This window comes from Massilia sp. CFBP9026 (genome assembly GCF_034045165.1).
GTDB classification, from domain to species: domain Bacteria; phylum Pseudomonadota; class Gammaproteobacteria; order Burkholderiales; family Burkholderiaceae_D; genus Telluria; species Telluria arenae.
On record NZ_JAXCWH010000007.1, the window covers coordinates 172,250 to 229,920 of the forward strand.

At 65.2% G+C, this 57,671-nt stretch carries 49 protein-coding genes and 1 tRNA gene (2 of these 50 running past the window's edge); 27 read left to right on the top strand and 23 right to left on the bottom strand.

Annotated features, from left to right (window positions below; all coding sequences use genetic code 11):
• From SOM28_RS18195 to SOM28_RS18205, 3 genes are all read left to right on the top strand, one after another.
• Positions 1–205, top strand: the final stretch of a protein-coding gene (locus SOM28_RS18195) for a GNAT family N-acetyltransferase (protein ID WP_123071331.1). Its footprint begins 281 nt before the window's first position; only the last 205 of its 486 coding nucleotides appear in the window; the start codon falls outside the window, past its left edge; it ends in the stop codon at positions 203–205.
• 119 nt (positions 206–324) lie between these two features.
• Positions 325–1,047, top strand: a complete 723-nt coding sequence (locus SOM28_RS18200) for a MarC family protein (protein WP_123071332.1) — start codon at positions 325–327, stop codon at positions 1,045–1,047.
• A 45-nt stretch (positions 1,048–1,092) separates the two neighbouring features.
• Positions 1,093–1,839 carry an NADH-quinone oxidoreductase subunit E gene (locus tag SOM28_RS18205; RefSeq protein ID WP_320468967.1) on the top strand — a complete coding sequence of 249 codons (747 nt, stop codon included), beginning with the start codon at positions 1,093–1,095 and terminating at the stop codon, positions 1,837–1,839.
• 60 nt (positions 1,840–1,899) lie between these two features.
• On the opposite strand, the gene SOM28_RS18210 is transcribed toward SOM28_RS18205, so the two are convergent.
• Positions 1,900–2,793, bottom strand: a complete 894-nt coding sequence (locus SOM28_RS18210; protein ID WP_320468968.1) for a LysR family transcriptional regulator — start codon at positions 2,791–2,793, stop codon at positions 1,900–1,902.
• Positions 2,794–2,881: 88 nt separating this feature from the next.
• Here SOM28_RS18210 and SOM28_RS18215 point away from each other — a divergent pair, with 88 nt between their 5' ends.
• Both SOM28_RS18215 and SOM28_RS18220 read left to right on the top strand, forming a co-directional pair.
• Positions 2,882–3,673, top strand: coding sequence for an NAD(P)H-dependent oxidoreductase (locus tag SOM28_RS18215; RefSeq protein WP_320468969.1), 792 nt, complete (start codon positions 2,882–2,884; stop codon positions 3,671–3,673).
• Complete coding sequence (locus SOM28_RS18220) at positions 3,670–4,068, top strand: nuclear transport factor 2 family protein (protein WP_320468970.1); 399 nt, start codon at positions 3,670–3,672, stop codon at positions 4,066–4,068. The genes SOM28_RS18215 and SOM28_RS18220 overlap by 4 nt, the downstream gene beginning before the upstream one ends.
• Before the next feature lie 35 nt (positions 4,069–4,103).
• On the opposite strand, the gene SOM28_RS18225 is transcribed toward SOM28_RS18220, so the two are convergent.
• The 5 genes from SOM28_RS18225 to SOM28_RS18245 all read right to left on the bottom strand — a co-directional run bounded on the left by SOM28_RS18225 (position 4,104) and on the right by SOM28_RS18245 (position 10,025).
• Positions 4,104–4,556, bottom strand: a complete 453-nt coding sequence (locus SOM28_RS18225) for an SH3 domain-containing protein (protein WP_320468971.1) — start codon at positions 4,554–4,556, stop codon at positions 4,104–4,106.
• An 8-nt stretch (positions 4,557–4,564) separates the two neighbouring features.
• On the bottom strand, positions 4,565–6,142 hold the full coding sequence (locus tag SOM28_RS18230) for an RAD23 family protein (RefSeq protein ID WP_320468972.1): 1,578 nt from the start codon (positions 6,140–6,142) through the stop codon (positions 4,565–4,567).
• The gene (locus SOM28_RS18235) at positions 6,112–8,451 is read right to left on the bottom strand and encodes an FtsW/RodA/SpoVE family cell cycle protein (RefSeq protein WP_320468973.1); all 2,340 of its coding nucleotides are present in this window, start codon (positions 8,449–8,451) and stop codon (positions 6,112–6,114) included. The genes SOM28_RS18230 and SOM28_RS18235 overlap by 31 nt, the downstream gene beginning before the upstream one ends.
• Complete coding sequence (locus SOM28_RS18240) at positions 8,448–9,410, bottom strand: protein kinase domain-containing protein (RefSeq protein ID WP_320468974.1); 963 nt, start codon at positions 9,408–9,410, stop codon at positions 8,448–8,450. Before SOM28_RS18240 ends, SOM28_RS18235 begins: the two co-directional genes overlap by 4 nt.
• 102 nt (positions 9,411–9,512) lie before the next feature.
• The gene (locus tag SOM28_RS18245) at positions 9,513–10,025 is read right to left on the bottom strand and encodes a glycine zipper 2TM domain-containing protein (protein ID WP_320468975.1); all 513 of its coding nucleotides are present in this window, start codon (positions 10,023–10,025) and stop codon (positions 9,513–9,515) included.
• 195 nt (positions 10,026–10,220) lie between these two features.
• On the opposite strand from SOM28_RS18245, the gene SOM28_RS18250 reads away from it, so the two are divergent.
• Positions 10,221–11,357 (top strand): metallophosphoesterase, encoded by a 1,137-nt coding sequence (locus tag SOM28_RS18250; RefSeq protein ID WP_320468976.1) that lies wholly within the window; start codon positions 10,221–10,223, stop codon positions 11,355–11,357.
• Positions 11,358–11,469: 112 nt separating this feature from the next.
• Positions 11,470–12,912, top strand: coding sequence for a M20/M25/M40 family metallo-hydrolase (locus SOM28_RS18255; protein WP_123071222.1), 1,443 nt, complete (start codon positions 11,470–11,472; stop codon positions 12,910–12,912).
• A gap of 24 nt (positions 12,913–12,936) precedes the next feature.
• Here SOM28_RS18255 and SOM28_RS18260 read toward each other — a convergent pair whose 3' ends face one another.
• On the bottom strand, positions 12,937–13,308 hold the full coding sequence (locus SOM28_RS18260; protein ID WP_320468977.1) for an Lcl C-terminal domain-containing protein: 372 nt from the start codon (positions 13,306–13,308) through the stop codon (positions 12,937–12,939).
• A gap of 220 nt (positions 13,309–13,528) precedes the next feature.
• Between SOM28_RS18260 and SOM28_RS18265 the strand changes: the two genes are divergently transcribed.
• The 4 genes from SOM28_RS18265 to SOM28_RS18280 all read left to right on the top strand — a co-directional run bounded on the left by SOM28_RS18265 (position 13,529) and on the right by SOM28_RS18280 (position 18,382).
• Positions 13,529–13,966, top strand: coding sequence for a hypothetical protein (locus tag SOM28_RS18265; protein WP_123071220.1), 438 nt, complete (start codon positions 13,529–13,531; stop codon positions 13,964–13,966).
• Between the two features lie 193 nt (positions 13,967–14,159).
• Entirely contained in the window at positions 14,160–15,314 is a 1,155-nt protein-coding gene (locus tag SOM28_RS18270; protein WP_320468978.1) for a right-handed parallel beta-helix repeat-containing protein, read from the top strand.
• Positions 15,315–15,589: 275 nt separating this feature from the next.
• Positions 15,590–16,744: a right-handed parallel beta-helix repeat-containing protein gene (locus SOM28_RS18275; protein ID WP_320468979.1), complete on the top strand. Its 1,155-nt coding sequence runs from the start codon at positions 15,590–15,592 to the stop codon at positions 16,742–16,744.
• A gap of 252 nt (positions 16,745–16,996) precedes the next feature.
• Positions 16,997–18,382: a right-handed parallel beta-helix repeat-containing protein gene (locus SOM28_RS18280; RefSeq protein WP_221176199.1), complete on the top strand. Its 1,386-nt coding sequence runs from the start codon at positions 16,997–16,999 to the stop codon at positions 18,380–18,382.
• 67 nt (positions 18,383–18,449) lie between these two features.
• Here SOM28_RS18280 and SOM28_RS18285 read toward each other — a convergent pair whose 3' ends face one another.
• The gene (locus SOM28_RS18285) at positions 18,450–19,130 is read right to left on the bottom strand and encodes an SOS response-associated peptidase (protein WP_123070963.1); all 681 of its coding nucleotides are present in this window, start codon (positions 19,128–19,130) and stop codon (positions 18,450–18,452) included.
• A gap of 111 nt (positions 19,131–19,241) precedes the next feature.
• Between SOM28_RS18285 and SOM28_RS18290 the strand changes: the two genes are divergently transcribed.
• The 3 genes from SOM28_RS18290 to SOM28_RS18300 all read left to right on the top strand — a co-directional run bounded on the left by SOM28_RS18290 (position 19,242) and on the right by SOM28_RS18300 (position 20,933).
• Positions 19,242–19,646, top strand: coding sequence for a hypothetical protein (locus SOM28_RS18290; RefSeq protein WP_123070962.1), 405 nt, complete (start codon positions 19,242–19,244; stop codon positions 19,644–19,646).
• Positions 19,647–19,856 (top strand): hypothetical protein, encoded by a 210-nt coding sequence (locus SOM28_RS18295; RefSeq protein WP_123070961.1) that lies wholly within the window; start codon positions 19,647–19,649, stop codon positions 19,854–19,856.
• Positions 19,857–19,955: 99 nt separating this feature from the next.
• Complete coding sequence (locus SOM28_RS18300; RefSeq protein WP_320468980.1) at positions 19,956–20,933, top strand: sensor domain-containing diguanylate cyclase; 978 nt, start codon at positions 19,956–19,958, stop codon at positions 20,931–20,933.
• A gap of 4 nt (positions 20,934–20,937) precedes the next feature.
• Here SOM28_RS18300 and paoC (SOM28_RS18305) read toward each other — a convergent pair whose 3' ends face one another.
• From paoC (SOM28_RS18305) to SOM28_RS18365, 13 genes are all read right to left on the bottom strand, one after another.
• Positions 20,938–23,139, bottom strand: a complete 2,202-nt coding sequence (paoC, locus tag SOM28_RS18305; protein WP_320468981.1) for an aldehyde oxidoreductase molybdenum-binding subunit PaoC — start codon at positions 23,137–23,139, stop codon at positions 20,938–20,940.
• 88 nt (positions 23,140–23,227) lie between these two features.
• The gene (paoC, locus tag SOM28_RS18310; protein ID WP_320468982.1) at positions 23,228–25,435 is read right to left on the bottom strand and encodes an aldehyde oxidoreductase molybdenum-binding subunit PaoC; all 2,208 of its coding nucleotides are present in this window, start codon (positions 25,433–25,435) and stop codon (positions 23,228–23,230) included.
• Positions 25,436–25,439: 4 nt separating this feature from the next.
• On the bottom strand, positions 25,440–26,393 hold the full coding sequence (locus SOM28_RS18315) for an FAD binding domain-containing protein (protein ID WP_123070789.1): 954 nt from the start codon (positions 26,391–26,393) through the stop codon (positions 25,440–25,442).
• Positions 26,390–27,043 (bottom strand): aldehyde dehydrogenase iron-sulfur subunit PaoA, encoded by a 654-nt coding sequence (paoA, locus tag SOM28_RS18320; protein ID WP_123070788.1) that lies wholly within the window; start codon positions 27,041–27,043, stop codon positions 26,390–26,392. Before paoA ends, SOM28_RS18315 begins: the two co-directional genes overlap by 4 nt.
• Positions 27,044–27,313: 270 nt before the next feature.
• Positions 27,314–29,107, bottom strand: a complete 1,794-nt coding sequence (locus SOM28_RS18325) for a PHA/PHB synthase family protein (protein WP_320468983.1) — start codon at positions 29,105–29,107, stop codon at positions 27,314–27,316.
• Positions 29,108–29,135: 28 nt separating this feature from the next.
• Positions 29,136–29,984 (bottom strand): universal stress protein, encoded by an 849-nt coding sequence (locus SOM28_RS18330; protein WP_123070786.1) that lies wholly within the window; start codon positions 29,982–29,984, stop codon positions 29,136–29,138.
• Between the two features lie 487 nt (positions 29,985–30,471).
• Entirely contained in the window at positions 30,472–30,654 is a 183-nt protein-coding gene (locus SOM28_RS18335) for a hypothetical protein (protein ID WP_123070785.1), read from the bottom strand.
• Positions 30,655–30,813: 159 nt separating this feature from the next.
• Positions 30,814–31,506, bottom strand: a complete 693-nt coding sequence (locus SOM28_RS18340) for a DUF4214 domain-containing protein (protein WP_320468984.1) — start codon at positions 31,504–31,506, stop codon at positions 30,814–30,816.
• A gap of 447 nt (positions 31,507–31,953) precedes the next feature.
• On the bottom strand, positions 31,954–32,220 hold the full coding sequence (locus SOM28_RS18345; RefSeq protein ID WP_123070783.1) for a hypothetical protein: 267 nt from the start codon (positions 32,218–32,220) through the stop codon (positions 31,954–31,956).
• A gap of 485 nt (positions 32,221–32,705) precedes the next feature.
• Positions 32,706–33,140: a DNA-binding transcriptional response regulator gene (locus tag SOM28_RS18350; protein WP_123070782.1), complete on the bottom strand. Its 435-nt coding sequence runs from the start codon at positions 33,138–33,140 to the stop codon at positions 32,706–32,708.
• Between the two features lie 373 nt (positions 33,141–33,513).
• The gene (locus SOM28_RS18355) at positions 33,514–34,038 is read right to left on the bottom strand and encodes a nuclear transport factor 2 family protein (protein WP_320468985.1); all 525 of its coding nucleotides are present in this window, start codon (positions 34,036–34,038) and stop codon (positions 33,514–33,516) included.
• Between the two features lie 2,042 nt (positions 34,039–36,080).
• The gene (locus SOM28_RS18360; RefSeq protein WP_320468986.1) at positions 36,081–36,731 is read right to left on the bottom strand and encodes a hypothetical protein; all 651 of its coding nucleotides are present in this window, start codon (positions 36,729–36,731) and stop codon (positions 36,081–36,083) included.
• A 441-nt stretch (positions 36,732–37,172) separates the two neighbouring features.
• A tRNA-Leu gene (locus SOM28_RS18365) sits at positions 37,173–37,259 on the bottom strand.
• A gap of 150 nt (positions 37,260–37,409) precedes the next feature.
• On the opposite strand from SOM28_RS18365, the gene SOM28_RS18370 reads away from it, so the two are divergent.
• The 11 genes from SOM28_RS18370 (at position 37,410) to SOM28_RS18420 (ending at position 49,600) form a co-directional block, all read left to right on the top strand.
• Positions 37,410–38,261, top strand: a complete 852-nt coding sequence (locus SOM28_RS18370) for a ParB N-terminal domain-containing protein (protein ID WP_320468987.1) — start codon at positions 37,410–37,412, stop codon at positions 38,259–38,261.
• A 23-nt stretch (positions 38,262–38,284) separates the two neighbouring features.
• On the top strand, positions 38,285–40,528 hold the full coding sequence (locus SOM28_RS18375) for a penicillin acylase family protein (protein WP_320468988.1): 2,244 nt from the start codon (positions 38,285–38,287) through the stop codon (positions 40,526–40,528).
• Between the two features lie 45 nt (positions 40,529–40,573).
• Positions 40,574–41,101 (top strand): sugar O-acetyltransferase, encoded by a 528-nt coding sequence (locus SOM28_RS18380; protein ID WP_307719588.1) that lies wholly within the window; start codon positions 40,574–40,576, stop codon positions 41,099–41,101.
• Positions 41,102–41,342: 241 nt separating this feature from the next.
• Positions 41,343–41,894: a thymidine kinase gene (locus SOM28_RS18385; RefSeq protein ID WP_320468989.1), complete on the top strand. Its 552-nt coding sequence runs from the start codon at positions 41,343–41,345 to the stop codon at positions 41,892–41,894.
• Positions 41,895–41,901: 7 nt separating this feature from the next.
• Complete coding sequence (locus tag SOM28_RS18390) at positions 41,902–42,480, top strand: hypothetical protein (RefSeq protein WP_320468990.1); 579 nt, start codon at positions 41,902–41,904, stop codon at positions 42,478–42,480.
• A 183-nt stretch (positions 42,481–42,663) separates the two neighbouring features.
• The gene (locus tag SOM28_RS18395) at positions 42,664–44,970 is read left to right on the top strand and encodes a carboxy terminal-processing peptidase (protein ID WP_123072314.1); all 2,307 of its coding nucleotides are present in this window, start codon (positions 42,664–42,666) and stop codon (positions 44,968–44,970) included.
• 371 nt (positions 44,971–45,341) lie between these two features.
• Entirely contained in the window at positions 45,342–46,085 is a 744-nt protein-coding gene (locus SOM28_RS18400; protein ID WP_320468991.1) for a PEP-CTERM sorting domain-containing protein, read from the top strand.
• A gap of 138 nt (positions 46,086–46,223) precedes the next feature.
• Positions 46,224–47,414, top strand: coding sequence for an acyl-CoA dehydrogenase family protein (locus SOM28_RS18405; RefSeq protein WP_320468992.1), 1,191 nt, complete (start codon positions 46,224–46,226; stop codon positions 47,412–47,414).
• Positions 47,415–47,421: 7 nt separating this feature from the next.
• Positions 47,422–48,615, top strand: coding sequence for an acyl-CoA dehydrogenase family protein (locus SOM28_RS18410; protein ID WP_320468993.1), 1,194 nt, complete (start codon positions 47,422–47,424; stop codon positions 48,613–48,615).
• Positions 48,612–49,145, top strand: coding sequence for a MaoC family dehydratase (locus SOM28_RS18415; protein WP_320468994.1), 534 nt, complete (start codon positions 48,612–48,614; stop codon positions 49,143–49,145). The genes SOM28_RS18410 and SOM28_RS18415 overlap by 4 nt, the downstream gene beginning before the upstream one ends.
• Positions 49,145–49,600 (top strand): MaoC family dehydratase, encoded by a 456-nt coding sequence (locus tag SOM28_RS18420; RefSeq protein WP_123072309.1) that lies wholly within the window; start codon positions 49,145–49,147, stop codon positions 49,598–49,600. Before SOM28_RS18415 ends, SOM28_RS18420 begins: the two co-directional genes overlap by 1 nt.
• 7 nt (positions 49,601–49,607) lie before the next feature.
• On the opposite strand, the gene SOM28_RS18425 is transcribed toward SOM28_RS18420, so the two are convergent.
• Together SOM28_RS18425 and SOM28_RS18430 are read right to left on the bottom strand one after the other, a co-directional pair.
• Positions 49,608–50,546, bottom strand: coding sequence for a diguanylate cyclase domain-containing protein (locus SOM28_RS18425; RefSeq protein WP_320468995.1), 939 nt, complete (start codon positions 50,544–50,546; stop codon positions 49,608–49,610).
• 11 nt (positions 50,547–50,557) lie between these two features.
• Positions 50,558–54,661 carry a response regulator gene (locus SOM28_RS18430; protein WP_320468996.1) on the bottom strand — a complete coding sequence of 1,368 codons (4,104 nt, stop codon included), beginning with the start codon at positions 54,659–54,661 and terminating at the stop codon, positions 50,558–50,560.
• Positions 54,662–54,963: 302 nt separating this feature from the next.
• On the opposite strand from SOM28_RS18430, the gene SOM28_RS18435 reads away from it, so the two are divergent.
• Positions 54,964–56,667, top strand: a complete 1,704-nt coding sequence (locus SOM28_RS18435) for a GspE/PulE family protein (protein WP_123072307.1) — start codon at positions 54,964–54,966, stop codon at positions 56,665–56,667.
• An 11-nt stretch (positions 56,668–56,678) separates the two neighbouring features.
• Positions 56,679–57,671: the 5' portion of a type II secretion system F family protein gene (locus SOM28_RS18440; RefSeq protein WP_123072306.1), read on the top strand. The gene runs 240 nt beyond the window's last position; 993 of the gene's 1,233 nt are visible here — the first part of the coding sequence; its start codon is at positions 56,679–56,681; its stop codon lies beyond the right edge, outside the window.

A 57,671-nucleotide genomic window follows, 5' to 3' on the forward strand; every position in this document is an offset into this window, starting at 1 on the left:
GGGGCTGGCGCGGTGCTTGTGGAATGTGGCGCGCGCGGCGGCCATCGCGCGTGGTGGCGACGGCAATTTCACCGTCAATGCGTCGAACCATGCGGTGCCGGCGTATGAGGCGTTCGGTTTTGCGCGGGTGGCGCCGACGCAGTGCGTGAAGGGCTTGTATTTCAATCCGATGCGGCTGGGGTGGGCGGACGACGGCCACGGCTGATCGCTGGTCAGCGGTGTGCCCGCGCCGCCAGGGCATGATGTACAGTGGCGGTCCGGGCCTGGGGCCTGGCCCGTCAGCGGCACTCGTCGACCGCTGGCCGGGCTTGAACACGCTATTTCATGACCATCGAGTTGATACTGGCCGTGGCCAGGAGTTTTTTGTTCGTCCTGGTGACGATGCTGCCGATCCTGAATCCGGCCGCCACCGCACCGATTTTCCTGAGCATGACCGAGGGCGCGTCGCCCGCGACCCGTGCGCTGCTGGCGCGCCGCATCGCGCGCAATATGTTCTGGCTGATGACGGGCTCGATGCTGATCGGCTCGTATGTGCTCGACTTCTTCGGCATTTCTCTGCCCATCGTCCGGGTAGGCGGGGGCCTGATTCTCGCTTCGGTGGCCTGGCGCCTGCTGGGCGCGACGCCTTCCACGCTGGATAGCCGGACCGCGCTGGCCGAGGCCTATACGCCGGACCACGCCCACCGCCAGGCCTTTTATCCATTGACCTTTCCGATCAGCTGCGGCCCGGCCTCGATCGCGGTGGCGATTACGGTGGGCGTCGCGCTGCACGACGTGCAGCTCGTGTTCTCGCTGGCGCGCATGGGCGGCGCCTTGATGGCGCTGGCGGTCATCGGCGTGCTGATTTATCTCGCGTTCCGCTATGGCGAACACTTGCTGCGGCTGATCGGCGAGGCCGGCACCGCCGTCTTCCTGCGCCTGACCGCGTTCATCCTGCTGTGCCTTGGCGTGCAGATCGTCTGGGACGGGCTGCGCGAGCTGTTGCTCGAGGTGATGTCGGTTCCGGTGCACCTGGCGGCGGTCCGGGCGATCGTGGGCGCCGGATAGAATTGGTGAGCGTACGCGCTGGGCGGCTCGCTATACTGCTGGTCGATGACCAGCCTCTCTACTTCATTCCCGTCGACCGCCGGCACGCGCAATGATCGCCTTGCCGGCGTCGGCGTCACGCTGGCGGTCCACCTGGCCTTGATCCTGGCGTGGCAGATGGCAGGCAAGTTGCCGCCGATGCCGCAGGAAGGGAGCGACGAGGCAATGCAGTGGATATCGCTACCCTTGCTGCCAACGCTGGCGCCGCGCGTCGAGCCGGCTGCGCCTGCACCTGAGAAGGAAATGCGACCGGCGTCCGAAGCTGCTCCGGAGCGGCCACGTCGGAGCGTTCCGCCTCCGGCTGCGCCGGTGGAGAAGGCGCCGTCGGCCGCGCCAGCACCGACGGAGGTGGACGGCCAGCCCGCCGCGCTCCCAGGCGCAGCGGAGATCCTCGCCAACGCGCGGCGCAGCGTCGGCGAGATCGACCGCGCCCTGCGCAAGGAAAACAAGCCCCTGATCGTCCTGCCGCCGGATAGCCCGCAGCTCCGCATGCGCGAGGGCATGGAGCACGCGCGCGCCATGGCGGCGCCGCGCCTGTGGGAAGCGCCCAAGGTTGAGGAACTGGTGAACAACACGGGCGACGGTGCGCGCCGCACGCGGGTGATCACCGGAAGGGGGACCTACTGTGTCACCGACAGGGCGCCGACGACCAATGTCGAGATGATCGAGATGCACGGCAGGCGGCGCTTCACCAATTGTCCGACACACGAAACGCCGCCCAAGCAGCAGGTGTGGCGTACCGCGCGCGATTAGATATCTTGTTCACGACCGATACGGTGAAGCCAGATCTACGGGAAGAGATACCGAGGCCCCTCAGATCGACTTTGCTATGGTCTCCCGCAACCACTGATGAGCAGGATCCCGATGGGAACGCTCATGCCAGAGCATGACCATTTCATACCCGGGAACGTCCACGGGTGGCTCGACGATCTGCAGCACCTTGGTACTGCGTACCAGACGCGAAGGCACCATGGCGACAAGGTCCGTACTAGCCAGTACGGACATCATGAACAAGAACTGTGGAACGGAAAGCACCACCTTGCGCGTCAATCCTGCTTTTGCAAGCGCATCATCAGTCACTCCATGGAAACCGCCGCGATCTGGCGACACAATCACATGCTCCAGTTCGCAGAATTCCGCCAGCGTGAGTTGCGGATGCAAACGCGGATGATCCACTCTACCGGCAAGCACATAGCGCTCAGCGAAAAGCGTACGACGGCGCAGTCCGGGAGGGGATCCATCGCCAGTATGAAAGGCGAGATCGATGTCACCCTGTTCGGCTTGCTTCGCAATCTGTGACGGTACCAGATCCAGCACTGCAAGCCGGGTTGCCGGCGCCGCCGCCCGGATCGCGGACATCGCAGGCAAAAGTATGGTCGAGCAACTGGAGTCGGAAGCGGCGACGCGCCAGGTATGTTGGGACTCTGCCGGGTTGAACGGGCGGGCTGGCGCCACTGCGCGCTCCAACGATTCAAGCGCGTCGCGCAATGGTTGAACCAATTCCTCGGCTCGTGCGGTGGGCTGCATTCCACGCGGACCAGGCAGCAACAGGGGATCACCGAAAATCTCCCTGAGCTTGGCGAGGTGAACGCTGACGGAAGGCTGCGAATAGTTAAGGCGACGCGCTGCCCGGGTCACGTTCCGCTCTGCCAACAGCACATCAAGGGTGACCAGCAGATTCAGGTCAAGCGCTCTTAAATTAAGCATCTTAATAGCTCGTATGTCGATAATTCATTTCCAATATACCTGATGCGAGCCTATTCTGTCCTCCTTTGCATACGTTGAAAGATCAGTGATGAATATTCTTCTCGTCCACGCGCATCCAGAGTCCAAGTCCTTGAACGGGGCACTGAAAGAGTTCACCGTGCAGCGGCTGAAAAGCGCAGGACACTCGGTGCAGGTATCAGACCTGTACGCAATGCAGTGGAAAGCCGCTGTCGATGCCGACGATACGACCCAACGGTTGTCCACGACCCGGTTCGATGTTGCTTCCGAATCCAGACATGCTTTCGAAAACGGCTTTCAAAGTGAAGACATTGCTCGGGAGCAGGAGAAGCTGCTGTGGGCCGATGCGGTGATTCTTCAGTTCCCGCTGTGGTGGTACTCCATGCCGGCAATCCTGAAAGGCTGGATCGAGCGGGTCTACGCTTTCGGCTTCGCCTATGGCGTTGGCGAGCATTCCGACACACACTGGGGAGATCGTTTTGGCGAGGGCACGTTAGCCGGGAAGCGAGCCATGCTGATAGTGACAGCAGGTGGTTGGGAATCGCACTATGGTCCGCGCGGCATCAACGGTCCAATCGACGACATGCTCTACCCCATCCAGCACGGTATTCTGTTCTATCCGGGCTTCGACGTGATACCGCCGTTTGTCGTGTATCGAGCTGGCAGTACAGATGAGAGCAGATTCACTCATATCCGTGACGAACTCGGACGACGACTCGATACTCTCTTCAGCGTGGATTCCATCGCGTTTCGTCCTCAGAACAAGGGCGATTACAAGATTCCAGCGCTGACCTTGCGAGACGATATTCTCCCTGGGCAAACCGGGCTGTCGATACACGTCGCAGATCGCGAGCACGAATGAATACCACAGCAAATAAAAGTCTCGTGGGACGTTTTCTCAGCCAATTCGAAAAGGGTGGCATCAACGAGCTTTTTGATATGATGAGCAATGAAGCGACATGGTGGGTCAATGGCAAACCTCACCTGTTTGCTTTTGCTGGATTAAAAACCAGAGATGAAATGCGGCCCGCCCTTGAAGAGCTTTTCGCCTTCTTTAACGGTGGAATAAGAATGGAGTTAAAAAGCTTGATTGGCGAAGGCGACATGGTGGCCGTCGAGGCACGCTCTTATGGCGTGACGACGAGTGGAAAGCACTATGAGAACGAGTACCACATATTGTTTCGACTTCGTGATGGGGAAATCGTTGAAATACGGGAATACACCGATCCCATGCATGCGGTCGAGGTGCTGCGTTAATCAGGTAAGCGACCCTGTGACGATACACTGACAAATCATTCATCGGCCCGCCGCAGCCACAGGCTGCTGGCCCATCCCTCGATTTCCTTGCCAGCGACCGTCGCGCGCACCTGCCACCAGTCGCCGTCGCGCAAGCCGGTCGCTTCCACCCGCGTGCCGGCCGGCACCACGAGCAGCCGTTCGGCGCCGACCCCGCCCGCCACGCGCAGGTTGAGCGCATCGCGCACGCGGTAGCCGGCGCCGGCGACCGGCACGTCGATGCCCGCCACCTCTTGGGCCTGTGCCGACTGCACCAGTTGCGGGGCAGGTGGAGGAGTCCCGAACATGGCCAGCAACAGCGTCCCACCGGCCGCGGTGCCGACTCCCAGCACACCGAGCGCACGCGCATTCGTCCGCCGCCACCAGGCGCGCGGCGTCAGCCAGGCGCAGGCGCACAAGGTAAGCACCAAAGCCGCCGCGTAGGCGGCCGCATGAGTCCAGGTGACCATCCTCGTCCTCAGGCGTCGAAGCGCAGCACGTAGTGTCCCGCCACCAGGTGATGGCCAGGCGGGATCACATAAGGCTGATCCTGGGGCGCGCTCTCGATCTGGGCGACCAGGGCCAGTTGCTCGTCCAGGTGGTACAGCGCCTGGGTGGGCGAAAGGCGCGCGATGCGCAGGCCATCGCCCGAGGCTTCCCAGCTGAAGGCGTTGCGCGACAGGCCGAGGCGGTCGGCGCTGGCGGCCGGAGCGCCGTCGCCCTGGCGCACGAACTGCGGCGTATCGAGTACCCGCAACGCGCCCAGCGACGGCATGCCGCGTCCGAAGGTCAGGCGCGTGCCCGATGCGGCCGGCTGCGACGGACCTTCCGGCAGCACCAGCAGCGCGCTATAGCGCTCTGCCAGCTGCTGCTGGACCGCCAGCAGGCGGATGCTGGCGTTGTCGAGCGGCGCGAACTGCGACGGCACGGCGATGCGCTGGCGGCCGGCCGGGGTGATCGCGTGCAGCTCGTCGGCGTCGTCGACCGCGAAGCGGATGACGCTGTCCTTGCCCGGCGCGCTGGGCAGCAATTGGGCATTCAGGCCGACCTCGAGTTCCTGGGCGCCGGTCTCGCGGTAGCGGCTCAGGCGCGGCAGGGCCAGCGCGGCCAGCGTGATGCGGTGGCGCGCCACCGGGGCGTAGGTGGCATCGAGTTCCGTCGCGGGCGCAGGCCGGGTTGCCGGGCTTGAAGCGGCCAGCGGCATCGCCGTCATGTCGGCGGCCGGCGGCGTGGCGGTGCGCGACTTCCACACCGCCGGGCTGCGCTGCGGCTGCGCGCTTGGCGTGACTGGTGCGGCGCTGGAGGCAGGCGCAGGCTGCGGGCGGGCGGCGGTACTGTTGCCAACACGGCTGATTTTCAAAAGCAGGCGGTGGGCGCTGGCGCCCTTGCTGCGCAGGACGTAGTAGCCGTTGGCGGCGTCGAAGCGGCATTCGAAACTGTCCTTCGGACGCACCTGCAGTTCGAGCGGGGCGCCAGGGCCGTCGTTCACCAGCAGCAGGCCGCCTTCCGGGCCGAACGGCCAGCCGGGCACCGCGAAGGTGGCGTTGGCGCCGTCCAGGCCGACCAGGGTCAGGCGCTGGTTCGGATAGATCGCGCAGACCGGCTGCCAGATGGCGCTGTCGCGCGAGGCGGTCACCGTGTACTGGACTTGTTCGCCCGGCGCCGGCAGGTAGACGGCGTGGCCGAACTTCACCTGCACTTCGCCCGGATCGAGGTCGTCGCTGCCCAGCACGTGGTAGCGCACTTCGTCGCCGCCGAGCAGGTCGCCGAAATCCTTCTGGTGCAGGGCGGCCAGCGATTGCGCCAGGTCGCGTACGCGCGCGCCGCGGGTCAGGTGGCGGTCGTCGTCGACCTCGTCCTGCGGCAGCACCAGGGTCACGTGCGAAAAGCAGCGGGTGGCCGCGCGGCCGCGCTGCTCGCGCGGGGAGCGCTCGAGCAGGTCGCGCAGCAGCGGACGGCGCGAGAACAGCGCAAGGCCAGGCGCCTGCCACAGGGCGTCGGCGTTGAACACATCCTGGACCTTGCCTAGGACTTCGTGTTGGACATAGACCGGCATGATTGACTCTCCTCGTTGAATTGGGTGCTCGCCATGCCGAACGCTAGCAGGGGGCAGATGAAAAACAGCAGGTGCGAGCCGCCCGCGGACAGGAAGCTCATGGGCTGGCCCATGATCGGGAACATGGCGAGGTTGGTGCCCCAGGACAGCAGCAGGTGGCCGGCGATGAAGGCCGCGCCGCCGCACAGGGCGAAGCATTGGAAGCGGCCAATCCAGGCGCGCCGGAAGTCCTTGGCCGCATTCGAGCCACGCCAGGCGCCGGCAGCGGCGCGCAGCAGCGCCGCCAGGAACAGCGCCTGCAAGGTCCACAAGGCCAGACCCGCCGCCAGCCCATGGCGGTGCAGCAGGAAGGAGGGCGCGAAGTCGTCCTGGATGGCGGGGATGGCCAGCGCCTCGCCGGCCGCGCCGCCCAGCGCCGCCATACCGAGCAGATTGTCCGCGCCCAGCCAGCCGCCCTGGACGATGGCGCGGCTGCCTTGCAGCATCTGCTGGCCGGTGTGCGGGTGGATCGTCGGTTCGCTCCAGACCTGGAAGCGTTCGGGATAGAAGCCGAAGGCGCCCAGCAGGTCGCCGCCGGCGCGCATCGTCACGCCGCCCGCCGCCAGCAGGCCCGCGGCCACCAGCACCGAGGCCAGCGCCGCGCGCCGTCCATGGCTGGCGCACCAGGCCAGCAGCATGGTGCCGCTCCATACCAGCAGCAGCACCAGCGGGGAATAATCGTCGACCCGCACCAGGGCCGCCGCGAGCAGGAATATGAACAGCAGCACCGGGGCCGCCATGCGCAGCCAGAAGCGCCAGTCACGGCGGCCATGGGCCGCACCGCCGGCGGCCAGCGCCAGGCAGTGCGCGCTCAGCGCGGCCAGGGCGAACTTGGCGAATTCGAAGGGCTGGATGTCGAACACGCCGGTCTCGCCGCCGAAGCACACTTGCAGCAGCAGGCCGCCCAGTGCGAGCGCTGCGAATACCAGCAACACGCGCTCGGTGACCGGGCGCGACACGGCGCCGCGGGCGAAGCAGGACAGGAGCAGCAGGGCGCCCGGTAGTCCGAGGCCCAGCAGCGCGGTCGTGTTCTGGAAGTGGCGCAGCCAGGCCGTGTCGCTCGCCCCCAGGCCCATCTCGAGCTGCACCAGCAGCCCGGCGCCGAGCAGCAGCACAGCGCTGGAGGCTAGCAGCGAGGCGCGGCGCGGATACAGCAGGGTGAGCCAGAGCGTGGTCCAGGCCAGCAGCAGGGAGATGACGGCGCCGGGGGCGCCGACGGTGCGCTGGGTGACCAGGAGCAGCATGGCGCCGGAGGCCAGCAGCGCTGCTGCGAACGGGCGCACAAGATCGGAACGCACCGCACGCTCGCGCAGCAAGGGCGCGATGCAGGCAAGCCCCATCAGCAGGACGAGGCAGGCGGCGGCCCAGGCCAGCGGCGGCGGCGCGGGCAGGGCCAGATGGTCGCGTTGCTCCCAGCGCCAGCTCACCGCGGCCGGTAACTGGTTCGCAGGCGCTGCCGACAACGCAACCTGGCGCGACGGCGACAGGCGCAATGTGGCGCCATCCCGCGCGAGGGTGAACAGGGTGCGGCCGACGGCGAAGGCATCCACGTCGGCCAGCGGCAGCTCGCGCTGGGCGGCGTCGATCCAGCCGGCGCCGCTCGAGACCAGCACCGGCTGGGCGCCGCGCGCCGACAGGGCGATGCGGCCGTCGTCCTGGCGCAGCAACAGGGCGTCGCCGGGTTCGATCGCAGCGGCGGCGATGCGGTTGCCGCAGTAGAGCAGGCCGCCGAGGCTCAGGGGACGGGCCAGGCTCGCTCTTTGCGGCAACCAGCGGTTCCAGGCCGCCACCGCGCGCGCCGACAGGCCGGTGTCGGGGCAGGCAGGTTGCGGCTGGCCGTCGCGTAGCACGGTGGCGCCGTCGTAGTCCCAGGTCTGTTCGCCGTCGCGCAGTATGACGCGTCCAGCCTCGGCCGCGACCACCGCCAATTGCAGCGCGCCGGCCTGGATGCGCTGGCCAGCCGCGAGCGGGAGGTCACTGCTGCGCTGGCGGGCGTCGCCACGACGCAGCACGACAGGCTGCAGCGGTTCGGCGTTGCGCAGCAGCCAATCGCCGTCACGGTCGCGGCGCAGCACCAGCTGGCGCGGGGCGGCGCGCGGCGCGCCCAGTTCCTGGCGGCCCAGCATGACCGATTCGCCGGGGGCGAGGGTCACGGCGATCTCGGACGGGGTCCAGGCGGCCGGCGTCTTGACCAGGGCCAGCAGCTGCACGGCGCACAGCAGCGCGAGCAGGGCCCAGGCCAGACCGGCGCCGATGAAAGGGCGCTTCATGCGGCGCTCCGCAGCGGCTCGGCACCCAGGGCGGAGACAGTGTCCGCCAGGCCGCGGCTGATGTCCAGCGCGTGGCGCGGACGGTCGGCGGGCCGCTCGGCCACCAGCGCGCGCAACAGCGCGAGGCCAGGGGCGGCGGCGGGGCCCAGGCGGCTGGCGAACAGCGCCGCTTCGTCCGCTTGCAGAACGGCTGGCCTGGCCTGGCGCTCGGCCAGCAGGCTGGCCGCCGCGTCGCGGCCGTGCGCCTGCCAGGCCTGGCCGCAGGCGCTGCTGTAGCGCAGCAGGCGGCCGCAGACCAGGTAGTAGAACAGGGCGCCGAGGGCGAAGTAGTCGGTACGTGCCTCGGTGGCGTAACCGTCGGCATCCGGGAAGAACTGTTCCGGGGCTTGCCAGTTGGCGGTGCCGGCGTAGGTGTGGGCGCGCAGGTCGTCGAGGCTGCGGTTGGTGCCGAAATCGGCCAGCTTGACGCTGTCGTTCGCCGCGTCGAGGAGCAGGTTACCCGGTTTGAGGTCGAGGTAGCGCCAGCCGCTGGCGTGCACCTTGGCCAGCGCCTGGTTGACCTGGCCGATCCAGGCCAGGGCACGGGCAGGGGCGGTCGTGCGGCCCAGCGCCATTTCGCGGGTCAGGTGGCCGGCCAGGTCGCCGTCGAGCAGTTCGAGCGCCATTGCCGGCATGCCTGCGTGTTCTCCGCTGTCGAGCAGGCGCACGATGTGGCGGCCATCCCACGGCGCCAGGCCGCGCAGGAAGGCGATTTCGGTGCTGGCGCTGGCCAGCCAGCGTGCGCGCAGGCCGGACGGGGCACGTTCCATCTGTTCCAGGTTGACCAGCTTGAGGGCGACGCAGCCGTTGGCGTGCAGGCTGTCGGCGCGCCACACGACGCCGTAGGCCGAACCGGCCAGCGCCTCGCGCAAGCGGTACTGGCCGCCGGCCAGCGAGATGACGGTGCCTGCTTCGTACATGGTGTCCCCCGAACCTGGCGCATGGCGCCGATGCGGGAGACTAGCGGAGGGGAGGGGAAAAGAAAAAGCCGCGCGGTGCGCGGCTCATTGGATCGGCGTGGATCAGCGGCCGTGGCCGTGGTGGTGACCGCGGCGGTCGTCGCGATCCCAGCGGTCATGCCGGTCGTGCCGGTCATGACGATCCCAGCCGCGGCCGCGGTTCTCGACGTAGACCGGGCGCGGTTGCACGTACACCGGACGGGGCTGGACATAGACCGGACGCGATTCCACGTAGACCGGGCGTTGCTGCACGTAGACCGGACGCGGTTGCACATACACGGGGCGCTGCTGCACGTACACCGGTTGCGACTGGTAGTAGCCGTTGTTGTAGCCGTTGTTGTAGCCATTGTGGTGGCCGTAATGACGGCGGTCGTCGCGGGTATTGATGGAGTTGCCCACCGCCGCGCCGATCACGCCGCCGGCAACGGCGCCGCCAGTGCCGCCGACCGTGTGGCCGACGACGGCGCCAAGCACCGCGCCAACGGCCGTGTTCGTACCACGATCACCGGCCATTGCCGCCGGCGATACCGCGACAGCGGCCAGCAGCACAGCACCAAGGGTTGTCGATTTCAACATGGTCTTTCCTTTTACCCTGGCGGAGATCGGAATGATGACTGCGACACCGGGTATGGACGTACTATATTCCCGGGCCCGAATCGTGCCATTCGTTAATACAGTTTTTTACAACTGCATCCCGGTTGGTAACATTCTGTCTTGCAAGCAGCAGCGGGCGCCCCATCTAGGCAGGACCACCGTCATCCGATCACTGCCATGCGCCCGAGCCGTAGTTTCGTCGTCGTCCTCTCCCTGCTGGTATTGCTGCTGGTCTATATCGGCATGCGCCTGCTGCCCGACCTCGGGCTTGGCCTGGCCGGCACTGCCGCCGGTGTCCTCCTGCTGGGCCTGCTCGGCGCGCTGGTGCCGGTCGGGCTGATGTCGTCCTCGCTGCGCCGTCGGCGCTGGTCGGACCTGCTCGCCTGGCTGGGCCTGCTGTCGATGGGCCTGTTCTCGTCGCTGCTGGTCACCACCTTGCTGCGCGATGCGATCCTGCTGGTGCTGTTGCCCTTCGGCGCGCTGACGCCGGCGATCGCCTATGCCAGCGCGCTGGCCGTGCCGCTGGTGGCGCTGGCCGTGACCGTGATCGGCTACGTCAACGCGCGGAGGGTTGCGCGGGTGGTGAAAGTCGACGTGCCGATCCGGGATTTGCCGGCCGAACTGCACGGCTACGCCATCGCCCAGATCTCGGACATCCACGTCGGCCCCACGATCAAGCGCGCCTACCTGAACGCCATCGTCAACAAGGTCAACAAGCTGGGCGCCGACGCCATCGCCGTCACGGGCGACCTGGTCGATGGCAGTGTGCAGCGGCTTGCCATGCATACTGAGCCGCTGGCGCGACTAAAGGCGAGCGACGGCGTGTTCTTCGTCACCGGCAACCACGAATACTATTCCGGCGCCCTGGAGTGGATCGCCGAGGTGCGGCGCCTGGGCCTGACGGTGCTCATGAACGAACACGTGGTGCGCCGGCGTGGCGCCGCCTCTCTCGTGATCGCCGGCGTGGCCGACTATACGGCCCACCATTTCCACCCGGAGCACAAGAGCGACCCGCAGCGCGCCGTCCGTGGCGCGCCGCGCGATGTCGGGGTGAAGGTGCTGCTGGCGCACCAGCGACGCAGCGCGCCGGAGGCGGCCAAGGCCGGCTTCGACCTGCAGTTGTCCGGCCATACGCACGGTGGCCAGTTCTTCCCGTGGAATCTGTTCGTGCCGCTGCAGCAGCCGTTCGTCGCCGGGCTCAATCGCGTGCGTGATATGTGGGTGTATACCAGCCGCGGCACTGGCTACTGGGGACCGCCGAAGCGCTTCGGCGCGCCGTCGGAGATCACCCTGGTACGGCTGGTGCCGGCCTGAGCAGGGCGCCCGTACGCCGTTTTCTGTCTGTACGTACGGCAAGAAAGTAGCAGCGAAAAGTTGCCGAATGCGCTATCGTTTGAATCCTTTCGAACTAGCAAGGGTTTCCCGCATGAAACGCAGCTTCCGTCTTCACCACCTTCCCGTCATGGGCGTCATCGCCGCCGCGCTGTTGAGCGTCCCGGCCCTGGCCGCCGGCCCCGGCAACGATCCCGCCGCCCTCGCCAAGATCCGCGACACGGCCATGAGCAGCGACTACGCCTGGCAGCGCACCGAAGACATGACCGACCTGATCGGTCCGCGCCTGTCCGGTTCGCCCGGCGCGGCGGCGGCGGTGACCCAGGTGGCGGAAGCGATGCGCAAGCTCGGCGCCAAGGTGACCTTGCAACCCGTAAAAGTGCCGCACTGGGTGCGTGGCATCGAAACCGGCGAGCTGGTCGAGTACACGGGCCGTCCGCAGGGCGTGACCCAGCGTCTCGTGCTGACTGCACTGGGCGGCTCGGGCGCGACCCCGGCCGAGGGCCTGGTGGCGCCGGTGCTGGTGCTCAAGAGTTTCGAAGAACTCAAGACCCGCGCGGCAGAAGTGAAGGGCAAGATCGTCCTGTTCGATGTGGCGTTCGACCAGCACATGGCCGACCGCGGCCTGGCCGGCCACGCCTATGGACAAGGTTCGGCCTACCGCCGCAACGGCCCGCGCATGGCGGCCGAGCTCGGCGCTGTCGGCGCACTGGTGCGTTCGGTCGGCGGCGCCGCCTATCGCCTGCCGCATACCGGTTCGTCGGGCCTGCTCGAGAATGCACGCATCCCGGCCGCCGCCGTGACGGCGGAGGATTCGATGCTGATGGCGCGCCTGGCCAAGCGCGGCCCGCTGAGCATGAAGCTGGTGCTGACCCCGCAGAACCTGCCGGACGCCGACAGCTTCAACGTGATCGCCGATTTGCCTGGCACCGAGAAACCGGACGAAATCGTGATCGTCTCTGGCCACCTCGATTCCTGGGACCTGTCGCCGGGCGCGCACGACGATGCCGCAGCCGTCGCCAGCGCGATGGCCGTGTTCGAGGTGCTCAAGAAGCTCGACTACCGCCCACGCCGCACCATCCGCTTCGTCGCCTGGATGAACGAAGAGAACGGCCAGCGCGGTGCGGCCGCCTACCTGGCCGCCGAACAGGCGAACGCGGGCAAGCACTTCGGCGCGATCGAAAGCGACAACGGCGTCGGCCGTCCCTTCGGCCTGCGCGCCAGCGTGATGCCGCAGTCGGTCAAGCTGTTCGCGCCGCTGCAAGCGGCACTGCAGCCGATCGGCGCCAACGTGTTCCAGCGCCAGGACGTGCTGGCCACCGGCGATCTGGCCGGTTTGGAACGCGCAGGCGTGCCGAGCTTCGCGCCGGTCGTCGACACCTCGAGTTATTTCGACTACCACCACACGCCTGCCGACACGCTGGACAAGGTCGATCCGGACATCCTGCGCCGCCATGTGGCGCTGATGACCGCGACCGCCTGGTACCTGGCCAATATGGAGCAGGACATCGGCCGCTCCAGCGTGCCGAAGCCCTGATCCCGGCCGGCCCGCGCTGGCGCCTCAGGCCGCTGTGCTGATGCGCCGTATCGCGCGCGCATGGCCGCGGTAGGGTCGGCCATAGATGGTCTGGATGCCACTTGCGAAATTCTGGCCCCAGACCAGCTGCGCGCGGGTTGCGTGCGGCTCGCTCGACCAGTACCAGTTGCGCTCGAACGATTCGCGCAGGTTCGCGAACAGCAGCGCCAGTTCACGCCGCGTCGGCAGCGCGCCCCCATGACCGTTGGCCCAGGTCACGGCGGTGGGCCAGCTGACGTCGGAGGAGTCGCCTGGCAGCAGGACCAGGTGGTAGTCGGGTTCATCCTTGCCCAAGATCAGACCGGCATATTCTTCGCCATCTTGCAGCATGCCCCGGATTTGCATGTATTCGCCCATTGAAATCTCCTCGCGTTAAGTAGCAGTGGGATAAGACTGCTGAGCGCGACTTTTGGTTTCGTGTTGGGTTCGATCTAGATCATGGTCGCGTCTAATTTCTAAGGGGACCGATCTCGTGGGGATTTGATATTACATGGAAAAATTTCTTGGAATAAATGAACTAAGGAAATAGACGTCACTCAAAGGAGTACATTCTTTAATTGAGGTAAGGAACTCTCCGATGAAAAAACCTGTGACCTTCGCTTCGTCATTCCGCATCAAGGCCGCGCTGTGCTGCAGCGTCGCCGTCCTGCTCACCGCCTGCGGCGGTATGGCCGACGAGTCCGCCAACCAGCAGTTGCTGGCTGACACGGTGGCTAGCGCGACCCCGGAGGCAACGAACGCCATGGCCACGGGCACCGTCGACGCCGGCCCCGCCGCGCCGGAGACCGTCGCGCAGGAAACGGCCATGCCGGACCCGGCGCCGGCGCCGATAGATAACGGCGTCGCTACTGCCGCGCCGGCCACCCAGACCGCCGACGGCAGCGCCCCGACATCGAACGATTTCAATCTCAACGGCTATCAGGACGCCGCGTCCTCATCCGACGCCTCGCCCCAGGCCACGCCGGCAGCAGCCAGCGTCGACGGCCAGCAGGCCATGCAGCTACCAGCAGCGTAGGAAGCTTCCTCATCCGATAGCCCGCTCCAGCGTCTGCTGTGTTCGGTAGGAAACTGCTGAGTATTCCGTTTCTATAAACGCATTACCCTAACAAAATTAGTTCCTGCAGAAAAATATTTCCTAAAAAAAGTTGAACTTAGGAAGTTTCCTGCGCTCAAAGAGTTACATTGTTTAATTAGGGTAAGACACATTTATGCAGACCTTCGCTACCTTCGCTTCGATCCGTACCAACGTTACCCGCGCCGCTACCGCCGTCGCTTTGCTGGTCGCCGCCATGTCGGCCAACGCTGCCGCCATCCCCACCACCCCAAACAATTTCTACGTCTCGCCGACCGGTTCCGACACCGCTGCCGGCACCAAGGCCGCGCCGTTCCAGACCCTGGCGCGCGCCGCCAAGGCCGCGACCAGGGCTGGCACGACCGTGTTCGTGGCGCCGGGCACCTATGCCGGTGGTTTCAAGACCACGGCCAATGGCACCGCAAGCAGCCGCATCTACTGGGTGTCGACGACGAAGTGGGGTGCGAAGATCGTGCCGCCTGCAAGCTCGACCAATAACAGCGCCTGGGACAACCGCGGCAACTACGTCAGCATCATCGGCTTCGACATCGACGGCAGCAAGCTGGGCAGCGGCACCAAATGGGTCCACGGCATCTATACCGGCGGTTCGTACAATGTGATCGAAGGTAACCACGTGCACCATATGGCGACCACCATTCCGTGCAATAGCGCGGGCGGTTCGGCGATCGGTGTCGACAGCTATTACAAGGGCGTCAAGGGCGACGTGATCGGCAACGTCGTCAACGACATCGGCCCGGCCGGCTGCACCTATGTGCAAGGCATCTATCACAGCACCTCGGGCACCATCAAGAACAACGTCGTCTACCGCGTCGGCTCGGCAGCGATCCACCTGTGGCATGACGCGACCGACGTCCAGATCGTCAACAACACGGTGAGCTCGTCGGTGTTCGGCATCATCGTGGGCGGTGGCGACTTCTACTTCACGAAAGCCGGCGCCAACAATGTCCACGTGCACAACAACATCGTGTACGACAACAAGTACGGTATCTCGGAGCAGGGCACGACCGGCAAGGGCAATACCTATAAGAACAACTTGGTCACCAAGAACACGACTCATAACTTCCAGCTGCGCAATGGCCTGAAGGATAGCGGGACCATCAGCTCGGAGCCGCTGTTCGCCGGCTACTCGCGCACTGCGGCGCTGCCGGACTACAAGTTGTCGCCCAGCTCGCCGGCAATCGGTCGCGGTCTGGCCACCTATGCGCCGGCTGCCGACATCGACGGCAAGGCCCGCGGCAGCGCCATTGACCTCGGCGCTTACCAGCACTAAGCACGAGGATTCGAGCAGCTCGACTCCCTGCGCATGCCCCTGCATGCGCATCTTGCGAACACCGCCCACCGAGCGCGGGTCCGCTTCCAAACAACTCAGCAAGACCGTCCCTTGGCGCGGCTCACTTAGGCCGCTTATAGCACGCGTTTGATTTCCATAGAGAAATTGCTCTTAGAAATCTAATACCGCTAAAAAAGATTTCCTAAAAAAAGTTGAACTTAGGAAGTTTCCTGCGCTCAAAGGGTTACATTGATTAATTAGGGTAAGACACATTCATGCAAACTTTCGCTACCTTCGCTTCGATCCGTACCAACGCTACCCGCGCCGCTGCCGCCGTCGCCTTGCTGGCCGTTGCCTTCTCGGCCAACGCTGCCGCCATCCCGACCACCCCAAACAATTTCTACGTCTCGCCAACCGGCTCGGACACCGCTGCCGGCACCAAGGCCGCACCGTTCAAGACCCTGGCGCGCGCCGCCAAGGCCGCGACCAAGGCCGGCACGACCGTGTTCGTGGCGCCTGGTACTTATGCTGGCGGCATCAGGACCACCGCCAGCGGCACCGCCAGCAGCCGCATCTACTGGGTGTCGACCACGAAGTGGGGCGCGAAAATCGTACCGCCTGCCAACTCGACCAACAAGACGGCCTGGGACAACCGTGGCAACTACGTCAGCATCATCGGTTTCGACGTCGACGGCAGCAAGATCGGCACCGGTACCAAATGGGTGCTCGGCATCTACACCGGCGGTTCGTACAATGTGATCGAAGGCAACCACGTGCATCACATGGCGACCACCATCCCGTGCAATAGCGCGGGCGGCTCGGCGATCGGCGTCGACAGCTACTACAAGGGCGTCAAGAGCGATGTGATCGGCAACGTCGTCAACGACATCGGCCCGGCCGGCTGCACCTACGTCCAGGGCATCTATCACAGCACCTCGGGCACCATCAAGAACAACGTCGTCTACCGAGTCGGCTCGGCAGCGATCCACCTGTGGCATGACGCGACCGACGTCCAGATCGTCAACAACACGGTGAGCTCGTCGGTGTTCGGCATCATCGTGGGCGGTGGCGACTTCTACTTCACGAAAGCCGGCGCCAACAACGTCCACGTGCACAACAACATCGTGTACGACAACAAGTACGGCATCTCGGAGCAGGGCACGACCGGCAAGGGCAATACCTATAAAAACAACCTGGTCACCAAGAACACGACCTATAACTTCCAGCTGCGCAATGGCCTGACCCATACGGGCACCATCAGCTCGGAACCGCTGTTCGCCGGCTACTCGCGCACCGCGGCACTGCCGAACTACAAGCTGTCGACCAGCTCGCCGGCAATCGGCCGCGGCCTGGCCACCTATGCACCGGCGGCCGACATCGACGGCAAGGCGCGCGGCACGGCCATCGACCTGGGCGCTTATCAACACTAAGCAGCACCAGGCAGTACCAAGCAGCACCCCAGGCAGCACCCCCGGCAGCACCGACCCGGACCGAAGCCAGCCCCGGCCAGCTTCATCCGGCGTCACCCGCGCCAGCGCCAGCTGGCGGATCTCGTGGACGGGCGCATGCGCCCCGTCCGCTCCGACACATCAGGAGAAGCCCACGCCTCGCGTGGACAGTCGCGCCCTGTGCGCGGCCCCTCCATTGCCCGGTCTTTTTTCCGGACTAGAAGGAAACCTTAGATGAAAAGCAGCACCATGATTGCCTCGAACCTCCGCACCACTATGACCCGTGCCGCCGCCGCAGCAACCCTGCTGCTGGCTGCTACCGCATCGGCCCAGGCCGCCGCCGTTCCGCAAAGCGCGGCGCCGGCCGCCACCGCCGCCGCCTCGGCCCAGGAACAAGTGCGTCAGCTGTACCTGACCCTGCTCGGCCGTGAGCCGGATGCGGGCGGCCTGAAGTACTGGACCCAGGCGGTGAGCCGTGGTGTGAGCCTGGCGACCGTCGAAGCGGAGATCAAGCGCAGCGCCGAATACGCCAAGCGCAATCCAGGCCCTGTGGCCGGCCCGAGCACGATCCCAGCCACGCCGTATAACTACTACGTCTCGCCGACCGGTTCGGACAGCGCCGCCGGCACCAAGGCGGCGCCGTTCAAGACCCTGGCACGCGCCGCCCAGGTCGCGACCAAGGCCGGCACCACCGTGTTCGTGGCGCCTGGCACCTATGCCGGCGGCATCAGGACCACCGCCAGCGGAACCGCAAGCAACCGCATCTACTGGGTGTCGACCACCAAGTGGGGCGCCAAGATCGTGCCGCCTGCCAAGTCGACCAACAAGACCGCCTGGGACAACCGCGGCAACTACGTCAGCATCATTGGCTTCGATGTCGACGGCAGCAAGATCGGCACCGGCACCAAATGGGTGCTCGGCATCTACACTGGCGGTTCGTACAACGTCATCGAGGGCAACCGCGTGCATCACATGGCGACCACCATCCCGTGCAACAGCGCCGGTGGCTCGGCGATCGGCGTCGACAGCTACTACAAGGGCGTCAAGGGCGATGTGATCGGCAACGTCGTGCACGATATCGGCCCGGCTGGCTGCACCTATGTCCAGGGCATTTATCACAGCACCTCGGGAACGATCAAGAACAACATCGTCTACCGTGTCGGTTCGGCAGCGATCCACCTGTGGCACGATGCGACCGATCTCCAGATCGTCAACAACACGGTGAGTTCGTCGGTGTTCGGCATCATCGTCGGTGGCGGCGACTTTTACTTCACGAGTGCAGGCGCCAACAACGTCCACGTGCACAACAACATCGTGTACGACAACAAGTACGGTATCTCCGAGCAGGGCAAGACCGGTAAAGGCAATACCTACAAAAACAATCTGGTCACCAAGAACCCGACCTATAACTTCCAGCTGCGTAACGGCTTGACCCATACGGGAACGATCAGCTCGGAACCGCTGTTCGCCGGCTACTCGCGCACGGCGGCAACGCCAGACTTCAAGCTATCGACCAGCTCGCCGGCGGTTGGCCGCGGCATCGCCACCTACGCGCCGAAGAATGACATCGACGGCAAGGCACGTGGCAGCAGCATCGACCTGGGCGCATACCAGCGTTAATGGGCTTGTGATGGCGGCATGACCGCGATGTAAATGGCCCGGGCGTGAGAGCGTCCGGGCCATTGTTCTATTCGGTTTCGGTATCGATCGGCTGCACGACTTCGGGCCCGCCGAGCCCGGCCCGGTTGACGAGCGTGCTGACCGCGTGCCACTCGAACGCGTCCGAGGGCAGGGCGGCGCGACGCGCGAATGCCAGCGCTTCCTCGCTCGAGAGCGCCGGATCGAGCCAGGTCTCGGCATCGACCGCATCCAGCACGACCGGCCGCCGGTCGTGGATGTCGAGCATGCCGCCCGTGGCATCGTCGGTCACGAGCACGAAGCCGGCTTCGGCGCGGCTCTCGGTAAAGCCGCCGAAATTGGCCAGGGCCAGCATGAACAGCGGCGCACCGTCGCGGCGGTGGATGTGCCAGGGTTGCTTATGTCCTTTTTCTCCAGTCCATTCGTACCAGCCCTGGGCCGGCACCAAAGCCCGTCCCGACTTGAGCAGGCCGCGCCAGTAGCGGTTGGTGAGCTTGTCCATGCGCGCATTGATCGTCACCGGCACCTTGCCCTTGGCCCAGCGCGCCTGGTAGCTCCAGTACACGTCGTCTACCCGCCGCTCGCCATCCTGGATGTGCAGCAGCGGCCGGTAGGTGCCGGGCGGCACGTTATAGGCCGGCGCGGCTTCGCTGTCGTACACCGCGTCGAGCCAGCCGATCGCGCTGGCGTAGTTGCGAGCCGTCTGGCTCTGGTCAAATCGTCCACACATGGCCCGATACTAGCGCAAGCCTGCCCGAGGCAGCGCGCGAGGCGTGCGGCGTTTGGCCGCATCGTCCGGCAATGGTATGCTCCGGGCTAATATGATTGACAAGGAGCAGGTATGGCAGCAGGCTGGTGGACCGTATTGAAGACCGTTCCGTGGAGCGATGTGATCAGCGCCGCGCCCCAAGTGGCGACCGGCGCGCGCCGCCTGTGGGACACGGTCAATCGCAAACCGGGGGCGGTGGACCCGGCGACCGGCTTGAGCCCCGAGATGGCCGCGCAAGAGGACGACATCATCGGCCTCCTGGTCGCGCGCTCCGAGCAGAACGACGCGGAGCTGAACGACTTGCGCAACCAGATGCGCGCGGCCTCCGAACTGATCGCCAACCTGGCCGACCAGAATGCCCAGCTGATCGCCAAGATGGACGTGCAGCGCCAGAAGATCACCTGGCTCAGCGTGACCGCCGGCCTGTCGGCCTTGCTGGCGGTGGTGGCCCTGATCCTGGTGGCAGTGCGGACATAAATGAAACTGGTACTGATCTGCGCGACCCTGTTCATCTTCATTTCGATGCTGCTGAACGGGGCGCGCCGGCGCGGCAAGCTCAATGACAGCGCCAACCGCGCCGTGTCGGGCCTGGCCAATTCGATGCGCATCTTCGTGTTCGGCCTGTTGTTCTTCGTGGCGATCGTGTGCGTGGCGATGGCCTGGCATATGCTGCAAAGCCCGCCTTGACGCTGGCCGGCGGGGCTGCCGGCAATCCCGTTTCTTTCGTTGGTCCAGGAATTTCCGGTATGATTTGAATTGTTTCCTAAATTCAACATTTGCCGATCCGTGACCAACTCCAAGCCAGAATCCATCAGCAGCCTGCCGACGCGGGTACTCAATCTCGTCGATTGCGGTGTGATCGTGCTCGACCACGAAGGATGCATCGTTCTCTGGAACGGCTGGCTGGTGCCGCGTTCCGGCCGCGGCGCGGCGCGCATGCAGGGCCATGCGCTGATCGAAGTGTTCCCCGACCTGCGCGGCTCGCGCGTCGAGGCGGCCATCTTCGCCGCGCTGCTCGAAGGCGTCGCCACCGAGCACGTGCCGCCCTCGCACAGCCGCGCCCCATTCCCGCTGCGCGAGCCGGGCAGTTTCGACGGCGCCCTGATCGACCAGGCGGTCTCGGTCACGCCCTTCGACGAGGACGGCCGGCGCTTCTGCCTGGTCGAGATCCGCGACGTGAGCAGCGTCGCGGTGCGCGAGCGGCGCCTGCTGGAACACGCCGAATCGCTGCGCGCACGTTCCTATATCGACGGCCTGACCGGCATTGCCAACCGGCGCCACTTCGACGTGGCGCTGGAGCGCGAACTGCGCCGCGCGCAGCGCGCGGATGGCGCGCTGGCGCTGCTGCTGGTCGATATCGATTCGTTCAAGGCCTATAACGACCACTTCGGCCACCAGCAGGGCGACAGCTGCCTGACCATGGTGGCCCAGGAGCTGGCCGGCATGCTCAAGCGGCCGGCCGACCTGGCGGCGCGCTATGGCGGAGAAGAGTTCGCGGCCGTGCTGCCGGACACCACGTTGGAACAGGCGCGCGTGCTGGCCGACCGCATCCGTGCCCACGTCGCCGGCCTGGGCCTGCAGCAGGCGCCAGCCGCCCACCATCCGCAGGTCACGCTCAGCATCGGCGTCGCCGCCTTCGACCGCGCACGTCTGAACGCGCCGGAAGCGCTGATCGAGGCGGCCGACAAGGCCTTGTACGCGGCCAAGCGCGGCGGACGCAATCGCGTGGTCGCCGACGGCGACGCGGTGGACGTCGCCGCCTGAAGAATCAAACCGGCGGCAGCTTGTCCAGCAGCTTGTCGAGCGTAACCGGATACTCGCGCACGCGCACGCCGGTGGCGTTGTAGATCGCGTTGGCGACCGCCGCCGCGACTCCGCACAGGCCAAGTTCACCGACGCCCTTGGCCTTCATCGGCGACGAGTATTCATCTTCTTCGTCCAGGAAGATCACTTCCTGGTGCGGGATGTCCGCATGCACCGGCACCTCGTAGGTGGCCATGTCGTGGTTGGCGAAGAAGCCCATGCGCTGGTCGACCACCAGGTGCTCCATCAGCGCGCCGCCGACGCCCATCGTCATCGATCCGATCACCTGGCTGCGCGCGGCCTTCGGATTGAGAATCCGGCCGGCCGCGCACACGGCCAGCATGCGCCGCACCCGGGTTTCGCCGGTGACGGCATCGACCGCCACTTCGACGAAGTGGGCGCCGAAGGTCGACAGCTGGTTCTTCTTGGCCAGGTCGCCGAACTCGATCACGTCCTCGGCCACCAGTTCGCCGTCCCGCGCCGCCTGCGCCAGCGGCAGGCTGCGGCCCGCCACGCGCACGGCGCCGTCCACGAACTCCGCCTCGCCGGCCAGTCCCAGCCTGGCGACCGCCTGCTCGCGCAGCTTGACGCAGGCCGCGTACACGCCGGCAGTGGCGCTGTTGGCGCCGAACTGGCCGCCCGAGCCGGCCGAGACGGGAAAGTCGGAGTCGCCCAGCTTCACCTCGACGTGCGCCAGCGGCACGCCCAGCATCTCGGCCGCGGTCTGGGCGATGATGGTGTAGCTGCCGGTGCCGATATCGGTCATGTCGGTCTCGACGACCACGGTGCCGTCGCCGCGCAGCCTGACGCGTGCGGCCGAGGTGATCACGGGGCTGTTCCTGAAAGCCGCCGCCACGCCATGCCCGATCAGCCAGCGCCCTTCGCGTACCTGCGCCGGCTTCGGGTTGCGTTTGCTCCAGCCATGGCGTTCGGCGCCGGTGCGCAGGCACTCGATGAAGCGCCGTTCCGAGAAAGGCCGGATCGGCTTCTCGGGATCGACCCGGGTGTCGTTCAGGATGCGGAACTGGACTGGGTCCATGCCCAGCTTCTCGGCCAGCTCGTCCATCGCGATCTCGAGCGCCATCAGGCCCGGCGCTTCGCCCGGCGCGCGCATCGAGTTGCTCTCGGGGAGATCGAGCACGGCCACGCGGGTGGTGGTCATGCGGTGCTGGCCGGCGTACAGCAGGCGGGTCTGCTGGGTCGCGACCTCGGGCCGGCCGCCCGGCAGGTTGCCGTTCCAGGTTTCGTGGCCGATCGCGGCGATGCGGCCGTCGCGGCCCGCGCCGATGCGCAGGCGCTGGATGGTCTTGGGGCGGTGGGTGGTGTTGTTGTAGACCAGGTGGCGCTGCAGGGCCACCTTGACCGGGCGTCCCGCGGCGCGCGCGCCGAGCGCCGCCAGCAGCGCATCGGCGCGCAGGAACAGCTTGCCGCCGAAGCCGCCGCCGATATACGGCGAGACCACGCGCACGTCCTGCTTGCGCATGTGCAGGGTCTTGGCCAGGTCGCTGCGCCACCAGTCGATCATCTGGCTCGAGGTCCAGATCGTCAGCTTGCCGCCATCCCAGCGCGCGGTGGTGGCATGCGGCTCCATCATCGCGTGCGACTGGTCGGGCGTGGTGTAGACCGCGTCGAGCTTGACCGGGGCCAGCTCGAAATGGCGTTCGAAGTCGCCGGCGCGGGTGTCGGGCGGATAGTCGCGCTCGGGCTTGGGCGCGATGCCGCTGTCCTTGACCTTCGCCAGGTCGAAACTGCCTTTCTCTTCGCGGTAGCGCACGCGCACCAGGCTGGCGGCGGCGCGGGCCTGCTCGAAGGTCTCGGCCACGACCAGGGCCAGCGCCTGGTGATAGTGTTCGATCTTCGGGCCGCCGAGCAGGCGCGCGGTGTTCTTCTCGCCCTTGCCCAGCTTGCCGGCGGTCGCGGCGGTGACCACCGCCAGCACACCCGGCGCCCGCTGCGCCGCCTCGACGTCGATGGCGGCGACCATGCCCTTGGCGATGGTGGAACCGACCACGATGCCGTGGGCTGCGCCCGGCACTTCGCGGTGGTGTTCATAGGCATAGGTGGCGCGCCCGGTGCACTTGAGCGGGCCGTCGACGCGGTCGTAGGGGCGGCCGACGTGGCGCAGCCTGTCGATCGGATTGGTGGTGGCGGGGGTGTTGAATTTCATGGGCGTGACCTCTCAAGTCGCCGCGGTCGCGGCGCTCGCATCAAGAAATGAAGCGGGACGGCGCCGCGGCGCCGTCCCGCATGCGGCATCAGGCCGACAGCGGCATCTTCTCGATCAGCTTGTCGAGCGTGATCGGGTATTCGCGCACCCGCGCGCCGGTGGCGTTGTAGATCGCATTCGCGACCGCGGCGCCGACACCGCAGATACCGAGTTCACCGACGCCCTTGGCCTTCATCGGCGAGGACAGCTCGTCTTCTTCCTTCAGGAAGACGACTTCCTGGTGCGGGATGTCGGCGTGCACCGGCACCTCGTAGGTGGCGAGATCGTGGTTGGCGAAGAAGCCGAGGCGCTTGTCGACCACCAGGTGTTCCATCAGCGCCGCGCCCACGCCCATCGTCATCGCGCCGATCACCTGGCTGCGCGCCTGCTTCGGATTGAGGATGCGGCCGGCCGCGCACACGGCCAGCATGCGCCGCACCCGGACTTCGCCGGTGACCGCGTCGACCGCGACTTCGACGAAGTGGGCGCCGAAGGTCGACAGCTGGTTCTTCTTGTCCAGCCCACCGGTAAATTCGATCGTGTCCTCGGCCACCAGCTCGCCGCCGGAGGCGGCTTGCGCCAGCGGCAGGTTGCGCCCGCCCGCCCGGACCGTGCCGTCCACGAATTCAGCCTCGCTCTCCTTGACGCCAAGCTTGGCGGCGACCTGTTCGCGCAGCTTGGCGCAGGCGGCGTACACGCCCGAGGTCGAGCTGTTCGCGCCCCACTGGCCACCCGAGCCGGCGGAGGCCGGGAAGCTGGAGTCGCCCAGGCGCACCTCGACCCGCTCCAGCGGCACACCCAGCATCTCGGCCGCGGTCTGGCCGATGATGGTGTAGCTGCCGGTGCCGATGTCGGTCATGTCGGTTTCGACGATCACCTTGCCCTCGCCGGTGAGCCGCACCCGCGCCGCCGACTTCATCACCGGGCTGTTGCGGAAGGCCGAGGCCACGCCGTAGCCGATCAGCCAGCGGCCATCTCGGGTCTGGCCCGGCTTGGGATTGCGCTTGTTCCAGCCGAACTTCTCGGCGCCCATGCGCATGCACTCGATGAAGCGGCGCTCCGAGAATTTGCGGATCGGCTTTTCGGGATCGACCTTGGTGTCGTTCAGGATGCGGAACTGCACCGGGTCGATGTTCAGCTTTTCGGCCATCTCGTCGATCGCCACCTCAAGCGCCATCATGCCCGGCGCCTCGCCCGGCGCGCGCATCGCATTCCCTTCGGGCAGGTCGAGCATGGCGACGCGGGTCGCGGTCATGCGGTCGGCGCCGGCGTACAGCAGGCGGGTCTGCTGGGTGGCGACTTCCGAGCTGCCCTTGGGCAGGTTGCCATTCCAGGTCTCGTGGCCGATGGCCGTGATGCGGCCGTCGCGGCCGGCGCCGATGCGGATGCGCTGGATGGTCGCCGGGCGGTGGGTAGTGTTATTGAAGATCAGATGACGGTGCAGCGCCACCTTGACCGGGCGCTTGGCCGCGCGCGCGCCGAGGGACGCCAGCAGGGCGTCAGCGCGCAGGAACAGCTTGGAGCCGAAGCCGCCGCCCACATAGGGCGAGATCACGCGCACCTTGTCCTTCGGGATGTTCAGCGTCTTGGACAGGTCGTTGACGCACCAGGCGATCATCTGGTTCGAGGTCCATACCGTCAGCTTGTCGCCTTCCCAGACCGCGGTGGTAGCGTGCGGCTCCATCATCGCGTGCGACTGGTCCGGGGTGGTATAGGTGGCGTCGAGTTTCACCGGGGCGGTATCGAAACCGCGCTGGAAATTGCCGGCCTTGGAGTCGGGCGGGTCGGATTCCCAGGTGGGCTTTACCGCCTTGTCCTTCTCGGCGGCCAGGTCGAACTTGCCTTTCTCTTCGACGTATTTCACGCGCACCAGGTGGGACGCGGCGCGCGCCTGTTCGAAGGTCTCGGCGACCACCAGGGCCACGGCCTGGTGGTAGTGCTCGATCTTGGGGCCGGCCAGCAGGTGGGCGACGTTCATGTCGCCTTTACCCAGCTTGCCGGCATTGGCGGCCGTGACCACGGCCAGCACGCCGGGCGCGCGGCGCGCGGCCTCGATCTCGACCGAGGCAATGCGGCCCTTGGCGATGCTGGAACCGACCACGAAGCCGTGGGCGGCGTTCGGCACTTCCTTGTGGTGCTCGTAGGCGTAGGGCGCCATGCCGGTGCACTTGAGCGGACCATCGATGCGGTCGAGCGGCTGGCCGACGTAGCGCTGGCGGTCGATGGGATTGGTAGTGGCTGCAGTGGTGAATTTCATGGGGTCAGCCTTTCTTCGCTGCGTTGATCGCTTCGGCGAGGGTGCGGTGAACCAGGGCCACCTTGAAGGCGTTGTCCTCGGTGGTGCGGGCGCCGGCCATCAGGCGATCCGACACCGCCTTGGCGCCTTGCGCCATCTGCCGTTCGGCCTCTTCGACGCGCCATGGCTTGTGGGCCACGCCGCCGACCGCCACGCGGCCGCTGCCGTCGGGCAGGATCACGGTAGCCACCGACACCAGGGCGAAAGCGTAGGATGCGCGGTCGCGCACCTTGCGGTAGGCGTGCACGCCGCCCAGCGGCTTCGGCAGCTTGACGGAAGTGATCAATTCGCCCGGCTCGAGCACGGTTTCGATGTGCGGGGTATTGCCCGGCAGGCGGTGGAAGTCGGCGATCGGGATGCTGCGCATGCTGCCGTCGGCCTTCACGGTCTCCACCTCGGCGTCGAGCAGGCGCATGGCGATCGCCATATCGCTCGGGTGCACGGCGATGCAGGCTTCGCTGGCGCCGACCACCGCGTGGTGGCGGGTGAAGCCGCCAATGGCGGCACAGCCGCTGCCCGGCTGGCGCTTGTTGCACTTCTGCGCCGTGTCGTAGAAGTAGGGGCAACGGGTGCGCTGCAGCAGGTTGCCCGAGGTGGTCGCCTTGTTGCGCAACTGGGTCGAAGCTCCCGCCAGCAGGGCGCGCGACAGCACGGCGTAATCCTTGCGTACGCGTGCGTCGGCCGCCAGGTCGGTATTGCGCACCAGGGCGCCCACGCGCAGGCCGCCGTCCGATGTCGGCTCGATCTTGTCGAAGCCCAGGCCGTTGACATCGACCAGGGTGGTCGGGGTCTCGATCTCGAGTTTCATGAGGTCGAGCAGATTGGTGCCGCCGGCGATGAAGCGGGCATTCGGGGTGCGGGCGACGAGCTGGGCGGCCTGGGCCGGCGAAGTGGCGCGCTGATAGGTAAATGCCTTCATGCCTTGACCCCTCCCACTTCGGTGATCGCGTCGATGATGTTCGAGTAGGCGCCACAGCGGCAGATATTGCCGCTCATGCGTTCGCGGATCTCTTCCACGGACAGCAGGGGTTTGACGTTCAGGTCGGCGGTCACGTGGCTCGGAATCCCTTGGCGGATTTCCTCGATCACGGATACGCTGGCACAGATCTGACCGGGGGTACAGTAGCCGCACTGGTAGCCGTCGTGCTTGATGAAGGCGGCCTGCATCGGATGGAGCTTCTCCGGCGTGCCGAGGCCTTCGATGGTGGTGATGTTGGCGCCTTCGTGCATGACCGCCAGCGACAGGCAGGAATTGATGCGGCGGCCGTCCATGATGACGGTGCAGGCACCGCACTGGCCCTGGTCGCAACCTTTCTTGGAGCCGGTCAAGTGCAGGTGCTCACGCAGCGCGTCGAGCAGGCTGGTGCGGGTGTCCAGCTGCAAGGTGACCTGCTTGCCGTTGACGGTGAAAGTAACGCCGGTGGTGACCGGCTCGGGAGTGGTGCTCGCGTCAGCCGTGGGTGCGGCCTGCTGGGCATGCGCGCCCGGGACGGCCGCGGTCGATACCGACAGGGCGCCGGCGATCAACAGGTCGCGCCGGGTGAGCTTGACGTCGCTGAATTGGTCCATGCTTGTGGCTTCCTTCTCTAGAGTGCGTTGCCCACGTCTGTTCTCGGCGTCAATACTGCGGCGCCGGCAGGTGTGGAAGGGCTTGCGGAGTTGTCGAATTGATTCTAAGTCAGCTGCCGGGAAGGCCGCGTTCCCTTGAAACTTGAAGTTTCTTGAGGGATGTAAATATCAGCCGACAGGATGAGACTTCGGTAGAGATGGCGGCACGAATGGCCTGCGCGCCGGCCGGAGGCGCAGGCCGACGCGATGGAGCAGAAGGAGAGGGCTTACCTATTGCTGAAGGACGTAGTCGCCCGGTGCGGGCGCCGTGTCCGGGATCGGCGCCGGCGGCGCGACATGCTTGCCGGCATGGCGTAAGAGCCATTGATCCCAGGCGGGCCACCAACTGCCTTCGAGTTGGGGCACGCGCGCCAACCAGCGGTCGGGATCGATGTAGGGGTCGTCATGGCGGTGCACGGCAACCTGGTAACTGCGGTTGGGACTGCCAGGCGGTGCCACCACGCCGGCATTGTGGCCGCCGCTGGTGAGGATGAAGGTGATCTCGGTGTCGGTGAGCGGGATGATCTTGTACACCGAGCGCCAAGGCGCGACGTGGTCGGTGAGCGTGCCGACCGCGCAGATCGGCACATCGATATCGCTCAGCGAGACGGGATGCCCGCCGGCCAGGTAGCGTGAGCTGGCCAGGCTGTTGCGCAGGAACAGGCGGTGCAGGTATTCGGCATGCATGCGATATGGCATGCGGGTGGCGTCGGAATTCCAGGACATCAGGTCGCTCTCCTGCTCGGGCAGGTCGAGCAGGTAGTGGCGCAGACGCCGCGACCAGATCAGGTCGTTGGAGCGCAGCAGCTGGAAGGCGCCGGCCATCTGGCGCGTGTCGAGATAGCCCTGCTGCCACATGGCGGCTTCGAGGAAGCTGACCTGGCTGTCGTCGATGAACAGCGACAGCTCGCCAGGCTCGGTAAAGTCGACCTGGGCCGCCAGCAGCGAAATGCTGGCCAGGCGCCGGTCGTGGTCGCGCGCCATCGCGGCGGCGGCGATCGCGAGCAGGGTGCCGCCCAGGCAATAGCCGGCGGCATTGATTTTGCTGGCGCCAGTCTGGGCCACGATGGCGTCGAGCGCGGCAGTGATGCCCAGCTGGCGGTAGTCGTCCATGGTGAGGTCGCGGTCTTCGGCTTGCGGATTCTTCCACGACACCATGTACACGGTATGGCCGCGCTCGACCAGATAGCGCACCAGGGAATTGTGCGGCGACAGGTCGAGGATATAGAACTTCATGATCCAGGCCGGCACGATCAGCAGCGGCACTTCGTGCACCGCGGAGCCGACCGGGTCGTAGCGCAGCAGTTCGATGAGCCGGTTCTGCATTACTACCTTGCCCGGTGTGACGGCCACCTCGCGCCCAGGCCGGAAGCTGACCACGCGCGGCTTGCCTGCGAGCAGGCCTTGCACATCGCGCCAGGCACGCGCGGCGCCATTGGCCAGGTTCATCCCGCCGCTGGCCAGCACGGCGCGCTGCACGACGGGGTTGGTAGTGACGAAGTTCGACGGCGCCACGCAGTCGAGCATCTGGCGCGCGACGAAGGTGACGACGTCGGCATGGTGCGGTGCGACGCCGCGCACGGTGGAGGTGGCGCGGTGCCACCACTGCTGGCTCAGCAGGAAGCCCTGGCTGAGCTGGTGCCAGGGCGAGGTATTCCAGGCCGGATCGACGAAACGTTTATCCTGGGCCAGCGGCCGCACCAGGTCGGCGCCATCGGCGGCCGGCGTGACCAGGTATTGCAGCCAGCGCTGCCAGCCGAGGGTGGCGTCGGTGGCCAGTTCGTGCTGCTTGTCGGGCGACATCATGAGGTGACTGGCCCAGTCGAACCAGGCCATGGCGAGCGCGGCCGGCGACAGATTACCGGTGAGGCGCCCAAGCCAGGCCCACAGCACGAGGTCGGCATGGACTTGCCCGCCGGCGACCCGCGCATGGCGGTGGGTGCCGCCGAGCCAGGCGCTGCCTTCGAGCCGGCGCGTACTGCCGGCGGCATCGGGGCGGGCATTCGGGCGAGTATCGGGCGCCATGGCATAAGCTCGCGGCATGCAGTTGCGCTCAGTGCGCGATCAGGAGCGGCGTCGTGCTGCCCGCCAGCAGGGAGCGGGTGACGCCGCCGAGGACGAACTCGCGGTAGCGGCTGTGGCCGAAGGCGCCCGTGACCAGCAAGCCGGCATCGTGCTCGCGCGCGACCTTCAGCAGCGCCTCGCCGGTGCTGCTGCGCGTGGTCTCGATGACGACGTCGACCTTGACCCCGTGGCGCGCCAGGTGCAGCGCCATGTCGGCGCCCGGTTCTTCTCCATGCATCTCGGCCATGGCGCCGGGATTGATGAGCGTGAGCTTGACTGCATCCGCCTGCCGCAGCAGGGGCAGGGCGGCGGAGATCGCGCGAATCGCCTGCATGCTGCCGTCCCAGCCGACGACGGCGGTGCCCGGCAGGGCCCGTTGTTTCCAGCCGGGCGGCACCACCAGCACGGGACGCGCGCCGTGCAGCGCGACGTATTCGGGCAAGCCGCGCGCCTGGGCCGGAATGCCCGGCACGGCGATCGGTTCGCCGTCGCGGCTGACGATCACGAGGTCGGCATAGCGCGATTCGAGCAGCAGGGCGTAGCGGGCGTCGTCTTCAAGCATGCGCGTTTCGAAACTGTTGACGCCGTGACGCTGGACGGCGGTGCTGAATTCTTCGAGCCGCGCCTCGACCGCGTCGCGCACCCCGCTGAAATCGGATTCGGGCATCATCGGCGCGCCCATCGAGCCGACCAGCAGCGAATAGTCGAACCAGGAGATGCCGGTGGCGGCGCTGCCGACGAGGTGGGCGTCGAATGCATTGGCCAGCAGGGCGCCGGCGCGCAGGCGCGCCTCTTGCTCGGGACTGCCGTCGACATGAACCACGATGGTCTTGTACATGCTCGTTCCTTTCTTTTCGGTAAAAGCGGACTCGGGCGGATAGGCGTGCCGGTGTCTCGCCGAGGGGATGGACCCTGGACGGTATCTGGCCTATACGCTTGGATTACTTGAAGTCCACTTTATTCCCGGATCGAATGCGTGTCAGGGACGTGGTTGATGTGAATCAAAAAAGCTGAGAAAGAAGGGGGAATGAGTGCCGCGGAGTATTGTCAGGAATGCGTACGACTGCTCTGACGCAAGGACGCGGTAGCGATTACCTCTTTTAGGCCTTGTGACTATCCGGCATGGCCGCATACTTAAGTCATTACCGGCGATGTGGTCGGTTCTCTTGTGTCTCCATCTCGGCCCTGCCGAGGACTTGGCCGTTGCCTGCTTCGTGCGGCAGCGGCCTTTTTTTAGCTGGAGGTGCCTGGGGTGCGCGCCGCGACAAGGTCAGGCGTGGCGGACGGTTGCGGATCAGTGGTGACGGGCTTGGCGGCGTGCGCGGTCAGGTCGCCGGGACGAGCACTTCCCAGTTCGTGCTGACCAGGTCGAGGACCATTTCTTCTTGCCGGCCGCAGCAGGTGCAGGTGCGCTGGTCTCGGTCTGCGGTGTACTGCCAGGAATGGGTCGTCGACAGCGCGCCCGCGATGGCGGAAAAGAAAGATTTTGATGCCGAGAACAGTCCCATGATGCCCGCCAGAAGTTAACCTCGTTAGCGTATTATGGAACTCGTGAGTGCACAAGATATTGAACAGGTATCGTTCTATGTTTCTCGCTTCCGCTTGCTCAATTGTTGCGAAATGGATGAATTTAGCGCCGGACCACGGGGGGCGTGGCCTATCGGCACTCAGGCGACTTCGAACGTCGTGCTCATCACGCCGACCAGCGCCACCATCTCGGCCGACTCGACCAAGGCCAGCAGCACATCGCCGCGATCGACATGGCCATTGGCAAGCAGCGCATTCCACTCCGATAGTTCGAGCGTAGTCGCGTCGCGCTCGAGCGCCGTCCGGTACAGATGGGCGACGAAGGCAGCGTCGTCCAGCCCGCCCGTCGCTTCATCCGCAGCGATGAAGCTGTCGGCGATGTCGGCCAGCGAGGCGCCTGCCTCCGAGCGATCGATCCAGTAATTCAGGCCATCCAGGTCCGGCCGGCGGTCGTACAGTGCGTCGTACATGCGAATGAGCACCCCGATGTCGCTGGCGCCGATTTCCAGCTCGTGCGACGCCACGATCTGCAGCTTTTCGCCGGAGTCGACGAGCGCGAGCGCGAGGTCGGCGCGGCTGAGGTCTCCATTCGCGAGACTGGCCGTCCAGTAAGTCAGGCCACCGGCATCGGCGGCGCGGCCCAGCACCTGGTCGTACAGCCAGGCGACATAGGCCCCGTCCGCCATTGGCACCTTGCCGGCCAGTTCGGCCGATTCGAGGATGGTCTGGGTCACGCCGTCGAGTGTGCCGTCGCCAGCCAGCTGTCGCATCCAGTAATCGAGGCTGCCGGCATCGGGGGCGCGATCGAGCAGGCTTTCATAGAGACGTGTCACAACCGGTGTCAGGTCTGACATTTGGACACGGTCTCGTCAATTGCCGGCTTCGCACGCTTGTCTCGAGAGTTCGAGAGGATTAATTGCTGAGGTCGTGTCCGAATGTCAGACCTGACACCACCGGAGTGACACCACCGGACAGTGACACCACCGGACAGACACCACCGGACACCTTGACACCACCGGACACCTGACACCACCGGACACCACCGCACGTGCTGTAGCGCGTGTCGATACCCATTACGCATGAGCTGACGCTTTGGCCTGGCCGAAGTAGGGCGGGCACAGGCGCCTGCCATCAGTTCAATGGGCAGGACCAGATCAGCTTTGCCGCGCAGCGACAAGTGCAAGCGCCAGCACCGGTGTCAGGACTGGTGTCAGACCTGATACTCGCGGATGCAACGAGCCATACGCTTTGGCGATGTGCTAGGGTGATCGCCGAAGTCTTCAGCAGTCCAGTCGGTACAGTGTACGAACCCTTTGCACGCCGTGAGATACGGCCATCATTTCTGCAAGGTTCCTGGAGGTAAAGCTTTGCGCGCGGACCTCGTGGAGAGCAACGGCCTGTTTCGGTGCATCGGGGATGCCGCGGATTCGCTCGATCGAGTATGCGGGCCAGAATCCGCCCTCGGGGGCTTCCACGACGCTACTATGGATGCGGTAATCACCTTCATCCCAAGGGTTGACCGACCTGGTTAATTCGAAGCTGTCCATAAACGCCTCGTTCTATATCGACAACTTATTTTAAGAGCGGAACGGTATGACGTCAGCACAACGCATATTAATGGCGGTTCAAAACCGTACCAGTCATGCTAAATGCATAAGCCGTTTCGCGTCTTGAACGATCGAAGTCTGTCGATGGCTGGGCGAGCCTCGTCAGCGCGCGTTGTAAACCGGTGCTGCAATGCGCTGCGCATGGAAGCAGGGCCTTGACAGCTGAAGTTGCCTGAAGCCAGGAGTGACAACGAAGGAACGGCAAGTGACACGAATCTGCTTGCGCACGCCGTTCAATTTGGTGATCTATTGTTTTACCAGAGATGGCTATGCAGTTACTTCGGGGGAGCCTATCCTGCCGTGTCGTCAGAGGTGTCAATCGAACACCTCGTAGCGCAGATGGCAAGCAGTCTCAGGCGCCGAAGCGTCGAGACGTCGACAGAATGTTGCTGGCACCGTGGACTCAACAGACGGCAGCCGGACTTCTAAAGCCGTTCCGCCTGGGCGCGGGAGTGCCGTCGATCGTCGGTCTCGTCGACCCATCCTCTGTGACAACCCAAGCCCTCCAGGCCGAACTCGATCACACGCCAGAGCGCGACCAGCGAGACTGGACCTTTGATCACAGCGGTGACGCCAGCGAATCGGCAGCCTTTTGCGGCTGCGTACATTGCATCGTTTGCTGTAATCAGGATGACAGCGGCGGTATGGCAGCGGCTCTTCAGCTCACCAGCAAATGACCGCCGCTCCACTGGGCGCGTCGGACTGCAGATCAACACCACATCGAACCGTGTCGTCCCCACCGCGCTCAACGCGGCGTCATGCTTTTCAGTGGCGACAGTCATGTAGCCGAGCGACGTCATATGCGTCTTCAGATCTCTGCACAGCTTACGGCTGTCACCTACCACCAATGCTGCTCTCATGTCGGCGCCATTTTCCTGATACTTGGCTCGACTTTACCTCTTATTCACCAACTAACAGTACCAGCGCTCACCGGTCAGGCAGGCGGGACTTTTCCTACAGGTCATCATTGACTGGCCTTTCGGTAGTCGGCGGTGGCAATGTCATTGCCGCCGGCGCACGACCGCCGCGATACCGGCACCTAAAACATGACCGGCACTGTCTGCGCCCCGACACCCGACGCTCGGCGTCACGCGGGCGAGATCGCCGGTCCCGCACCTGCGCGAGCAGAAGCGGTGTCAGAAGGGGCGTCAGGCGAAAAGGTGTCACAGAAACGGTGTCAGACCTGACACCATCAGCGGTGGACACCATCAGTGGACACGCGTGTTTCGGGATTTAGGCGCCAGCGAGAGGTCGGTCAGCCTTCAATACGGCGACAAGGTTGGTATAACAATGGAACGACTTTACCTTGCCATCCTTGAGGTGCCATACATCGCAGCACGACACGTCAAACTTCTTGTTCGTGGCGCTCAGGACGCCATCGGGAAGCGGAAGATCACCCCTATGAGTACCTTGCAACTTAAGTTCGACCACCACCACATTATCAGCGGTGAAGTAGAGCTTCAGCAATTCTCGGTGCATGTCGGGATAAGCTTTGATCAGTCCGATAACCGGCTCACGGACCTGTTTCCCTGCCCATCTCTGTCCTGAGGACACGTCCAGAAAATACCCGTCGTCCCTGAATAAAGAAACGAACTTGTCTGCATCAAGGCTTTTGGCTTCGGCAACCCGATAGAGTTCTCTAACGACCGCTTCGTTTGCCGTTAGAGCAGGCGCTTTCGCGTATGCCGGCCACGCTAGGGGTATTGCAGAGGCGGTCGCAATGCCGGTTAAGATCGAGCGACGATGAAAATTTTTCATATATTCTCAATTTTGGAGTGTGTACCTGAGGATATAGTCTGGTAGTAATTAGTCAAGTACGCACCTTTTGGTAAGTGCCCGGCTCGAGCGCATCCTGTGGACGGCTGGATTGAAAATCGATCGGGGCCAGCCGTCGGGCGATCCTGCAATCGAGCTCTAGGGGTTACGTCAGTGACCCCTGGCAGGCCTGGGCTATCGATCTGCTGCGCCAGTATGCGGAATGCGCTGCTCTTCATGCTTCCAGCTTTAATGTATCAGCGAGCAATGCCTGCATGTAACTGTTTGAGCCTCCGTAGATAGTGGAGCCGTTGCTTCTGATTTTTACCACGCCATACGCAGCACTCGCAGACGCGTGCGTATCGGCTGCTGTACTAGCCGCAGCAAAAGCAGTGTTTCCAATGATTCGTCCCGGATCAGTGACTTGCGAAGCTACTGTGCCTTCACTCACGGACGCCACTGCGACTAACTCGGCATGGCTCGGTGCAGCTAACGCTCACAGGAAAGTCTGGCCAACGAGACGTGGAATGGCCTTGCAAAATATTTTAGTATTCATCGTGTCCTCAGGTAAGGTTGTAACCGTCGTGGCGCAATCGCCATGCCAGCCGTTTAAAGTCAAACACATCAGCGACTTATTTTGCTGTGGATGAATAAATGTAAATATTGTCGGCACCGACAAATGGGGAATGCGAACTTGCAATTAGAAAATCGCGGAAACGATCCGGATCTCAATGCTCGGTGGGAATTTATGCAAATTCCGCTGAGAAAATCAGGTTCGCAGAGCGCTACCGGTCCGTTTCAGGCGCATCTGAACCGATGAGTAGGAAAGGGCGGGAAAGCAGGCCTTTGCGGAAAAGCCCGTATTTTGCGGAAAAGCGGAAGCGTTGCAACGAGGCGGGTACTTACCTGAAAGCCCGCAGAGACGGTGTCACCCGCAGAGACGGTGTCAGGTCTGACATTTGGACACGGTCTCATCAATTATCGGCTGCCGCGCATGTGTCGGAAGATACCAGAGACGGTGTCAGGTCTGACATTTGGACACGGTCTCATCAATTATCGGCTGCCGCGCATGTGTCGGAAGATACTCGAAAGCGTTAATTGAGTGTCCAAGGCTGAGGTCGTGTCCGAATGTCAGACCTGACCCTGTCGCCGACCCTGTCGCCTGCGCATTTAGATACGGTCTCATCAATTATCGGCTGCCGCGCGTTTGTCGCAAGATTCTCAAGAGCATTAATTGAGTGTTCAAGGCTGAGGTCGTGTCCGAATGTCAGACCTGACCCTGCGAAGTGACCCTTTAGATACGGTCTCATCAATTATCGGCTGCCGCGCGTTTGTCGCAAGATTCTCAAGAGCATTAATTGAGTGTTCAAGGCTGAGGTCGTGTCCGAATGTCAGACCTGACCCTGCGAAGTGTGACCCTGCGAAGTGACCCGCCGTCGATGTTGATGACTGTTGAGGTTGTGAAGAAGACGTCTGTATGACATAGCATCGACGCTGGCGACGTTCGAGCAGGCTTAGTCACATTAGGAGGCGACCGCCAGAAGTCTAGTTAGACAGGGTTAGCTTCCAATTGGCGGAGTGCGCGAGACGTCCTGGATCACATCGGTCATGACTTGTAAGGATGCGTAACGCGTCCGCGAGTGGTACGCCCAAGTCATATAGCGCGCACGAGGTGAAGCTAAGTCCCTTTTCGGGGTGCATCGCGAGCATCCCAGTTTATGCAGAGATCTTGGCAAAGGCAGTGTCAGGTCTGACATTTGGACACGGTCTCTTCAATTACCGCCGCCAAGACGCTTGCCAGATGACTTTCGATAACAATAGAGGTCTGTTCTAGGGCTGAGGTCGCGTCCGAATTCCAGACCTGACCCTGTCGCAAGACCTTTTGGGCATAGCGTCTGGTAAGGTTTGGGGGCTTACGCGAAGTGGTACCAGGTTTGACATGTGGACACGGTTTCTCCACTTGCCGCCGCCCGCGTGTTTGATATGAGATTTTCGAGAACTGCGAGGTATTGTTCTAAGGCTGGAGTCGGGTCCGAATGTCAAACCTAACCCTGTCGCTGACCATCGAGTGGGGAATGAAGCTTCACTTTCACCTGCTGCGTTCTACAAACATCTTCCGCATCTCGAAGCAGCAAACGAAGAACCGCCGCTCGTCCGAGCACTTGCTGACTTATCGAAGACCGGCTGGTCACTTGAGCATCCCACTGAGCAGCAGCCCTCTTCAAAATCGGAACAAGAGACTTCAAATGACCGTTGGCCTGTGCGAGCTTGGCAGCGGTTTCGTGTGGCAGCGCAACCAGTGGTATCAGATCACTCATCTGCCAAAGCTCCAGGCTCTCAAAGTTCTCAACGTGGCCGGCGAAAAAATTCGAATCCACGGTGACACCTACGCTCTGAAAAGTAATACCGGTCATTAATGTCGAAACCGCCTGATGGGCTCGCTCTACTTGATTGAGGATTGCTGCGCCGTGCAGTTGAGCGAGCAGAGATTCGTTTTTCCGGCGACGGCGACTTTCAGTGGTGGCGAGCCAGATGGTGACGCTAAGTGTAGCGACGGTGCCACTCGCGGCTAGCCATTCTGGCCCCTTCGCGCCGACGGGCAGAGTTACAAAAAGGTGGAGAGCTGCACCGATTCCACAGCCACCGACAATCGTGACAATGATCAGGCCGATTACTTTATACCAGTCGTCTTTCATAGCAGATCCCAGAAAATTATTGGAAGAGTAACATGATGCTCTGGGGTATTGAAAAGGATTAGTGTGCAACGCAATTTGACAACGCGAAATTTAGTTAAGGCTGTGCTGTCTCACTTGGCATTTGAGCGGGCGACCACCTGCATGTGCCGGTGCCGACACAGGCTCGCCACTGGCCATCGCAGTTGGGACGGCGCCAGACCGTCGGCAAGATTGCCAAGGCGCTCGGGATTTCGGTCGAGTAGCAAGAGTTCTGATCGATGTGGGCTTGCTGCGAAGCGCGTGGACGTCCGTAAACATATGCGCCGTCGAGAGGGCAACTGCCTAAGCCGATAGGGTAGGGAAAGGCGGGAAATTGGGCTTTTGCGGAAAAGCCCTTAAATTGCGGAAAAGCTGGAATGGTAAAATGATGCGAGAACTTACCTGAAAACCCGCACATATCCTTGGTGCCCGGAGCCGGAATCGAACCGGCACGCCATTGCTGGCAGCAGATTTTAAGTCTGCGGTGTCTACCAGTTTCACCATCCGGGCAACGCCGAAGATTCTAGCACAGGCGTGCTCAATTCGGAGCGGTTTGGCAACTTTATCCTCCTGATAAGCCCCTCCACGCGGCATGATCGCCCGCCCATCCCTCCCAACCGGTCTCTTGCATCTTTGGAACCCCCGCCCGGATGGTGTAGCATGCCAACCGGCGTCACCCAAGCTGACGCTACCACTGGCAAGACCAAGCAAGGACAACAATTGGACATCAAGATCAACGACGAGCTGCGGTCCTTCGTCGACCCGCTCACCGACATCGAATACGCCGCGCTCGAGCGCAGCCTGCAGGCCGAGGGCTGCCGCGACGCGCTGGTGCTCTGGCGCGACACCCTGATCGACGGTCATAACCGCTACGAGATCTGCACGAAGCACAACATCCCCTTCCGCACCGTTCACAACAATAACTTCGCCTCGCTCGAAGACGTGATGCTGTGGATGATCGACAATCACCTGGCGCGCCGCAGCGTGTCGGACTTCCAGCGCGGCGTGCTCGCCCTGCGCAAGAAGGAACTCGTCGCGGCGCGGATGGCCGAGCAGCCGCCACAGGAAGAGGGCGACAAGAACGCCCCGGCCGACGAGACCTCGCCGCCATGGAATACCCGCGAGGACGTCGCGCGCGCGGCCCGCGTCTCGAGCAATACCATCAGCCAGATCGAACGCATCCAGAAGGCCGCTACCCCGCAGTTGCGCGAGGCGGTCCGTACCGGCGCCATCTCGATCAATGCCGCCGCCAACGTGGCGCAGTTGCCGGAAGAGCAGCAGATCGCTGCCGTCGCCGGTGGCCGCAAGGAGTTGCAGCAGGCCGCGCGCCAGGTGCGTGAACAGAAGATGGCCACCCGTCCGAAAAAGGAAAAGGTCGAGCTCGATCCCGAAGACGAGCTCGCGGCCCTGCGCAAGGAAGTGGCCAGCCTGAAAGATCGCATGGCAACGCTGCTCACCGATAACCAGAGGCTCAAGCAGCGCCTGGCCAATGCCGGCCTGGACGACGAATAACACGACCTGAAGGAAGACCAAAGATGCGCATGCCACGTTCGTTCACGCCGCTCCTGCTGGGCTCTCTCCTGGCCGGACTGGCCGCCCCAGGACTCGCCGTTGCGCAGACCAAAGCGCCGGTCAGTGCCGCGCCCGCAACGCAGGCCTTCAGCGCCGCCGACGTCGCGCGCTGGAAAGCGACCGCGCACAGGGTGACGATCATGCGCGACAAATGGGGCATTCCGCACATCTACGGCAGCACCGACGCCGACACCGTGTTCGGCATGCTGTACGCCCAGGCCGAGGACGATTTCAATCGCATCGAACTCAACTACATCAATGCGATGGGGCGCCTGGCCGAGGTCGAGGGCGAGAAGGAAATCTGGCGCGACCTTCGCATGAAGATGTACATCCAGCCGGCCGAGATGCAGGCCAAGTACGCCGCCAGCCCGGCCTGGCTGAAGAACCTGATGAACTCCTTCGCCGATGGCCTGAACTATTACCTGCACACCCACCCCGAGGTCAAGCCGAAGCTCATCACGCGCTTCGAACCGTGGATGGCGTTGACGTTCAGCGAAGGCAGCATCGGCGGCGACATCGAGTCGATCGACCTCAAGGAACTCGAACGCTTCTATGGCAAGCGGCCGGTGCTGGCCCAGGCCGGCGTCGACAAGGGTTTCGATCCTGAGCCGCGTGGCTCGAACGGCTTCGCCATCGCCCCCAAGCGCTCGGCCAGCGGCCATGCACTCCTGATGATCAACCCGCACACCTCGTTCTATTTCCGTCCCGAGGTGCACATGGTCAGCGACGAGGGGCTGAATGCCTACGGCGCGGTGACCTGGGGCCAGTTCTTCATCTACCAGGGCTTCAACGACAAGGTGGGCTGGATGCACACCTCGGGCGGCGGCGACGTGATCGACGAATACCTCGAGACCGTGGTCGAGCGCGATGGTGAGTTCTTCTATAAATACGGCAAGCATGAAGGCCGGATGCGCACCGCGCAGATCAACCTGCCCTATAAAACGCCGAACGGCGGCATGGCCAGCCGCACCGTCACCGCCTATTTCACCCACCACGGCCCGGTCGTGCGCCAGGAGGGAAATAAATGGGTGTCGGTCAAGTTGATGGATGACCCGCTCAATGCGCTGACCCAGTCCTATACCCGTACCAAGGCGCGCGACTACAACGCTTTCTATAAGGCGATGGAGCTGCGGACCAATTCCTCGAATAACACGGTGTACGCCGACGCGCAGGGCAATATTGCCTACTTCCACGGCAATTTCATCCCAAAACGCGACCCCCGCTTCGACTGGACCCGCCCTGTGGATGGCAGCAATCCGGCCACCGAGTGGCAGGGTCTGCACGAGATCAAGGAAACGATCACCCTGCTGAACCCGGCCAGCGGCTACATCTCCAACACCAACAATTGGCCGTGTAATGCGGCCGGCGCCGGCAGCAGCCCGAAATGCGCCAGCTACCCGGCCTATATGTGGTCGCTGCCCGAGAACGCCCGCGGCCGTAATGCCGATCGTGTGTTCAAGGACGCCAAGGGCCTCACGATCGATGGCCTGATCGCGGCGTCCTACGATACGCGTCTTGCCGCGTTCGAGCCATTGGTGCCGGCCGTGGTGGCGGATTATGAAGCGCTGCACGACAGCGATGCGCGCAAGGCGGCGCTGCTCGAGCAGGTCGCCGTGCTGCGTGACTGGAACCTGCGTTACGCGATCGATTCGGTACCGACTTCGCTCGCGGTCTATTGGGGGCAAGAGATGGTGGCGGAGCATGGCGCGCGTGCGCGCGCCGAGAACATTCCGGCGGTCGACTACATCGCTAGCCGTTTGAGCCCGGCCGACCGCCTCGATGCGTTGGTGCGCGCCTCGAACAGGCTGCAGGCCGACTTCGGCGACTGGCGCACGCCATGGGGCGAGATCAACCGTTTCCAGCGCATCAGCGGCGACGTCGACCAGCAGTACGACGACAGCAAGCCCAGCATTCCGGTCGCTTTCGCCTCGGCCAACTGGGGTTCGCTGGCCTCGTTCGGCATGTCGGCCAAGCAGAACACCAAACGTATCTATGGCGATCGCGGCAACAGCTTCGTCGCGGCGGTGGAGTTTGGCCCGCGCATCAAGGCCAAGAGCATCCTGGCCGGCGGCCAGAGCGGCGATCCGCGCTCGCCGCATTTCAACGACCAGGCGGCGATGTATGCGCGCGGCGAGTTCAAGGATGTGCTGTTCTACAAGGAAGACATCGAGCGCAACCTGGAGCGCAAATACCATCCGGGGCAGTAAGCCCACTACAGAAGGGACCGCGTGGAACTGAGCGAGAAACAAAAAATGTTGGCTGGTATGCAGTATCACGCCAGCGATCCCGATCTGCGTGCCGAGCAGAATGCGACGGCTGCATGGCTGGCGCGCTACAACGGCGCGCTGGGCGATCCGGCCAGTTGGCAGTCCTTATTGGGCGAAAGGATCGCGCGCGCGGGGCAGGGCACGACCGTGCGTCCGCCTTTCCACTGCGACTACGGCTGGCATATCACGCTCGGCGCGCGTGTCTTCATCAACTTCGATTGTGTGTTCCTCGACGTCGCGCCGATCGTCATTGGCGACGATTGCCGCATCGGCCCGGGCGTGCACATCTATACCGCCGACCACCCGCGTGATCCGGCCCTGCGCCGCGCCGGCTTCGAATCCGGACGGCCGGTCACCATCGGCCGCAACGTCTGGATCGGCGGCGGCGCCATCATCTTGCCGGGCGTGACGATCGGCGACGATGCCATCGTCGGCGCCGGCAGCGTGGTCACCCATGACGTGGCAGCGGGCGCCCAGGTCGCGGGCAATCCGGCGCAGCCGATTTCGGATTGATCCCCTACGCTCCGTCGTACGTCGCTCCCGCGGAGGCGGGAGTCCAAGTCTTCAGCGCCGTTGCCAGGGCTGGCTGTAACTGGTGAGCGTGCACACTTGGGCTCCCGCCTTCGCGGGAGCGACGGTGGTGTAGCGCAGCTTGTCGCCGAACGGCTTGAAGCAACGGGCTGCTGGCGGTGCCTGTTTCCAGCTTGCTATAATCCCAGCTTCGCATCAAAGGACAGCAAGGCAGGACAGGGCAGTGGCCAAACTCTATTTCAGGTACTCGGCGATGAACGCCGGCAAATCGACCGCCCTGTTGCAGGTCGCCCATAACTACGAAGAGCAGGGCCAGCAGGTCAAGCTCTATACGGCGGCGATCGACAACCGCTACGGCGTCGGCCTGATCACCTCGCGCCTGGGCGCCCAGCGCAATGCCGAGGTGTTCGAGACCGACACCAATTTCCTCGAGCAAGTGTCCGGCGTGGCTTGCCTGCTGGTCGATGAATCCCAATTCCTTACCAGCGCCCAGGTCAGCCAGCTGCACCAGCTGGCCCAGGTGCGCGGCGTGCCCGTCATCTGTTATGGACTGCGCAGCGATTTCCGCGGCGAACCGTTCCCCGGCTCGGCCTACCTGCTGGCGCTGGCCGACGATATCGAGGAAATCAAGAATATCTGCACCTGCGGCAAGAAGGCGACCATGAATATCCGCGTCGACGAACAGGGCCGCCGTATCCGCGAAGGCGAACAGGTCAGCATCGGCGGCAACGAAAGCTACCGCCAGGCCTGCGGACGCTGCTTCTATTCGGCCTGAGCCCGCCATGTCCTTCGCTTGCGGCGCCTGGCTCCCGGCCGCCGCCTGCGCCGCGGCCGGACCCGCGCTCGACATCTTCCTCTACCTGATTCCCTCGGCCGCGCTGGCCGTGCTGCTGTGGATCGCCTCTAGCGCCCACCCCGCCTTCTTCGTCTTCACCGCCGCCGGCACCCTGTGCCATGAGCTCGCCCATTTTTCGGTGGGCTTGCTGACCAATGCCGAACCGGTCGGGATGAGCGTCTTCCCGCGCCGCATCAAGCGGCCCAAGGGTGGACATAACTGGGAACTCGGTTCGGTTACTTTCGCCAACCTGCGCTGGTACAACGCGGCCCCGGCTGCGCTGGCGCCGCTGCTGGTGCTGCTGGTGCCGCTCGGCGTGGCGTGGTGGCGCACGCGTGAGGGACTTGCCTTCGATCCGGTCGACCTGGCCATCATGTTCTTCCTCGCGCCCCAGTTCCTGTCCTTCTGGCCATCGCCGGTCGACTGGAAGCTGGCGACCCGGTCCTGGCCCTGGGCGCCACTGCTGGCGCTGGTGCTGGCATGCTGGTATTTCAAGGATGTGGCCCTCGGGCTTATCAAGGCGTAAAGACTTGGCGAAAAATCGCTTACGTCAGACTTAATTCCTGGCGATTCCGGCGTTTCAAGCGGGACAAGCCGCCTCTGGCACGTGGTTCTATCCTGTAGAATGGACCGCAAAGCGCGGTATGGCTGGCTTATCGATATTTGGTCATGTCGCATCCGCAAGGAATTCCGTACGGAGAAACGCAGAATGAAGAAGCACGTGCTCATCGCCGCCATGGCTTTTGCCATGTCCGCCCATGTGGTGACCGCACAGCCCGAGAAATCGGCTGCCATCGCAACGCCCGCGGCGCCCGCCAAGGCCGCGGACTCCACCAAGAAAACCGCCGCGACCCCGGCTTCGCTCGAGATGAAGCCGATCGCCGCCCAGACCCAGGCCGCGCTGTGGGCCTCGCGTGTGCTGGGCCGCTACCACTACAGTCCGGTGCCGCTGGACGACGCGATGTCGGCCAAGATCTTCGACAGTTACTTCGATGGGCTCGACGGCGAGAAGCTGTACTTCGCGCAGGCCGACCTGGATCAATTCGCCGCGCTGCGCACCCAGATGGACGACGCCATCAACAACGAAGACCTGACCGCGCCGTTCGCCATCTACAACCTGTACCAGAAACGGTTTGCCGAACGCATGGCCTATGCGCGCGGCCTGCTCAAGACCAACTTCGATTTCACCACCGAAGAGACCATGGAGCTCGACCGCGAGAAGGCGGCCTGGGCCAAGAGCGAAGACGAAATCCGCGACCTGTGGCGCAAGCGCGTCAAGAACGACTGGCTGCGCCTCAAACTGGCGGGCAAGGACGACAAATCGATCCGCGAAACGCTCGATAAGCGCTACGACAACTACGTCAACCGCATCCGCAAGCTGAACAACGAGGACGTGTTCCAGATGTTCATGAACGCGTATGCGACCGCGATCGAGCCGCACACTAACTACCTCGGCCCACGCTCGGCCGACAACTTCGACATCGCGATGCGCCTGTCGCTCGAAGGCATCGGCTGCGTGCTGCAGTCGCGCGACGACTACACCATCATCCGCGAGATCGTGCCCGGCAGCCCGGCCGACAAGTCCGGCAAGCTGAAGGTCGGCGACCGCATCGTCGGCGTGGCCCAGGGCGACAAACCGTTCGTCGACGTGCTGGGCTGGCGCCTTGACGACGTGGTGGCGCTGGTGCGTGGCGAGAAGGGTTCGACCGTGCGCCTGGACGTCATCCCCGGCGCCGGCGGCGTCGACGCCAAGCACATGACCGTCACGATGGTACGCCACAAGATCAGCATGGAAGAGCAGGCCGCCAAGAAGTCGATCATCAAGGTCAAGGAAAACGGCGTCGAGCGCCGCATCGGTGTCATTGCGCTGCCGACCTTCTATCAGGACTTCGAAGCGCGCCGCAAGGGCGACCGCGAGTTCCGCAGCGCGACCCGCGACGTCGAACGCATCCTGGTCGAACTCAAGAAAGAGAAGGTCGACAACGTCCTGATCGACTTGCGCAATAACGGCGGCGGCTCGCTGACCGAGGCGGTCGAGCTGACCGGCCTGTTCATCGACAAGGGACCGGTCGTGATGCAGCGCACCGCCGAAGGCCGGGTCGAAGTCGAGAGCGACACCAAACCGGGCCTGGCCTGGGACGGTCCGATGGGCGTGCTGATCAACCGCGGTTCTGCCTCGGCGTCCGAGATCTTCGCGGCGGCGATCCAGGATTATGGTCGCGGCCTCGTGATCGGCGAGCCGAGCTTCGGCAAGGGCACGGTCCAGACACTGATCGACCTCGACCGCTTTGCGCCGAATGAAAAGATGCGCTACGGCGAGCTGAAGATGACCATCGCCCAGTTCTTCCGCATCAATGGCGGCACGACTCAGCTGCGTGGCGTGACGCCGGACATCAAGCTGCCGGTGCTGACCGATCTGGACACCTTTGGCGAATCGTCCTACGACAATGCGCTGCCATGGGTGGCGATCAAGCCGGCGCAATACATGCCGCTGGGCGACCTGAAGGAACTCGTCGCGCCGCTGCAGAAGCGCCATGAAGAACGCATCGCCAACGACAAGGACTTCCAGTTCCTGCAAGAAGACATCAACGAAGTGCTGAAGCTGCGCAAGGAGAATGTCATTTCGCTGAACGAGGCAGTGCGCCGCAAGGAGCGCGATGCCCAGGATGCCCGCTCCAAGCTGCGCGAAGCACGGCTGGCTGGCACCTCGGCCACGCCTGGCGAGCCGACCAGCGGCCCGGGCAGCGCCGAGAAGCGCGCCGAGGCGCCGGACCCGACCAAGCCCGAGAAATCGGTGGTCGCCCTGCGCGGCACCCCGCGCCAGGACGATGGCCTGCAAGGCGACGAACGCGATCTCCAGGCTGAACTGGCGGCCGAGAAGGCGGCCAAGGACGCCAAGGACGTGATGCTGCAGGAAGCGGCCAATATCCTGGCGGACGAGGTCGGCATGCTGAAGACCGATACCCGGATGGCGTCGCGTGTCATGCCGTATATGACGGTCGTAGACAGCAAGTAAATAACGTACGAAGCGCGGCACGACGTCGCGCGATCCCATGAAAGGCCACGCCGTAACAGGCGTGGCCTTTTTTTTGCTGTTCTTAACAATTGGTTCTTAATACGTTTCTTGCCAGAATAACTAGTAAAGTTATCAGGATGCAGGCCACATCCTGCAACGCCCCCCTCGAAGTACATGTTCTTCCAGTATGGCTCAGAAGAAAACGAAGTTACTGTAACTATCTATATTCGAAGCATATATAGGCTATGACTCAGCAATAAAATCGCATGCACGATTTGCGGCTGATCAAAACTTAAGTTTTTTTAGTTTGTGATACGATAACTCTGTAGTTGTAAAAACAATAATCTTCACTTCTCTTAGGAGTTATCTTCATGTCAACACGTCACCTCGTTGTTGCTGCCCTGCTGGCCTGTGCCGGTGCAGCCCAGGCAGATGTCGTCTCCACGACAGGCTTCCAGAATGGATGGACCGCCGGAAACGGCACCAGTGTGATCGGTTCGGGTGTGCTGGGTAGTGACGTTAGCCTGGTTGGCGGCGTCGCGCACGGCACTACCGGCAACCTGATCGGCAAGGCAAGCGCCAGCCTGTCGTCCGCCGATGCACAGAAACTCTTCGTCCAGCAAGGCATCGACGCTGCCTATGTGCTGAGCGCCGGTAACGGCCTGCTGGCAGCCCGTTACGGTAACTCGGTCTCGGTCATCAACGACGGCGACGGCGTGAAGATCGTGCCTGGCCAGAATGCAGGTGGCGGCGCCGCCGCGCCTGGTGCCCCGGCTGCCGGCGGTGGCGGTGGCGGCGGCGGTGGTGGTGGTGGCGGCGGCGGCGGCGATGCCCCGGTCGGCGGTGGCGGCGCCCCAGTGGGCGGCGGCAGCCCGGCCCCAGGCGGCAATAGTGGCAGCCCTGCCACGCCAGGCTCGGGTAGCGACAGTGGTGGCGGCAATGTGACCGTGCCGGCGCCGGGTAGCGACCCGGTCTTCACCCTGCCGGTCCAGGACCAGATCGGCGCACTGCCGGACCAGGTCAACGCCGTGCCGGAACCAGGCACCATCGCGCTGATGCTGGCTGGCCTGATGGGCGCTGGCGCCTTCTCGCGTCGCCGCAACGCCAAGCAGTAATCGGCATCCCGGCCTGGCCGCTTCAAGGCCAGGCCAAGCCCTATCATCCGCGTCGTCAACGCTTGGCGGCGCGGCCGATTCAGGTACAATCCTTGTGAACGATCGTGCTATTCATGACGACAACAACAAGGAGACGACGTGGACCTGTACTACTCCGACGGGGACCTGGCCTTTCGCGACCAGGTCCGCGCTTTTCTCGCTTCCCATCTTCCCCCTGAACTGCAGCACAAGGTTCGCCAGCACCTGCGCCTGACCCGCGACGACTACGTCCGCTGGCACCGCATCCTGGCCGCCCAGGGCTGGGCCGCGCCCGGCTGGCCGCTCGAATACGGCGGCCCCGGCTGGACGCCGCTACAGCGCCACATCTTCGAGGAAGAATGCGCGCTGGCCGGCACGCCGCAAGTGCTGCCGTTCGGCGTCAATATGGTGGCCCCCGTGATCATGGCCTTCGGCAGCCAGCAGCAGAAGGACTATTACTTGCCGCGCATCCTGTCCTGCGAGGACTGGTGGTGCCAGGGCTATTCCGAACCCGGGGCCGGCTCCGACCTGGCCGCGCTCAAGACCAGCGCGGTCCGCGATGCCGATCATTACATCGTCAACGGCCAGAAGACCTGGACCACCCTGGCCCAGCACGCCGACATGATCTTCTGCCTGGTACGCACCGATCCTGGCGTGCGCAAGCAGGAGGGCATTTCCTTCCTCCTCATCGACATGCGCAGTCCCGGCGTCACCGTGCGTCCGATCGCGATGCTCGACGAAGACCATGAAGTCAACGAAGTCTTCTTCGACGACGTCAGGGTGCCGGTCGCCAATCTGGTAGGCCAGGAAAATCGCGGCTGGACCTATGCCAAATACCTGCTCGGACACGAGCGCACCGGCATCGCCGCCGTCGGCCGTTCCAAGCGCGAGCTGGCCTTCGTCAAGCGCCTGGCGCTGCGTGAACAGAAGCGCGGACGGCCGCTGCTCGACGCCCCCCTGTTCGGCGCGAAAGTGGCGGCGCTCGAGATCGAATTGATGGCGCTCGAAATGACGGTGCTGCGCGTGCTGGCCAGGGGCGAGGCCGCGCCCGGCCCCGAAGCGTCGATGCTGAAAGTGAAGGGCACCGAGATCCAGCAGGCGCTCACCGAGCTGATGGTGGAAGCGGCCGGCCCGCAGGCGCTGCCCTTCGATCCGGCTTACCTGGGTGGCGCGCGCGAACACGCCATCGCGGGCGACGACGATGCGGCCCCGCTGGCGGGCTATTACTTCAACTACCGCAAGACCTCGATCTATGGCGGGTCGAACGAAATCCAACGCAATATCATCTCCCAGATGATCCTGGGACTGTGAGGACGGCATGCATTTCGAACTGAACGGGGAACAGCAGCAGCTGGCCGATGCGATCCGGCGCTGGATCGGCCGCGACTACGGCTTCGAGACGCGGCGCGCGATCGTCCATTCCGAATCGGGCGTCTCGCCCGAAGCCTGGGCCACGATGGTCGAGCTGGGCCTGACGGCGCTGCCGGTGCCCGAGGAACACGGAGGATTCGGCGGCGACGCCATGTCCATGTTCGCCGTGATGCAGGAACTCGGCCGTGGACTGGTGGTCGAACCGTATGTGGCGACGGTATTGGGCGCCGAATTCCTGCGCCGGGGTGGCAAGCACGGTGCGCTGCTCGAGCGGGTCGCCGGCGGCGATGCCAAGCTGGCCTGCGCGCTGGGCGAGCGACAGTCGCGTCACGACGCCTTCGACGTCGCCACCCGGGCCGAGGCTGTCGATGGCGGCTACCGCCTGCATGGCGAGAAGCGGGTGGTGCTGCATGGCGCCGAAGCCGATGCCTTGATCGTGTCGGCCCGAAGCGCGCAGAGCGCGGTGGGCTTGGGGAGTGCAGCGAGCGGGGGCGATAGGCAGGGCATGGATGGCGTGAGCCTGTTCGTCGTGCCGCGCGACAGCGCCGAATTGCGCATCACGGGCTACCGCACGCTTGACGGCTTGCGTGCGGCGAGCATGGTGCTCGACGGCGTGACGGTCGGGCCGGATGCCTTGATCGGCCGGGTGGGAGAGGGGGGCGCCATCCTCGATGCGGCGCTGGATTACGGCGCCGGCCTGCTGTGCGCCGAGGCGCTGGGGGCAATGCAGGCGCTGTTCGACATGACACTTGAGTATCTCAAGACGCGCCAGCAGTTCGGCGCGCCGATCGGCAAGTTCCAGGCGCTGCAGCACCGGATGGCCGATATGGCGATCCACCTCGAGCAGGCGCGGTCGATGGCCTTGCTGGCGGCGCTGGCCCTGGCGCGTTCGGGTGCCGACGCCGGCGGCGACCTCGCGATGCGCCGGCGCGTGGTGTCGGCCGCCAAGTACCGCGTTGGCCTGGCCGCGCGCTTCATCGGCCAGGGCGCCATCCAGCTGCATGGCGGCATGGGCGTCACCGACGAGCTGCCGGCTTCGCATTACTTCAAGCGCCTGTCGATGATCGAACTGACGCTGGGCGATATGGACCACCACCTGGAGCGCTTCATCGCGCAGCCAGGCTTCCGGGAGGCCGCATGACGGCAGGACCAGACGAGGGAGCGGGCAGGCCGGCGGACGCGCGCGCGCACGCCCCGGCCGATGCGCCGGCCGGCAAGCGCTGGTATTTCGAAGATTTCCATCCCGGCCAGGAGATCGACCTGGGCGAGCGCACCGTCACCGAGGCCGAGATCCTCGACTTCGCGCGCGCCTTCGATCCCCAGTCCTTCCACGTCGATGCCGGGGCGGCGCAAGCCTCGCCCTACGGCGGCCTGATCGCCAGCGGCTGGCACACCTGCAGCATGATGATGCGCATGGTGGTCGATGGCCTGTTAAGCGCGGCCGACGGCATGGGCTCGCCCGGCCTCGACGGCGTGCGCTGGCTGCAACCGGTGCGGCCCGGCGACACCCTGCGCGTGCGCTACCTGACGCGCCAGGTCAAGGCGTCCGCCAGCAAACCCGATCGCGGCGTCGTCTGGTCGACCTGGACCGCCACCAACCAGCACGGCGACCAGGTCTGCACGGTCGACGGCATCGGCCTCTACGGGCGCCGGCCCAACAGGGAGCACTAATGGCCACTACGATCGCACTCGATGCCTTGCCGGCGCGCGTCGGCAGCGAAGTCGCCGTCTCCGACTGGTTCGAGGTCGGGCAAGAGCGCATCGCCACCTTCGCCGAAGCCACTGACGACCGCCAGTGGATCCACCTCGATCCCGAACGCTGCAAGCGCGAGTCGCCGTTCGGCCAGCCGGTGGCGCATGGCTTTCTCACCCTCTCCCTGCTGCCGGCCATGCTCACCAGCGCCCTGGCGATCGAGGGCATGCGCATGGGCGTGAACTATGGCCTGAACAAGGTGCGCTTCCCGAGTCCGCTGCCGGCCGGCAGCCGGGTGCGCGGGCGCTGGACCTTGCGCGGCGCCGACGCGGTCGCCGGCGGCTGGCAATTTACTTGGGACGTGACGATCGAGGCCGAAGGGGCGGCCAAGCCCGTGTGCGTGGCCGAATTCCTGATCCGCTGCTACGCCTGAAGCGTCATCATGAACCGTGGCCGCCGGCGCTGCCGAGCGCGCCCACGCCGCCCATCCGGTATTGATTGCGCCCGCCCGCCTTGGCCTGGTAGAGCAGGGCGTCGGCGCTGGCTACCAATACATCGGCTCCTTGCGCATCGCGCGGCACCAGGCTCGACAGCCCCAGGCTCATCGTGATGTGCGGGGCCGTGGGCGAGGCCGCATGCGGCAGCCCGAGCTGGGCCAGTTCGTCCAGCAGGCGGTGCGCCACGCCTTCGGCGCCGAGCGCGTCGAGCTGGGGCAGCAGGATGGCGAATTCCTCGCCGCCATAGCGTGTGACCAAGTCATGGGTGCGGCCGGCGCCGCGCCGCAGGGCCGCCGCCACCTGTACCAGGCACGCGTCGCCGGCCTGGTGCCCGTAGTGGTCGTTATACGCCTTGAAATGGTCGACGTCGGCCAGGATCAGCGCCACCGGCAGCCCGGCGCGCGCGCAGCGGCGCCATTCGGCTTCCAGCCGCTCATCAAAAGCGCGGCGGTTGGCCACGCCGGTCAGCGGGTCGGTCAGGGTCAGCGCGCGCAGCGCGTCGGCCTGGCGCTTGACGGTCAGTTGGGTACGCACGCGGGCGCGCACCACGGCCGCATTGACCGGCTTGGTGATGAAGTCGGCCGCGCCGGCCTCCAACGCGCGGGTTTCGTCTTCCGGCGTCTTGAGCGCGGTGACGAAGATGACCGGGATGTCGCGCGTCTCGGGCGCCGCGCGCAGGGCCGCGCACACGGCGTAGCCGTCCATGCCGGGCATCATGGCGTCGACCAGGATCAGGTCGGGGTGCTGGGTGCGCGCCAGCTCGAGCGCGCGGGCGCCGTCCAGCGCGAACAGCACTTCCTGTTCTTCCTGCAGCGCCGCATGCAGGATCTGGATGTTTTCCATCGCATCGTCGACCACCAGGATGCGGCCATTGAGTGCCATCTCGGTCCAGCTCACAGGGTTCCCTTTCGCATCATGAGGTCTGCCACCTGGCGCGCCGCCTCGTCGAAGCGCAGGGTGGCGACGGCGTCGGCCAGCGCGGCCGCGGCTGGCTGCCCGGCATCGAGCGCCAGGGCCGGCCGCAAGGCGGCTTCGGCGGCGATCGCCCTCATATTGTTATTCTCCAGTAAGTGGAGCAGGCGCGCCAGTGTATCGTGCAGCGTGGCGCCCTCATCCATACCGGGTAGGTCCTGGGCCACCTCCCGGGAGACCAGGTTGGCGGCTGGGGGCGCCAGCTCGCGCGCGGTCGCGGTCACGGCCTCGAGCGCGCGCGCCAGGTCGGCCAGGCGCAGGCGCACCGTGCCGTCGTCGGCGTCGCGCAGCGCGTGTTCGAGCGCATGGGCCGTCTCGGCTGCCTCGGTGGCGCCGAGATTGGCGCTCACCCCGCGCAGCCGATGCGCCAGCTGGCCGGCGGCGCCGCGCTCGCCGGCCTCGACGTGCGCGCGCAGCTCGCCGAAGGTTTGCGCCTGGCCTTCGGCGTAGCGGATGAACAGCTCGCAGAAACGCTCGACGCTGCCGGCGAAACGCGGCAGTGTCGATTTCAGGTCGATGCCGGGCAGGTGCGGCAACGAGGCTGGCAGCGCGGGCTCGGCGCTGGCGGCGGCGGGCGTGCCCTGCGGCCGGTCGGTGACCCGCGACAGGGTCGCCACCAGCGCGTCGACGTCGATCGGCTTGGCCAGGTGGGCCTGCATGCCGGCGTCGAGGGAGCGCTGGCGGTCCTCGTCCATCGCATTCGCCGTCATGGCCACGATCGGCAGGTCCAGGCCGGCGGCGCGGATCGCGGCGGTCGCCTCGAAGCCGTTCATCACCGGCATCTGCAAGTCCATCAGCACCACGTCGAAGGCCGCGTCTTCCTGCAGCATGCTGAGGGCGGCGCGGCCGTTGGCGGCGATCTCGAAGGTGGCGCCGGCGTGGGCCAGGATGAAGCTGGCCACCTCCTGGTTGATCAAATTGTCTTCGACCACGAGCACGCGCAGGCCGCGCAGGGCGCCGGCCAGCGGCGTGCTCGCAGGCGCCGGATGCGCCGCGCCGGCGCCGCCCAGCAGCCGGTCCACGGCCGCGCGCAGGCTGGCGCCGGTAAAGGGTTTGCCCAGCACGGCCGCCACGCCCAGTTCGTCGGCCAGCTCGGCATAGCGTTCGGTATCGGGATCGGGCGCCAGCAGGCAAAGGCGGGGCATCTGCACTTGCGCCGCGCGCACGGCCGAGATCAAGGGCACGCCGTCGAGCCCCGGCATGGATTGATCGACGAAGGCAAGGTCATAGCGGCTGCGACGCAGGACGTCCAGGGCCGCATCGCCATCGGGTACCGTCTCCACCCGCCAGCCGAAGGCGGTGCAGGCCGCGGCCAGGGCGCCGCGCGCGCTGGCATTGTCGTCGGCGACCAGGACGCGCAGGGCGTCGTCCTCGAGGGCGGGCGTCCCGGGCGCGGCTTCCAGTACCGGGAACGACAGCTCGAAGCGGAACGAGGTGCCGGCGCCCGGAACGCTGTCCAGGCGCAGGGCGCCGCCGGCCAGCTCCACCAGCCGGCGCGCGATCGACAGGCCCAGGCCGGCGCCGCCATATTTGCGCACGGTCGAGCTGTCGGCCTGCGAGAAGACTTCGAAGATGCCGGCCTGCACCTCGGGGGCGATGCCGATGCCGGTGTCGCGCACTTCGAACGCCAGGCGCACCTGGCCGTCGGCTGCGCCGCGCAGCGCGATCGACAGCACGATCTCGCCCCGGTCGGTGAACTTGACCGCATTGCCGACCAGGTTGAGCAGTACCTGCTCGAGCCGCACCGGGTCGCCCTGCAGCAGCGGCGGCAGGTGGGGATCGACCGCGAACGCCAGCTCGACGCCCTTGGCCCAGGCCCCGGGGCCGTGCAGCACCGCGATGCTGGCCAGGATGTCGTCGATGCGCAGCGGGATGCGCTCCAGGGTCAGCTGCCCGGCCTCGATGCGCGAAAAATCGAGCAGGTCGCTCAGCATGCCCAGCAGCGAGCGGGCGGCAGTGCGCATGCGCGCCACATAGCCCCGTTCGCGCTGGCCCAGTTGGCCTTCCTCGAGCAGGCGCGCCAGGCCGACGATGGCGTTCATCGGCGTGCGCAGCTCATGGCTCATATTCGCCAGGAACTCGCTCTTGGCGCGGCTGGCCTGTTCGGCCAGGCGCAGCGCCGCCTCGAGCTGGACGCCGGTGGCGCGCAGCGCGGCCTCGGCCGCGACCCGGGTGCTGATGTCGCGGATCGTGGCCTGCATCATGCCGACGCCGCCGATGTCGACCCGGGTCAGCAGGATGTCGGCATGGAACTCGCTGCCGTCGGCGCGCAGGTGCAGCCATTCGAAGGCGTCGCGGCCCTCGTCCAGCGTGCGCCGCATGTGCTCCAGCGCCACCTCGTTGCTCGGGCGGCCGTCGATCTGCAACAGCGGCGACAGGCTGGCCGGCGACTCTTCGAGCAGGGCGGCTGGAGTGGCGAAGCCGAACAGGTCGGCCGCCGCCTGGTTGGCGCTGACGTAGCTGGCGCCATAGGCCAGCAGCAGGTGGGCGTCGCCGGCTGCCTCGAACAGGGCGCGGAACATCTCCTGGTGATCGCGCTCGCGCTGCTGCTGGCGCTTGCGGTCGGTGATGTCGAGCACCACCGCGTTCACGCCCATCAGCTGGCGGTCCGGCCCGTACACCGGGAAGTAACTGGAGATCCAGTGACGCGCGCTCCCCGGCGCCGATGGGGCGTCGCCGGTGGCCTCGACCTCGACCAGCGGCCGGCCGCTGGCGATCACGCGCCGGTAGTTGGCTTCGTATTCCTCGCCGACCGGTCCCAGCAGCTCGGGCAGGCTGCGGCCGGCATGGTCGCGCGCCGGACGGCCATTGATGTCGGCCAGGTAGTCGTTGACCATCACCACCCGCAGTTCGGCGTCCATGAAACACAGGCCGACGGGAATCGAGGCATACACGGTTTCCAGCTGCGCCTTGGAGCGCTTCAGTTCCTGCGTGCGCTCGGCCACCAGCGTCTCGAGGCCGCGCCGGTGCTCCTGCAGCTCGGCGTCGACCCGGCGCAGCGCATGCGCCACCGCTTCCACCTCGCGGATGTCGGACGGGGGCAAGACCAGCGGCTCGCCGCTGCCCAGTCGCTCGGCGGGACCGGCCAGGCCCTGCACGGCGCGCGCGATCGAGCCGCCCAGGGCCCAGGCCAGGGCCAGGCTGATCGCCAGCAGGACGGCGATCGCGGCCACGGTCTTGGCCATCGACTGCCCGAGCAGTTCGCCGGCTGCGTTGTGCGGATAGCGGATCGTCACCACCCAGCCGTGCGCCGGCGAGTGGGCGAAGGCCGCGAAGCCGCGTCCGCCGCCATCCTGCGGCAGTGCGACGGTGCCGGCGTTGCCCTTCGTCACGGCCTTGGCCAGCGCCGGCTCCATCGGCAAGCCCAGGTGCTGGCCGCCATCGGCGCTGCGCGAGACGGTCAACAGGTGGCGGTCATGGATGCTGGCGATCCAGCCTTCCGGCAGGTGCTGGCTGTCGAGCAGCTCGGCCATGCGGCGCGGGCGCAGGTGGACCGACAGCACGAAGCGTACCTCGCCCTCGTACCAGATCGGCACTTCGACCGACAGCGCGTACTGGCCACCGCCGTCCAGCCGGTGCAGGCCGGACGCCACGGTGTTGCCGGTCTCGGCCACGCGCCGGATATCGTCCTCGTTGCCGGTGCGCGGCAGCGGTGCGCCGATGGGATAGCGGGTATTGATCAATGGCATGCCATTCGGCAGGCTCAGGACGAAAGCCTGGGCCGGGAAGTCGGGCCGCAGCAGGCTCCTGGCCACCGTGTGGATGGCGACCATGTCGCCCCTGGCCATCATCGCCGTCGCGGCCAGGACCCGGGCCGCGGTCTCCCCACTCTGGATATCGCGGTCGACCGCCGCCGCCAGCACCTCGGCCACGGTCTGGGCGTCGCGCGAGACGTGGTCGCGTTCGCGCAAGGCGGCATCGCGCGCCAGGGCGACATAGCCGACCAGGATCGGCAGCGCGCAGGCCAGCACCAGGATGTAGAGCTTGGCGCGGATCGAGGGCAGCGAAAGACGGGCAAACGGCAAGGACGGCTCCTGGTTTTAACACGGTAAGGGACGCAAGGCGTCATGTTAGCTGGCCCCATCCATACCGCATAGCGGCGCATTTGATTGCCGCCGTGCATCGTCTTCACTCTGCAACATGGCGGAACGGCCATATTGCCCTTATGGAACGCCAAATAATCGTCGGTCGATGGCGGATTGTTACCATCAGGCGCGGACAACGAGGCGAAACCGCGACAGAATTGCAAGCCGGCGTGATGCCGATAATCACTATTGTTCCCTCAGGCATTAAAATCCCTCTTGCAAGAATTAACCCAAGGGATGGTATGGCAAGGCCAGAGAAAGTCCGCCTCGGCGAAGTGTTGATGCAGCAGAAGCTGTTGAGCGAAGAACAACTCCAGCAGGCGCTTGCCGACCAGAAGCGCACCGGGCGCAAGCTGGGCCGGGTATTCGTCGAAAGCGGCTTCGTCACCGAGGACCAGATCTCGGGCGCGCTGGCGCGCCAGCTCGACATCCCTTACCTGAACCTGAAGTTCTACAACATCAACGCCGAGCTGGTGCGCCTGCTGCCCGAGACCGCGGCGCGGCGCTTCCGCGCGCTGGTGCTGGAAGACCGCAAGGAGACGATGCTGGTCGGCGTCTCCGACCCGACCGACCTGTTCGCCTATGACGAAATCGCGCGCCTGATCAAGAAGGGCGTCGAGCTGGCGGTGGTCAACGAGACCGAGGTGCTGGCGGCAATCGACCGCATCTACCGCCGCACCGGCGAGATCACCGGCCTGGCGCGCGAGGTCGAGGCCGACCTGGGCGACGCCTCGATCGACTTCGGCGCGCTGGCCGCCAATCCGGGGCTCGAGGAAGCGCCGATCGTCAAGCTGCTGCAATCGGTGTTCGACGACGCGGCGCAAGTGCGCGCCTCCGACATCCACATCGAGCCGCAGGAAGGGCGGCTGCAGATCCGCTTCCGCATCGACGGCGTGCTGCACCTGCAGACCGAGGCCGACCTCAAGGTCGCCACGCCGCTCGCGCTGCGCCTGAAATTGATGGCCGATCTCGACATCTCCGAGAAACGCCTGCCGCAGGACGGCCGCTTCGCGGTCAAGGTGCGCAACCAGCGCATCGACGTGCGTATCTCGACCATGCCGACCCAGTACGGCGAATCGGTGGTCATGCGTCTGCTGAACCAGGTCAGCGCCAATCTGCGCCTGGATGCGATCGGCATGCCGGCGCGTCTGGTCGAGCGCTTCCGCGCCATCGTCGCCCGGCCCAACGGCCTGGTGCTGGTGACCGGGCCGACCGGCAGCGGCAAGACCACTACCCTGTACAGTGCCCTGTCCGAACTGAACTCGGTCGAGAAGAAACTTATCACGGTCGAGGACCCGGTGGAGTACCGGCTGTCGGGCATCAACCAGGTGCAGGTCAATGACAAGATCGAGCTGTCGTTCGCGCGCGTGCTGCGCTCGGCGCTGCGGCAAGACCCGGACATCGTGCTGGTCGGCGAGATGCGCGACCAGGAAACCGCCGCCATCGGCCTGCGCGCCGCGATGACGGGCCACCTGGTGCTGTCGACCCTGCACACCAACGACGCCGCCTCGACCCCGCTGCGCCTGATGGACATGGGCGTGCCGCGCTATATGGTGAGCGGCTCGCTGCAGGCGGTGCTGGCCCAGCGCCTGGTGCGCGTGATCTGCGAGAGCTGCACGGTCGACTACCAGCCGGCCGCCAACGAGACCGACTGGCTGCGCGCCGAGCTGGGCGAGCATGCCGCGACCACGCGCTTCTATCACGGCAAGGGCTGCTCGCACTGCAACGGCACCGGCTATCGCGGTCGCACCGGCGTCTATGAATTGCTGGAGATGACGCGCGCCGTCACCGACGCGGTCAACCATCCGGACCCGGGCCACTTCCTCAAGGTCGCCCACACCGAGATGCGCGGCGAGACCTTGCGCCGCCACGCGGTGAACCTGGCGGTGCAGGGACGCTCGACGATCGCCGAGGCGATGCGGGTCAGTAACCAGATGGACGACTGATTTAAAGGCCCATGCCATATTTCGCCTACAAGGGCCGCAATGGACGCGGCGAGCCGGTTAACGGCGTGCTGGAAGGCGCCGACAGCGGAGCCGTGGCCGACCAGCTGTTCGGCAGCGGCGTCACGCCGATCGAGATCACGGTCACGCGCAAGGCCGCGACCAATGGCGGCCTTGGTTGGCGCGAGCGCCTGTTCGAAAAGAAGGTCACGTCGATGGACGTGCAGTTGTTCAGCCGCCAGATCCACACCCTGCTCAAGTCCGGCGTGCCGATCATGCGCGGCCTGGCCGGGCTGCAGGAGTCGGCGATCAGCCCCGCGTTCGGGCGCGTGATCAAGGATTTGCGTGAGTCGCTCGACGCCGGGCGCGAGCTGTCGGCCGCCATGATGCGCCACCCGCAGTGCTTCTCGCCGTTCTACCTGTCGATGGTGAAAGTGGGCGAGATGACGGGACGGCTGGAAGAAGTCTTCCTGCGCCTGTTCGACCACCTGGAGTTCGACCGCGACATGCGCGAGCGCGTGAAAACGGCGCTGCGCTATCCGAGCTTCGTGGTGATCGCGATGGTCATCGCCATGGTGGTGGTCAACGTCTTCGTCATTCCGCAGTTCGCCTCGGTGTTCAAGTCGTTCGGGGCCGAATTGCCGCTGATGACGCGCATCCTGTTGGCGACGTCGGGCTTCACGGTCACGTGGTGGCCGGCGCTGGCCGGTGTCGCGATCATCGGCTGGTTCGGGTTCCGGGCCTGGACCCGCACTGCGCAGGGGCGCTTGACCTGGGACCGCTACAAACTGCGCCTGCCGATCGCCGGCAAGATCATCCACAAGGGCACAATGGCCCGCTTCGCGCGCAGCTTCGCGTTGTCGATGCGCAGCGGGGTGCCGATCGTGCATGCGCTGACGGTGGTGTCGCAGACGGCCGACAACGCCTACCTGAGTTCGCGCATCGAGCAGATGCGCGACGGCGTCGAGCGCGGCGAGAGCATCCTGCGCACCTCGACCGCGGCCAAC

Excerpts from the sequence above, each read along its gene's own strand:
- SOM28_RS18215 (WP_320468969.1), top strand. The coding sequence starts at position 2,882 with ATGAATATTCTTCTCGTCCACGCGCATCCAGAGTCCAAGTCCTTGAAC.
- SOM28_RS18250 (WP_320468976.1), top strand. The coding sequence starts at position 10,221 with ATGCGCCCGAGCCGTAGTTTCGTCGTCGTCCTCTCCCTGCTGGTATTG.
- SOM28_RS18380 (WP_307719588.1), top strand. The coding sequence starts at position 40,574 with ATGTTGGCTGGTATGCAGTATCACGCCAGCGATCCCGATCTGCGTGCC.
- SOM28_RS18235 (WP_320468973.1), bottom strand. The coding sequence starts at position 8,451 with ATGAAGCGCCCTTTCATCGGCGCCGGTCTGGCCTGGGCCCTGCTCGCG.
- SOM28_RS18435 (WP_123072307.1), top strand. The coding sequence starts at position 54,964 with ATGGCAAGGCCAGAGAAAGTCCGCCTCGGCGAAGTGTTGATGCAGCAG.
- SOM28_RS18240 (WP_320468974.1), bottom strand. The coding sequence starts at position 9,410 with ATGTACGAAGCAGGCACCGTCATCTCGCTGGCCGGCGGCCAGTACCGC.
- SOM28_RS18390 (WP_320468990.1), top strand. The coding sequence starts at position 41,902 with ATGTCCTTCGCTTGCGGCGCCTGGCTCCCGGCCGCCGCCTGCGCCGCG.
- SOM28_RS18395 (WP_123072314.1), top strand. The coding sequence starts at position 42,664 with ATGAAGAAGCACGTGCTCATCGCCGCCATGGCTTTTGCCATGTCCGCC.
- paoA (WP_123070788.1), bottom strand. The coding sequence starts at position 27,043 with ATGGACCAATTCAGCGACGTCAAGCTCACCCGGCGCGACCTGTTGATC.
- SOM28_RS18335 (WP_123070785.1), bottom strand. The coding sequence starts at position 30,654 with ATGGGACTGTTCTCGGCATCAAAATCTTTCTTTTCCGCCATCGCGGGC.
- SOM28_RS18255 (WP_123071222.1), top strand. The coding sequence starts at position 11,470 with ATGAAACGCAGCTTCCGTCTTCACCACCTTCCCGTCATGGGCGTCATC.
- SOM28_RS18415 (WP_320468994.1), top strand. The coding sequence starts at position 48,612 with ATGACGGCAGGACCAGACGAGGGAGCGGGCAGGCCGGCGGACGCGCGC.
- SOM28_RS18245 (WP_320468975.1), bottom strand. The coding sequence starts at position 10,025 with ATGTTGAAATCGACAACCCTTGGTGCTGTGCTGCTGGCCGCTGTCGCG.
- SOM28_RS18325 (WP_320468983.1), bottom strand. The coding sequence starts at position 29,107 with ATGGCGCCCGATACTCGCCCGAATGCCCGCCCCGATGCCGCCGGCAGT.
- SOM28_RS18400 (WP_320468991.1), top strand. The coding sequence starts at position 45,342 with ATGTCAACACGTCACCTCGTTGTTGCTGCCCTGCTGGCCTGTGCCGGT.
- SOM28_RS18205 (WP_320468967.1), top strand. The coding sequence starts at position 1,093 with ATGACCAGCCTCTCTACTTCATTCCCGTCGACCGCCGGCACGCGCAAT.
- SOM28_RS18425 (WP_320468995.1), bottom strand. The coding sequence starts at position 50,546 with ATGGCACTCAATGGCCGCATCCTGGTGGTCGACGATGCGATGGAAAAC.
- SOM28_RS18280 (WP_221176199.1), top strand. The coding sequence starts at position 16,997 with ATGAAAAGCAGCACCATGATTGCCTCGAACCTCCGCACCACTATGACC.
- SOM28_RS18230 (WP_320468972.1), bottom strand. The coding sequence starts at position 6,142 with ATGCCGGTCTATGTCCAACACGAAGTCCTAGGCAAGGTCCAGGATGTG.
- SOM28_RS18370 (WP_320468987.1), top strand. The coding sequence starts at position 37,410 with ATGCCAACCGGCGTCACCCAAGCTGACGCTACCACTGGCAAGACCAAG.
- SOM28_RS18375 (WP_320468988.1), top strand. The coding sequence starts at position 38,285 with ATGCGCATGCCACGTTCGTTCACGCCGCTCCTGCTGGGCTCTCTCCTG.
- SOM28_RS18265 (WP_123071220.1), top strand. The coding sequence starts at position 13,529 with ATGAAAAAACCTGTGACCTTCGCTTCGTCATTCCGCATCAAGGCCGCG.
- SOM28_RS18360 (WP_320468986.1), bottom strand. The coding sequence starts at position 36,731 with ATGAAAGACGACTGGTATAAAGTAATCGGCCTGATCATTGTCACGATT.
- SOM28_RS18350 (WP_123070782.1), bottom strand. The coding sequence starts at position 33,140 with ATGAGAGCAGCATTGGTGGTAGGTGACAGCCGTAAGCTGTGCAGAGAT.
- SOM28_RS18295 (WP_123070961.1), top strand. The coding sequence starts at position 19,647 with ATGAAACTGGTACTGATCTGCGCGACCCTGTTCATCTTCATTTCGATG.
- SOM28_RS18260 (WP_320468977.1), bottom strand. The coding sequence starts at position 13,308 with ATGGGCGAATACATGCAAATCCGGGGCATGCTGCAAGATGGCGAAGAA.
- paoC (WP_320468982.1), bottom strand. The coding sequence starts at position 25,435 with ATGAAATTCACCACTGCAGCCACTACCAATCCCATCGACCGCCAGCGC.
- SOM28_RS18330 (WP_123070786.1), bottom strand. The coding sequence starts at position 29,984 with ATGTACAAGACCATCGTGGTTCATGTCGACGGCAGTCCCGAGCAAGAG.
- SOM28_RS18355 (WP_320468985.1), bottom strand. The coding sequence starts at position 34,038 with ATGAAAAATTTTCATCGTCGCTCGATCTTAACCGGCATTGCGACCGCC.
- SOM28_RS18315 (WP_123070789.1), bottom strand. The coding sequence starts at position 26,393 with ATGAAGGCATTTACCTATCAGCGCGCCACTTCGCCGGCCCAGGCCGCC.
- SOM28_RS18345 (WP_123070783.1), bottom strand. The coding sequence starts at position 32,220 with ATGGACAGCTTCGAATTAACCAGGTCGGTCAACCCTTGGGATGAAGGT.
- SOM28_RS18220 (WP_320468970.1), top strand. The coding sequence starts at position 3,670 with ATGAATACCACAGCAAATAAAAGTCTCGTGGGACGTTTTCTCAGCCAA.
- SOM28_RS18275 (WP_320468979.1), top strand. The coding sequence starts at position 15,590 with ATGCAAACTTTCGCTACCTTCGCTTCGATCCGTACCAACGCTACCCGC.
- SOM28_RS18270 (WP_320468978.1), top strand. The coding sequence starts at position 14,160 with ATGCAGACCTTCGCTACCTTCGCTTCGATCCGTACCAACGTTACCCGC.
- SOM28_RS18200 (WP_123071332.1), top strand. The coding sequence starts at position 325 with ATGACCATCGAGTTGATACTGGCCGTGGCCAGGAGTTTTTTGTTCGTC.
- paoC (WP_320468981.1), bottom strand. The coding sequence starts at position 23,139 with ATGAAATTCAACACCCCCGCCACCACCAATCCGATCGACAGGCTGCGC.
- SOM28_RS18225 (WP_320468971.1), bottom strand. The coding sequence starts at position 4,556 with ATGGTCACCTGGACTCATGCGGCCGCCTACGCGGCGGCTTTGGTGCTT.
- SOM28_RS18210 (WP_320468968.1), bottom strand. The coding sequence starts at position 2,793 with ATGCTTAATTTAAGAGCGCTTGACCTGAATCTGCTGGTCACCCTTGAT.
- SOM28_RS18410 (WP_320468993.1), top strand. The coding sequence starts at position 47,422 with ATGCATTTCGAACTGAACGGGGAACAGCAGCAGCTGGCCGATGCGATC.
- SOM28_RS18285 (WP_123070963.1), bottom strand. The coding sequence starts at position 19,130 with ATGTGTGGACGATTTGACCAGAGCCAGACGGCTCGCAACTACGCCAGC.
- SOM28_RS18290 (WP_123070962.1), top strand. The coding sequence starts at position 19,242 with ATGGCAGCAGGCTGGTGGACCGTATTGAAGACCGTTCCGTGGAGCGAT.
- SOM28_RS18420 (WP_123072309.1), top strand. The coding sequence starts at position 49,145 with ATGGCCACTACGATCGCACTCGATGCCTTGCCGGCGCGCGTCGGCAGC.